This window comes from Escherichia whittamii, from assembly GCF_014836715.1.
Lineage (GTDB): Bacteria > Pseudomonadota > Gammaproteobacteria > Enterobacterales > Enterobacteriaceae > Escherichia > Escherichia whittamii.
On record NZ_JACSQI010000010.1, the window covers coordinates 57,672 to 115,342 of the forward strand.

44 protein-coding genes and 1 pseudogene (1 of these 45 only partly in view) are annotated in these 57,671 nt (G+C 51.3%); 32 read left to right on the forward strand and 13 right to left on the reverse strand.

Annotated features, from left to right (window positions below):
• The first annotated feature begins 14 nt into the window (after nt 1-14).
• The 11 genes from trmJ (at nt 15) to sseB (ending at nt 9,162) form a co-directional block, all read left to right on the forward strand.
• Nucleotides 15-755: a tRNA (cytosine(32)/uridine(32)-2'-O)-methyltransferase TrmJ gene (trmJ, locus tag H9644_RS15495; protein WP_000940019.1), complete on the forward strand. Its 741-nt coding sequence runs from the start codon at nt 15-17 to the stop codon at nt 753-755.
• 360 nt (nt 756-1,115) lie between these two features.
• Nucleotides 1,116-1,604 (forward strand): Fe-S cluster assembly transcriptional regulator IscR, encoded by a 489-nt coding sequence (iscR, locus tag H9644_RS15500; protein WP_001241354.1) that lies wholly within the window; start codon nt 1,116-1,118, stop codon nt 1,602-1,604.
• Between the two features lie 115 nt (nt 1,605-1,719).
• Entirely contained in the window at nt 1,720-2,934 is a 1,215-nt protein-coding gene (iscS, locus tag H9644_RS15505; protein ID WP_001295373.1) for a cysteine desulfurase, read from the forward strand.
• 27 nt (nt 2,935-2,961) lie between these two features.
• The gene (gene iscU, locus H9644_RS15510) at nt 2,962-3,348 is read left to right on the forward strand and encodes a Fe-S cluster assembly scaffold IscU (protein ID WP_000331707.1); all 387 of its coding nucleotides are present in this window, start codon (nt 2,962-2,964) and stop codon (nt 3,346-3,348) included.
• A gap of 16 nt (nt 3,349-3,364) precedes the next feature.
• On the forward strand, nt 3,365-3,688 hold the full coding sequence (iscA, locus tag H9644_RS15515) for an iron-sulfur cluster assembly protein IscA (protein WP_000028953.1): 324 nt from the start codon (nt 3,365-3,367) through the stop codon (nt 3,686-3,688).
• Between the two features lie 95 nt (nt 3,689-3,783).
• Nucleotides 3,784-4,299 carry a co-chaperone HscB gene (gene hscB / locus H9644_RS15520; RefSeq protein WP_000384413.1) on the forward strand — a complete coding sequence of 172 codons (516 nt, stop codon included), beginning with the start codon at nt 3,784-3,786 and terminating at the stop codon, nt 4,297-4,299.
• Nucleotides 4,300-4,315: 16 nt separating this feature from the next.
• Entirely contained in the window at nt 4,316-6,166 is a 1,851-nt protein-coding gene (hscA, locus tag H9644_RS15525) for a Fe-S protein assembly chaperone HscA (protein WP_191775256.1), read from the forward strand.
• 1 nt (nt 6,167) lies between these two features.
• The gene (gene fdx, locus H9644_RS15530; RefSeq protein WP_001124471.1) at nt 6,168-6,503 is read left to right on the forward strand and encodes an ISC system 2Fe-2S type ferredoxin; all 336 of its coding nucleotides are present in this window, start codon (nt 6,168-6,170) and stop codon (nt 6,501-6,503) included.
• 11 nt (nt 6,504-6,514) lie between these two features.
• Nucleotides 6,515-6,715 carry a Fe-S cluster assembly protein IscX gene (gene iscX, locus H9644_RS15535; protein WP_000523616.1) on the forward strand — a complete coding sequence of 67 codons (201 nt, stop codon included), beginning with the start codon at nt 6,515-6,517 and terminating at the stop codon, nt 6,713-6,715.
• Nucleotides 6,716-6,959: 244 nt separating this feature from the next.
• A complete protein-coding gene (gene pepB, locus H9644_RS15540; protein ID WP_064526205.1) occupies nt 6,960-8,243 on the forward strand; it encodes an aminopeptidase PepB in 1,284 nt (427 codons plus the stop codon).
• A gap of 142 nt (nt 8,244-8,385) precedes the next feature.
• A complete protein-coding gene (sseB, locus tag H9644_RS15545; protein WP_064526207.1) occupies nt 8,386-9,162 on the forward strand; it encodes an enhanced serine sensitivity protein SseB in 777 nt (258 codons plus the stop codon).
• Nucleotides 9,163-9,369: 207 nt separating this feature from the next.
• Here sseB and timP read toward each other — a convergent pair whose 3' ends face one another.
• Nucleotides 9,370-9,495, reverse strand: a complete 126-nt coding sequence (timP, locus tag H9644_RS21745; protein ID WP_263611333.1) for a small toxic inner membrane protein TimP — start codon at nt 9,493-9,495, stop codon at nt 9,370-9,372.
• A gap of 337 nt (nt 9,496-9,832) precedes the next feature.
• Nucleotides 9,833-10,678, reverse strand: a complete 846-nt coding sequence (sseA, locus tag H9644_RS15550) for a 3-mercaptopyruvate sulfurtransferase (RefSeq protein ID WP_064526209.1) — start codon at nt 10,676-10,678, stop codon at nt 9,833-9,835.
• Nucleotides 10,679-10,884: 206 nt separating this feature from the next.
• On the opposite strand from sseA, the gene yfhM reads away from it, so the two are divergent.
• From yfhM to H9644_RS15620, 14 genes are all read left to right on the forward strand, one after another.
• Nucleotides 10,885-15,846, forward strand: a complete 4,962-nt coding sequence (yfhM, locus tag H9644_RS22070; protein WP_191775264.1) for an alpha2-macroglobulin — start codon at nt 10,885-10,887, stop codon at nt 15,844-15,846.
• Complete coding sequence (gene pbpC, locus H9644_RS15560; protein ID WP_064526213.1) at nt 15,847-18,159, forward strand: peptidoglycan glycosyltransferase PbpC; 2,313 nt, start codon at nt 15,847-15,849, stop codon at nt 18,157-18,159.
• Nucleotides 18,160-18,307: 148 nt separating this feature from the next.
• Nucleotides 18,308-18,739, forward strand: a complete 432-nt coding sequence (gene ndk, locus H9644_RS15565) for a nucleoside-diphosphate kinase (RefSeq protein WP_000963837.1) — start codon at nt 18,308-18,310, stop codon at nt 18,737-18,739.
• A 149-nt stretch (nt 18,740-18,888) separates the two neighbouring features.
• The gene (locus H9644_RS15570) at nt 18,889-20,043 is read left to right on the forward strand and encodes a bifunctional tRNA (adenosine(37)-C2)-methyltransferase TrmG/ribosomal RNA large subunit methyltransferase RlmN (protein WP_064526215.1); all 1,155 of its coding nucleotides are present in this window, start codon (nt 18,889-18,891) and stop codon (nt 20,041-20,043) included.
• Nucleotides 20,044-20,327: 284 nt separating this feature from the next.
• Nucleotides 20,328-21,338: a cytoskeleton protein RodZ gene (gene rodZ, locus H9644_RS15575; protein ID WP_064526217.1), complete on the forward strand. Its 1,011-nt coding sequence runs from the start codon at nt 20,328-20,330 to the stop codon at nt 21,336-21,338.
• A 26-nt stretch (nt 21,339-21,364) separates the two neighbouring features.
• On the forward strand, nt 21,365-22,483 hold the full coding sequence (ispG, locus tag H9644_RS15580; RefSeq protein ID WP_000551807.1) for a flavodoxin-dependent (E)-4-hydroxy-3-methylbut-2-enyl-diphosphate synthase: 1,119 nt from the start codon (nt 21,365-21,367) through the stop codon (nt 22,481-22,483).
• A gap of 110 nt (nt 22,484-22,593) precedes the next feature.
• A complete protein-coding gene (gene hisS / locus H9644_RS15585; protein WP_064526219.1) occupies nt 22,594-23,868 on the forward strand; it encodes a histidine--tRNA ligase in 1,275 nt (424 codons plus the stop codon).
• Nucleotides 23,869-23,885: 17 nt separating this feature from the next.
• Nucleotides 23,886-24,506 carry an ancillary SecYEG translocon subunit YfgM gene (gene yfgM, locus H9644_RS15590; RefSeq protein ID WP_064526221.1) on the forward strand — a complete coding sequence of 207 codons (621 nt, stop codon included), beginning with the start codon at nt 23,886-23,888 and terminating at the stop codon, nt 24,504-24,506.
• 10 nt (nt 24,507-24,516) lie between these two features.
• A complete protein-coding gene (bamB, locus tag H9644_RS15595; RefSeq protein WP_064526223.1) occupies nt 24,517-25,695 on the forward strand; it encodes an outer membrane protein assembly factor BamB in 1,179 nt (392 codons plus the stop codon).
• Between the two features lie 117 nt (nt 25,696-25,812).
• Nucleotides 25,813-27,288: a ribosome biogenesis GTPase Der gene (gene der / locus H9644_RS15600; RefSeq protein ID WP_064526988.1), complete on the forward strand. Its 1,476-nt coding sequence runs from the start codon at nt 25,813-25,815 to the stop codon at nt 27,286-27,288.
• Between the two features lie 62 nt (nt 27,289-27,350).
• A complete protein-coding gene (locus tag H9644_RS15605) occupies nt 27,351-27,566 on the forward strand; it encodes a zinc ribbon domain-containing protein (protein WP_064526225.1) in 216 nt (71 codons plus the stop codon).
• A gap of 209 nt (nt 27,567-27,775) precedes the next feature.
• Entirely contained in the window at nt 27,776-29,956 is a 2,181-nt protein-coding gene (gene sinH / locus H9644_RS15610; RefSeq protein WP_191775275.1) for an intimin-like inverse autotransporter SinH, read from the forward strand.
• A gap of 55 nt (nt 29,957-30,011) precedes the next feature.
• Nucleotides 30,012-30,977, forward strand: coding sequence for a SinI family autotransporter-associated protein (locus H9644_RS15615; protein ID WP_064526229.1), 966 nt, complete (start codon nt 30,012-30,014; stop codon nt 30,975-30,977).
• 115 nt (nt 30,978-31,092) lie between these two features.
• Entirely contained in the window at nt 31,093-37,518 is a 6,426-nt protein-coding gene (locus H9644_RS15620) for an adhesion domain-containing protein (protein ID WP_105289384.1), read from the forward strand.
• A gap of 4 nt (nt 37,519-37,522) precedes the next feature.
• Here H9644_RS15620 and xseA read toward each other — a convergent pair whose 3' ends face one another.
• Nucleotides 37,523-38,884 (reverse strand): exodeoxyribonuclease VII large subunit, encoded by a 1,362-nt coding sequence (gene xseA, locus H9644_RS15625; RefSeq protein WP_064526234.1) that lies wholly within the window; start codon nt 38,882-38,884, stop codon nt 37,523-37,525.
• Between the two features lie 161 nt (nt 38,885-39,045).
• On the opposite strand from xseA, the gene guaB reads away from it, so the two are divergent.
• Complete coding sequence (guaB, locus tag H9644_RS15630; RefSeq protein WP_064526989.1) at nt 39,046-40,512, forward strand: IMP dehydrogenase; 1,467 nt, start codon at nt 39,046-39,048, stop codon at nt 40,510-40,512.
• Between the two features lie 68 nt (nt 40,513-40,580).
• Complete coding sequence (gene guaA / locus H9644_RS15635) at nt 40,581-42,158, forward strand: glutamine-hydrolyzing GMP synthase (protein ID WP_191775278.1); 1,578 nt, start codon at nt 40,581-40,583, stop codon at nt 42,156-42,158.
• 88 nt (nt 42,159-42,246) lie between these two features.
• Here guaA and H9644_RS15640 read toward each other — a convergent pair whose 3' ends face one another.
• The 4 genes from H9644_RS15640 to H9644_RS15655 form a co-directional block, all read right to left on the reverse strand.
• The gene (locus H9644_RS15640) at nt 42,247-42,873 is read right to left on the reverse strand and encodes an SMI1/KNR4 family protein (RefSeq protein ID WP_191775280.1); all 627 of its coding nucleotides are present in this window, start codon (nt 42,871-42,873) and stop codon (nt 42,247-42,249) included.
• 101 nt (nt 42,874-42,974) lie between these two features.
• The gene (locus H9644_RS15645; RefSeq protein ID WP_064526241.1) at nt 42,975-43,514 is read right to left on the reverse strand and encodes a DUF5384 family protein; all 540 of its coding nucleotides are present in this window, start codon (nt 43,512-43,514) and stop codon (nt 42,975-42,977) included.
• Between the two features lie 15 nt (nt 43,515-43,529).
• Nucleotides 43,530-44,048, reverse strand: coding sequence for an outer membrane lipoprotein (locus H9644_RS15650; protein WP_074399430.1), 519 nt, complete (start codon nt 44,046-44,048; stop codon nt 43,530-43,532).
• A gap of 312 nt (nt 44,049-44,360) precedes the next feature.
• Nucleotides 44,361-44,552: a YfgG family protein gene (locus H9644_RS15655; RefSeq protein WP_064526245.1), complete on the reverse strand. Its 192-nt coding sequence runs from the start codon at nt 44,550-44,552 to the stop codon at nt 44,361-44,363.
• Nucleotides 44,553-44,569: 17 nt separating this feature from the next.
• On the opposite strand from H9644_RS15655, the pseudogene H9644_RS15660 reads away from it, so the two are divergent.
• Together H9644_RS15660 and H9644_RS15665 are read left to right on the forward strand one after the other, a co-directional pair.
• Nucleotides 44,570-44,719, forward strand: a pseudogene (locus tag H9644_RS15660) (hypothetical protein); the annotation flags it as partial.
• 184 nt (nt 44,720-44,903) lie between these two features.
• Nucleotides 44,904-47,147 carry a bifunctional diguanylate cyclase/phosphodiesterase gene (locus H9644_RS15665; RefSeq protein ID WP_191775282.1) on the forward strand — a complete coding sequence of 748 codons (2,244 nt, stop codon included), beginning with the start codon at nt 44,904-44,906 and terminating at the stop codon, nt 47,145-47,147.
• A 44-nt stretch (nt 47,148-47,191) separates the two neighbouring features.
• Here H9644_RS15665 and ppx read toward each other — a convergent pair whose 3' ends face one another.
• The 4 genes from ppx to purM all read right to left on the reverse strand — a co-directional run bounded on the left by ppx (nt 47,192) and on the right by purM (nt 52,653).
• Nucleotides 47,192-48,733: an exopolyphosphatase gene (ppx, locus tag H9644_RS15670; RefSeq protein WP_064526251.1), complete on the reverse strand. Its 1,542-nt coding sequence runs from the start codon at nt 48,731-48,733 to the stop codon at nt 47,192-47,194.
• A gap of 3 nt (nt 48,734-48,736) precedes the next feature.
• A complete protein-coding gene (gene ppk1, locus H9644_RS15675; protein ID WP_064526252.1) occupies nt 48,737-50,803 on the reverse strand; it encodes a polyphosphate kinase 1 in 2,067 nt (688 codons plus the stop codon).
• A 171-nt stretch (nt 50,804-50,974) separates the two neighbouring features.
• Complete coding sequence (purN, locus tag H9644_RS15680; protein WP_064526254.1) at nt 50,975-51,616, reverse strand: phosphoribosylglycinamide formyltransferase; 642 nt, start codon at nt 51,614-51,616, stop codon at nt 50,975-50,977.
• Entirely contained in the window at nt 51,616-52,653 is a 1,038-nt protein-coding gene (gene purM, locus H9644_RS15685; protein ID WP_191775284.1) for a phosphoribosylformylglycinamidine cyclo-ligase, read from the reverse strand. Before purM ends, purN begins: the two co-directional genes overlap by 1 nt.
• A 323-nt stretch (nt 52,654-52,976) precedes the next feature.
• On the opposite strand from purM, the gene upp reads away from it, so the two are divergent.
• The 3 genes from upp to H9644_RS15700 all read left to right on the forward strand — a co-directional run bounded on the left by upp (nt 52,977) and on the right by H9644_RS15700 (nt 55,778).
• Nucleotides 52,977-53,603, forward strand: coding sequence for a uracil phosphoribosyltransferase (gene upp / locus H9644_RS15690; protein WP_001295473.1), 627 nt, complete (start codon nt 52,977-52,979; stop codon nt 53,601-53,603).
• Between the two features lie 88 nt (nt 53,604-53,691).
• On the forward strand, nt 53,692-54,981 hold the full coding sequence (gene uraA / locus H9644_RS15695) for a uracil permease (RefSeq protein ID WP_180556945.1): 1,290 nt from the start codon (nt 53,692-53,694) through the stop codon (nt 54,979-54,981).
• Nucleotides 54,982-55,076: 95 nt separating this feature from the next.
• On the forward strand, nt 55,077-55,778 hold the full coding sequence (locus H9644_RS15700) for a DnaA inactivator Hda (protein ID WP_074399451.1): 702 nt from the start codon (nt 55,077-55,079) through the stop codon (nt 55,776-55,778).
• 127 nt (nt 55,779-55,905) lie between these two features.
• On the opposite strand, the gene arsC is transcribed toward H9644_RS15700, so the two are convergent.
• Together arsC and bepA are read right to left on the reverse strand one after the other, a co-directional pair.
• Entirely contained in the window at nt 55,906-56,265 is a 360-nt protein-coding gene (gene arsC / locus H9644_RS15705; RefSeq protein ID WP_064526258.1) for an arsenate reductase (glutaredoxin), read from the reverse strand.
• Nucleotides 56,266-56,285: 20 nt separating this feature from the next.
• Nucleotides 56,286-57,671 carry the 3' portion of a beta-barrel assembly-enhancing protease gene (gene bepA, locus H9644_RS15710; protein ID WP_064526260.1) on the reverse strand. It continues 78 nt past the right edge of the window, so 1,386 of the gene's 1,464 nt are visible here — the last part of the coding sequence; its start codon lies beyond the right edge, outside the window; it ends in the stop codon at nt 56,286-56,288.

Genomic DNA, 57,671 nt, shown 5'->3' on the forward strand with positions numbered 1-57,671 from the left:
GACGAAGAAAGACAATGCTGCAAAATATTCGAATTGTGCTGGTGGAGACGTCACACACCGGCAATATGGGGTCTGTTGCTCGTGCCATGAAAACAATGGGGTTAACCAACCTGTGGCTGGTTAATCCACTGGTGAAACCTGACTCGCAGGCGATTGCCCTGGCGGCAGGCGCCAGCGATGTCATTGGTAACGCTCACATCGTCGATACCCTCGACGAAGCGTTAGCCGGTTGTAGCCTGGTGGTTGGCACCAGTGCACGTTCGCGCACGTTGCCGTGGCCGATGCTCGACCCGCGCGAGTGTGGTCTGAAAAGCGTCGCTGAAGCGGCAAATACCCCGGTGGCGCTGGTCTTTGGTCGCGAGCGCGTGGGCTTGACCAATGAAGAGTTGCAGAAGTGCCATTATCATGTCGCGATTGCCGCTAACCCGGAATACAGTTCACTGAACCTGGCGATGGCGGTGCAGGTTATTGCGTATGAAGTGCGCATGGCCTGGCTGGCAACTCAGGAAAACGGCGAGCAGGTCGAGCATGAAGAGACGCCGTATCCGCTGGTCGATGATCTGGAGCGTTTTTACGGTCATCTGGAACAAACGTTGCTGGCAACCGGTTTTATTCGTGAAAACCATCCGGGGCAGGTGATGAATAAATTGCGCCGTCTGTTTACTCGTGCACGTCCGGAAAGCCAGGAGTTGAATATCCTGCGCGGGATTCTGGCTTCTATTGAGCAGCAGAATAAAGGTAACAAGGCCGAATAACAGTCGTTGCCTGATGCGACGCTTAACGCGTCTTATCAGGCCTACAAGTGCACGGAATCGTAGGTCGGATAAGGCGTTCACGCCGCATCCGACAGTGGTTGCCTGATGCGATGCTTAACGCGTCTTATCAGGCCTACAGTGTACAAAGTCGTAGGTCGGATAAGGCGTTTACGCCGCATCCGACAACAGGTATAAACGCCACGATAAAAAATGGCACTGAAGGTTAAATACCCGACTAAATCAGTCAAGTAAATAGTTGACCAATTTACTCGGGAATGTCAGACTTGACCCTGCTATGCAATACCCCCACTTTTACAATAAAAAACCCCGGGCAGGGGCGAGTTTGAGGTGAAGTAAGACATGAGACTGACATCTAAAGGGCGCTATGCCGTGACCGCAATGCTTGACGTTGCGCTCAACTCCGAAGCAGGCCCGGTACCGTTGGCTGATATTTCCGAACGTCAGGGAATTTCCCTTTCTTATCTGGAACAACTGTTTTCCCGTCTGCGTAAAAATGGTCTGGTTTCCAGCGTACGTGGACCAGGCGGTGGTTATCTGTTAGGCAAAGATGCCAGCAGCATCGCCGTCGGCGAAGTGATTAGCGCCGTTGACGAATCTGTAGATGCTACCCGCTGTCAGGGTAAAGGCGGCTGCCAGGGCGGTGATAAATGCCTGACCCACGCGCTGTGGCGTGATTTGAGCGACCGTCTCACCGGTTTCCTCAATAACATTACTTTAGGCGAACTGGTCAATAACCAGGAAGTGCTGGATGTATCTGGTCGTCAGCATACTCACGACGCGCCACGCAGCAATCGTAACGATGCAATTGATGTTAAGTTGCGCGCATAAAAGATAAAAAGTATTCAGAATCAGGCCGGGGCGTATCGCGCTCCGTAAACACGGTCGTACATCCAGCCGGTAGCCTGGTTCCTTGCATTGAGTGATGTACGGAGTTTATAGAGCAATGAAATTACCGATTTATCTCGACTACTCCGCAACCACGCCGGTGGACCCGCGTGTTGCCGAGAAAATGATGCAGTTTATGACGATGGACGGAACCTTTGGTAACCCGGCCTCTCGTTCTCACCGTTTCGGCTGGCAGGCTGAAGAAGCAGTAGATATCGCCCGTAATCAGATTGCCGATCTGGTCGGCGCTGACCCGCGTGAAATCGTCTTTACCTCTGGTGCAACCGAATCCGACAACCTGGCAATCAAAGGTGCAGCCAACTTTTATCAGAAAAAAGGCAAGCACATCATCACCAGCAAAACCGAGCACAAAGCGGTACTGGACACCTGCCGTCAGCTGGAGCGCGAAGGTTTTGAAGTCACCTACCTGGCGCCGCAGCGTAACGGCATTATCGACCTGAAAGAACTCGAAGCGGCGATGCGTGACGACACCATCCTCGTTTCCATCATGCACGTGAATAACGAAATCGGCGTGGTGCAGGATATCGCGGCTATCGGCGAAATGTGCCGTGCTCGTGGCATTATCTATCACGTTGATGCAACCCAGAGCGTGGGCAAACTGCCTATCGACCTGAGCCAGTTGAAAGTTGACCTGATGTCTTTCTCCGGCCACAAAATCTATGGCCCGAAAGGTATTGGTGCGCTGTATGTGCGTCGTAAACCGCGCGTACGTATCGAAGCACAAATGCACGGCGGCGGTCACGAGCGCGGTATGCGTTCCGGCACACTGCCTGTTCACCAGATCGTCGGTATGGGCGAAGCCTATCGCATCGCGAAAGAAGAGATGGCGACCGAGATGGAACGTCTGCGCGGCCTGCGTAACCGTCTGTGGAACGGCATCAAAGATATCGAAGAAGTTTACCTGAACGGTGACCTGGAACACGGTGCGCCGAACATTCTCAACGTCAGCTTTAACTACGTTGAAGGTGAGTCGCTGATTATGGCACTGAAAGACCTCGCGGTTTCTTCAGGTTCTGCCTGTACGTCGGCAAGTCTTGAACCGTCCTACGTGCTGCGCGCGCTGGGGCTGAACGACGAGCTGGCACATAGCTCTATCCGTTTCTCTTTAGGTCGTTTTACTACTGAAGAAGAGATCGACTACACCATCGAGTTAGTTCGTAAATCCATCGGTCGTCTGCGTGACCTTTCTCCACTGTGGGAAATGTACAAGCAGGGCGTGGATCTGAACAGCATCGAATGGGCTCATCATTAATCGGTATCGGAATCAGGAGAATTTATAATGGCTTACAGTGAAAAAGTTATCGACCATTACGAGAATCCGCGTAACGTAGGTTCTTTCGACAACAACGACGAGAACGTAGGCAGTGGCATGGTGGGTGCACCGGCCTGTGGCGACGTGATGAAGTTGCAGATTAAAGTCAACGATGAAGGTATCATTGAAGACGCGCGTTTTAAAACTTACGGCTGCGGTTCCGCTATCGCTTCCAGCTCCCTGGTAACCGAATGGGTGAAAGGGAAGTCTCTCGACGAAGCACAGGCGATCAAAAACACCGATATTGCTGAAGAACTTGAACTGCCACCGGTGAAAATTCACTGTTCTATTCTGGCAGAAGACGCGATCAAAGCCGCCATTGCGGACTATAAAAGCAAACGTGAAGCAAAATAAGAGTTGAGGTTTGGTTATGTCGATTACACTGAGCGACAGTGCAGCAGCGCGAGTAAATACCTTTCTGGCTAACCGCGGCAAAGGGTTTGGCCTGCGTCTGGGTGTGAGAACCTCCGGATGTTCAGGTATGGCTTATGTACTGGAATTTGTTGACGAACCGACGCCGGAAGACATCGTGTTTGAAGACAAAGGCGTGAAAGTCGTGGTCGATGGCAAAAGCCTGCAATTTCTGGACGGTACGCAGCTGGACTTTGTAAAAGAAGGCCTGAACGAAGGGTTTAAATTCACCAACCCGAACGTCAAAGATGAGTGTGGTTGCGGCGAAAGCTTCCACGTCTGATGCGCATACCGATAACCCCACCGTGGTCTGCTGCGCGTGGGGTTTGTTTTACCTGATTCGCCGTTATCGCGGTGGATCGCAGCCCTGAGAATGTTATGGATTACTTCACCCTCTTTGGCTTGCCTGCCCGTTATCAACTCGATACCCAGGCACTGAGCCTGCGTTTTCAGGATCTACAACGTCAGTATCATCCTGATAAATTCGCCAGCGGAAGCCAGGCGGAACAACTCGCCGCCGTACAACAATCCGCGACTATTAACCAGGCATGGCAAACGCTGCGTCATCCGTTAATGCGCGCGGAATACCTGCTTTCGCTGCACGGTTTTGATCTTGCCAGCGAGCAGCATACTGTGCGCGACACCGCGTTCCTGATGGAACAGCTGGAACTGCGCGAAGAACTGGACGAGATCGAACAGGCGAAAGACGAAGCGCGGCTGGAAAGCTTTATCAAACGTGTGAAAAAGATGTTTGATACCCGCCATCAGTTGATGGTTGAACAGTTAGACAACGAGACGTGGGACGCGGCGGCAGATACCGTGCGTAAGCTGCGTTTTCTCGATAAACTGCGAAGCAGTGCCGAACAACTCGAAGAAAAACTGCTCGATTTTTAATTTCTGGAAGCTAAACATGGCCTTATTACAAATTAGTGAACCTGGTTTGAGTGCTGCGCCGCATCAGCGTCGTCTGGCGGCCGGTATTGACCTGGGCACAACCAACTCGCTGGTGGCGACAGTACGCAGCGGTCAGGCCGAAACGTTAGCCGACCATGAAGGCCGTCACCTGCTGCCGTCTGTTGTTCACTATCAACAGCAAGGGCATTCGGTGGGTTATGACGCGCGTACTAACGCAGCGCGTGACACCGCCAACACCATTAGTTCTGTTAAACGCCTGATGGGGCGCTCGCTGGCTGATATCCAGCAACGCTATCCGCATCTGCCTTATCAATTCCAGACCAGCGAAAACGGCCTGCCGATGATTGAAACGGCGGCGGGGCTGCTGAACCCGGTGCGCGTTTCTGCGGACATCCTCAAAGCACTGGCGGCGCGGGCGACTGAAGCTCTGGCAGGCGAGCTGGATGGTGTGGTTATCACCGTTCCGGCGTACTTTGACGATGCCCAGCGTCAGGGTACCAAAGACGCCGCGCGTCTGGCGGGCCTTCATGTCCTGCGCTTACTTAATGAACCGACTGCCGCGGCTATTGCTTACGGGCTGGATTCCGGTCAGGAAGGCGTGATCGCCGTTTATGACCTTGGCGGCGGGACTTTTGATATTTCTATTCTGCGCTTAAGTCGCGGCGTGTTTGAAGTGCTGGCGACCGGCGGTGATTCTGCGCTTGGCGGCGATGATTTCGACCATCTGCTGGCGGATTACATTCGCGAGCAGGCGGGCATTCCTGACCGTAGCGATAATCGCGTTCAACGTGAACTGCTGGATGCCGCCATCGCGGCCAAAATTGCTCTGAGCGATGCAGACTCTGCGACCGTTAACGTTGCGGGCTGGCAGGGCGCAATCAGCCGTGACCAATTCAACGAACTGATCGCTCCACTGGTTAAACGGACCTTACTGGCCTGTCGTCGCGCGCTGAAAGACGCGGGCGTTGAGGCTGATGAAGTACTGGAAGTGGTGATGGTGGGCGGTTCTACCCGTGTGCCGCTGGTGCGTGAACGGGTGGGCGAATTTTTCGGTCGTCCGCCGCTGACTTCCATCGACCCGGATAAAGTCGTCGCTATTGGCGCGGCGATTCAGGCGGATATTCTGGTGGGTAACAAGCCGGATAGCGAAATGCTGCTGCTCGATGTGATCCCGCTGTCGCTGGGCCTCGAAACGATGGGTGGCCTGGTGGAGAAAGTCATCCCGCGTAATACCACGATTCCGGTGGCCCGCGCCCAGGATTTCACCACCTTTAAAGATGGACAGACGGCAATGTCTATCCATGTTATGCAGGGTGAGCGTGAACTGGTGCAGGACTGCCGCTCGCTGGCGCGTTTTGCGCTGCGTGGTATCCCGGCGCTACCGGCTGGCGGCGCGCATATTCGTGTAACGTTCCAGGTCGATGCTGACGGTCTTTTGAGCGTGACGGCGATGGAGAAATCCACCGGCGTTGAGGCGTCTATTCAGGTCAAACCGTCTTATGGTCTGACCGACAGCGAAATCGCCTCGATGATCAAAGATTCAATGAGCTATGCCGAGCAGGACGTAAAAGCCCGTATGCTGGCAGAACAAAAAGTAGAAGCGGCGCGCGTGCTGGAAAGTCTGCACGGCGCGTTGGCTGCTGATGCCGCGCTGTTAAGCGCCGCAGAGCGTCAGGTCATTGACGATGCTGCCGCTCACCTGAGTGAAGTGGCGCAGGGCGATGATGTTGACGCCATCGAACAAGCGATTAAAAACGTAGACAAACAAACCCAGGATTTCGCCGCTCGCCGCATGGACCAGTCGGTTCGTCGTGCGCTGAAAGGCCATTCCGTGGACGAGGTTTAATATGCCAAAGATTGTTATTTTGCCTCATCAGGATCTCTGCCCTGATGGCGCTGTTCTGGAAGCGAATAGTGGTGAAACCATTCTCGACGTTGCGCTGCGTAATGGTATCGAGATTGAACACGCCTGTGAAAAATCCTGTGCTTGCACCACCTGCCACTGCATCGTTCGCGAAGGTTTTGACTCGCTGCCAGAAAGTTCTGAGCAGGAAGACGACATGCTGGACAAAGCCTGGGGGCTGGAGCCGGAAAGCCGTTTAAGCTGTCAGGCGCGCGTCACCGACGAAGATTTAGTGGTCGAAATTCCGCGTTACACTATCAACCATGCGCGTGAGCATTAACAGAGGTTAGTATGGGACTTAAGTGGACCGATAGCCGCGAAATTGGCGAAGCACTGTACGATGCGTATCCCGATCTTGATCCGAAAACGGTTCGATTCACCGATATGCATCAGTGGATTTGCGATCTTGAAGATTTCGACGACGACCCGCAGGCATCTAACGAGAAAATCCTCGAAGCGATTTTGTTAGTCTGGCTGGACGAAGCTGAGTGATTTCCGCGTCATGCTTCACGCCGCAGATGCGTTGGCCGCGCTCGTTCACCCCAGTCACATAGTTATCTATGCTCCTGGGGCTTCACTCACTTGCCGCGTGATTCGGCCTTTTGGCCTCACCCCTCCGGGGCCAGCGCAAGCGCTGTTCAAAACGCAATGCGTTTTGTCCTACAACGCGAATCATTTAGCGGAAAAATCCTGGGGCTGCCAACTGGCGGCCCTTTTACAAATAAGGATAACTAAAATGACAGAAGCGATGAAAATTACCCTCTCTACCCAACCTGCCGACGCGCGCTGGGGAGAAAAAGCGACTTACAGCATTAATAATGATGGCATTACCCTGCATTTGAACGGGGCGGACGAGCTGGGGCTGATCCAGCGTGCGGCGCGCAAGATTGACGGTCTGGGCATCAAGCATGTTCAGTTAAGTGGTGAAGGCTGGGATGTGGATCGCTGCTGGGCATTCTGGCAAGGTTACAAAGCCCCGAAAGGGACGCGTAAAGTGGAGTGGCCGGATCTGGACGATGCCCAACGTCAGGAACTGGATAACCGCCTGATGATCATCGACTGGGTGCGTGACACCATCAACGCACCGGCTGAAGAACTGGGGCCATCGCAACTGGCACAGCGTGCTGTTGATCTGATTAGCAACGTTGCAGGCGATCGTGTGGCTTATCGGATCACCAAAGGTGAAGATCTGCGTGAGCAAGGTTATATGGGGCTGCACACCGTCGGGCGCGGTTCGGAACGTTCTCCGGTATTGCTGGCGCTGGATTACAACCCAACTGGCGATAAAGAAGCGCCGGTATACGCGTGCCTGGTAGGTAAAGGTATCACCTTTGATTCCGGTGGCTACAGCATCAAACAGACCGCGTTTATGGACTCAATGAAGTCCGATATGGGCGGCGCGGCAACGGTTACCGGGGCGCTGGCGTTTGCTATTACTCGCGGTCTGAATAAACGCGTGAAACTGTTCCTCTGCTGTGCGGATAACCTGATCAGCGGTAACGCGTTCAAACTGGGCGATATCATCACCTATCGCAACGGTAAAAAAGTCGAAGTGATGAATACCGATGCGGAAGGGCGTCTGGTGCTGGCTGATGGCCTGATTGATGCGAGTGCGCAGAAACCAGAACTGATTATTGATGCAGCGACCCTGACCGGGGCGGCGAAAACCGCGTTGGGTAATGATTATCACGCGTTGTTCAGTTTTGACGATGCGCTGGCTGGTCGCCTGCTGGCGAGTGCCGCACAAGAGAACGAACCGTTCTGGCGTCTGCCGTTGGCGGAGTTCCACCGCAGTCAGTTGCCGTCTAACTTTGCCGAACTGAACAATACCGGAAGCGCGGCGTACCCAGCGGGTGCAAGTACGGCGGCTGGCTTCCTGTCGCATTTTGTTGAGAACTACCAGCAAGGTTGGCTGCATATCGACTGCTCGGCGACGTACCGTAAAGCGCCGGTTGAACAGTGGTCTGCGGGGGCAACGGGACTTGGTGTGCGCACGATTGCTAATCTGTTAACGGCGTAAACTAATATGCCGGATGCGGCGTAAACGCCTTATCCGGCCTACAAAATATTGCAAATTCAACAAATTGCGACTCCCTTGTAGGCCTGATAAGCGTAGCGCATCAGGCACTTCCGCTCCGAACGTTGAATGAATTGTGGTTCTTATGTCCGAAACAAAAAACGAACTTGAAGACCTGCTGGAAAAAGCAGCAACCGAACCGGCGCACCGACCAGCCTTTTTCCGTACTTTACTGGAATCCACTGTCTGGGTGCCTGGTACGGCGGCGCAGGGCGAGGCTGTTGTTGAAGATAGTGCGCTCGATTTACAGCACTGGGAAAAAGAAGACGGCACCAGCGTTATTCCTTTTTTCACCTCATTAGAAGCGCTTCAACAGGCGGTTGACGGCGAACAGGCATTTGTCGTGATGCCTGTTCGCACGCTGTTTGAGATGACTCTTGGTGAAACGCTCTTCCTTAATGCCAAACTGCCAACGGGTAAAGAATTTATGCCGCGTGAAATCAGTTTGTTGATTGGTGAAGAAGGGAATCCGCTGAGTAGCCAGGAAGTACTGGAAGGTGGCGAATCGCTGATATTATCGGAAGTCGCAGAGCCGCCAGCGCAGATGATTGATTCACTCACCACCTTATTTAAAACTATTAAGCCGGTGAAGCGCGCTTTTATTTGTTCAATTAAAGAGAGCGAAGAGGCACAGCCTAATTTGCTTATTGGTATTGAAGCCGATGGCGATATCGAAGAAATTATTCAGGCGGCGGGAAGTGTAGCGACCGATACATTACCTGGCGATGAACCTATTGATATTTGCCTGGTGAAAAAAGGGGAAAAAGGAATTAGCCACTTTATTACCGAACATATTGCGCCATTTTATGAACGTCGCTGGGGGGGATTCCTGCGTGACTTTAAACAGAATCGGATAATTTAATCTAAATAATTCGAGTTGCAGGAGCTTACATAAGTAAGTGACTGGGGTGAGCGACAAATCCGCATGGAGCGGATTTGAACGCTGCTTGCAGCAGCCCCGTAAGGGGTGAGGCCCATGGATGGGCCGAGTAACCCGCAGACGCAGCACATGCAACTTGAAGTATGACGAGTATTTAAAATATGCCGCCCTGACGGGCGGCATTCGGGCTTACTTGCTGTTCTGAAGGTTGTTAATCACCAGTAAATTGTTGCCGGAGAGACTCCGGTTATTATTTACTTCGGAAAACAGCGCACCAGAAACAATAAGTACGATACAAAAGTACCGTATCTTCATTGTGCGGTCCATGCGAAGACCGCATCACGACAGCACCACTGGCGATATTGCCGCGATAGCAAGCACTGAGACGCGCTTGCCCTAACGGTCGCGGAACATCCTTTCCTTAAGCCAGCGCCCGCTTGCGAGACGGCGGAAAGGGCCGTAGTGAATAATACACTAACTGAACAATAATTACTCTCTTATGCTTGACAAAAAGGGAGTTACTAGCGAGTATTGTTATCGCTGAGACGCGCTTGCATTACTACGGTAATACAACCAGCTGGAAAGGCCGCGAACCAGACCAGCAATAAAAAAACCGCCAAATTCGGCGGTTTTTTTATTGCCTGTAAAAAGCTTATTTCACGGGCTCAACCGGTAAATCTACCCGTGCTCCCCATTCACTCCATGCGCCGTCGTACAGTTTTACGTTTGGCACATCCAGTGTAGCGAGTGCCAGCAACACCACGGCTGCCGTTACACCGGAACCACAGCTGACAATAATTGGTTTGTCATAGCTGACGCCGCGGCCAAAAAATATCGCATCCAGTTCATCGGTTGTTTTCAGTTCGCCATCACGCACCAGTTCCGTCCACGGAACATTCAGCGCACCGGGAATATGCCCGCGACGTAAACCCGGGCGCGGTTCATCGACTTCTGCATTAAAACGTGCAGCCGGCCGGGCATCAATAATTTGCGCCGTTTTTTCATGGCTTGCCAATAACACATCGGTCACTTTTACCACAGCTTCCTGGTTAAATGCGGTGTTAAACTCTCCTTCCGGCAGTTCTACTGCGCCTTCTTCTAACAGCAGATCATCGCGCTGCCAGCCCGCTAATCCACCGCCGAGAATAGACACTTTCTCCACACCAAAAGTGCGCAGCATCCACCACGCGCGCGGCGCAGAAAATAGGTTTCCTTCATCATAGACAATCAGATGCTTGTCCTGATTAACGCCCAGTTCACGCATTGCGACGGCGAACGTTTCAGGGCGAGGCAGCATGTGCGGAAGTGGGGATGTATGATCAGAAAGCGCTTCGATATCGAAAAATACTGCACCGGGGATATGACCGCTCAGGTACTCCTGGGCAACGTTACGATCTTCCTGTCCGGGCGGTGCCATACGGGCATCAATAATCTGAATTTCCGGGTCATCAATATGTTCGGCGAGCCAGTCGGCTCCTACAAACCATGTCGTGGACATAGGCATCTCCATTTTTGCCGGGGTTAAGCTAAATTGTCGGATGTTTGCCGGAAAGCGACAAGCAAAAGAGGTTGATTTGGCTGTCTGAGCCACATTTCTCACTAAAATTCGGATTCTGTAGATGTGATAGTGAATTACATAACGTCATTTCTCACGCATAATAATCATTCGACGTTGCTAACGGGCCATTGTGGCAGGGATGAGAGATGAAAAAGTTACGCTTAGTCGCCTTTATATTAATGCTGGCGCTGGCAGGGTGCGACAACAACGATAACGCGCCAACAGCAGTGAAAAAAGATGCATCTTCTGAAGTTGCTAAAGAGTCATCTTCGACAGATGCGACTTCTGCGAAACTCTCCGCGCCGGAGCGACAAAAACTGGCACAACAGAGTGCGGGTAAAGCACTGACATTGCTGGATCTCTCTGAAGTACAGCTTGATGGCGCAGTCACGCTGGTACTGACTTTCTCCGTCCCCCTCGACCCGGATCAGGACTTCTCGCGTGCTATTCATGTCGTCGATAAAAAGAGCGGCAAAGTGGATGGTGCCTGGGAGTTGTCAGATAATCTCAAAGAACTGCGTTTACGCCACCTCGAACCGAAACGTGATTTGATCGTCACTATTGGCAAGGAAGTTAAGGCACTCAATAACGCAACCTTCAGTAAAGATTACGAAAAAACTATCACCACCCGCGATATCCAACCCAGCGTCGGCTTTGCCAGCCGTGGTTCGCTGCTGCCTGGAAAAGTCGTGGAAGGACTGCCGGTAATGGCGCTCAACGTTAACAATGTCGATGTTAACTTCTTCCGTGTGAAGCCAGAATCGCTGCCTGCTTTCATTAGCCAGTGGGAATACCGTAACTCGCTGGCGAACTGGCAATCAGACAAACTGTTGCAGATGGCAGACCTGGTCTATACCGGGCGGTTTGATCTCAATCCTGCGCGTAACACCCGTGAAAAATTATTGCTGCCGCTGGGCGATATCAAGCCGCTTCAGCAGGCGGGCGTGTATCTGGCTGTAATGAATCAGGCCGGACATTACGATTACAGTAATCCAGCCACGCTATTTACGTTAAGTTATATCGGCGTATCGGCCCACCGTTATCACAATCGTCTGGATATCTTTACTCAAAGCCTGGAAAACGGCGCGGCCCAGCAAGGAATTGAAGTCTCGCTATTAAATGAAAAAGGGCAGACTCTGACTCAGGCGACCAGTGATTCACAGGGCCATGTACAGCTGGAAAATGATAAAAACGCGGCGCTACTGCTGGCGCGTAAAGACGGTCAGACAACGCTGCTCGATTTAAAACTACCGGCACTGGACTTAGCGGAATTTAACATTGCTGGTGCGCCAGGCTACAGCAAACAGTTCTTTATGTTTGGCCCGCGCGATCTTTATCGCCCTGGCGAAACGGTAATCCTCAACGGCTTACTGCGTGATGCAGACGGTAAAGCTCTGCCGGATCAACCCATCAAACTGGACGTGATTAAACCCGACGGGCAGGTACTGCGTAGTGTTGTTAGCCAGCCGGAAAATGGCCTCTACCATTTTACCTGGCCGCTGGATAGTACTGCGGCAACCGGCATGTGGCATATCCGAGCCAACACTGGCGATAACCAGTATCGGATGTGGGATTTCCACGTCGAAGATTTTATGCCGGAGCGTATGGCGTTGAATTTGACCGGCGAGAAAATGCCATTAACGCCAAAAGATGAAGTGAAATTCTCCGTGGTGGGGTACTACCTGTACGGTGCGCCTGCTAATGGCAATACCTTGCAGGGACAGCTTTTCCTGCGGCCACTGCGTGAAGCGGTTTCTGCATTGCCTGGTTTCGAATTTGGCGATATTGCTGCCGAAAACCTTTCCCGCTCGCTGGATGAAGTCCAGCTGACGCTGGATGATAAAGGACGCGGCGAAGTTTCCACTGAAAGCCAGTGGAAGGAAGTACATTCCCCATTGCAGGTTATTTTCCAGGGCAGTTTGCTGGAGTCGGGCGGTCGACCGGTGACGCGCCGCGCTGAACAGGCTATCTGGCCTGCCGATGCGCTGCCAGGGATCCGTCCGCAGTTCACCTCGAAATCGGTTTATGATTACCGCACTGACAGTATGGTAAAACAGCCCATTGTTGATGAAGGCAGTAATGCCGCTTTTGACATCGTTTACAGCGATGCGCATGGCGTGAAAAAAGCTGTGTCAGGCTTGCAGGTACGCCTGATTCGCGAACGTCGCGATTACTACTGGAACTGGTCGGAAGATGAAGGCTGGAAGTCACAGTTCGATCAAAAAGATCTGATCGAAAATGAGCAAACGCTGGATCTGAAAGCAGATGAAACCGGTAAGGTGAGCTTTCCGGTAGAGTGGGGCGCTTATCGTCTTGAAGTCAAAGCGCCGAATGAAGCGGTCAGTAGCGTGCGTTTTTGGGCCGGATATAGCTGGCAGGATAATAGCGACGGTAGCGGCGCAGTGCGTCCGGACCGCGTTACGCTGAAACTGGATAAAGCCAGTTATCGCCCTGGCGATACTATTAAGTTGCATATTGCCGCGCCAACGGCGGGTAAAGGCTACGCGATGGTGGAGTCCAGTGAAGGGCCACTCTGGTGGCAAGAGATTGATGTCCCGGCACAAGGGTTGGATCTGACTATTCCGGTCGATAAAACCTGGAATCGTCATGATCTTTATTTGAGTACGCTGGTGGTGCGTCCTGGTGATAAATCTCGCTCCGCGACGCCAAAACGCGCGGTTGGTGTGTTGCATTTGCCGCTTGGTGATGAAAACCGTCGCCTCGATCTGGCGCTGGAAACACCAGCAAAAATGCGTCCCAATCAACCATTAACCGTGAAAATTAAAGCCAGCACTAAAAATGGTGAGAAGCCAAAACAGGTGAATGTGCTGGTGTCTGCCGTTGATAGTGGTGTGCTGAATATTACTGACTACGTCACGCCAGATCCGTGGCAGGCGTTCTTTGGTCAGAAACGCTATGGCGCAGACATTTACGATATTTACGGTCAGGTTATTGAAGGTCAGGGGCGTCTGGCTGCACTGCGCTTTGGTGGCGATGGTGATGAACTGAAACGCGGTGGCAAACCGCCAGTAAATCACGTCAATATTGTCGCGCAACAGGCGCTGCCGGTAACGCTCAACGAACAGGGCGAAGGCACAGTTACATTGCCGATTGGCGATTTTAACGGTGAATTGCGCGTCATGGCGCAAGCATGGACGGCAGATGACTTCGGCAGCAGCGAAAGCAAAGTGATTGTTGCTGCACCGGTGATAGCCGAACTGAACATGCCGCGCTTTATGGCGAGTGGCGACACCTCACGTCTGACGCTGGATATCACTAATCTTACTGATAAACCGCAAAAACTGAACGTTGCCCTGACCACCAGCGGCTTAGTTGAACTGGTAAGCGATTCACCTGCACCTGTTGAATTAGCGCCAGGGGTGCGAACCACGCTGTTTATCCCGGTGCGCGCTCTGACGGGCTATGGCGATGGTGAAATACAGGCCACCATCAGTGGGTTAGCGTTACCAGGTGAAACCGTTGCCGATCAGCATAAGCAGTGGAAAATCGGCGTCCGTCCGGCATTCCCGGCACAAACAGTCAATTATGGTACGGCGTTACAGCCTGGTGAAGCATGGGCGCTCCCGGCTGATGGGTTGCAAAACTTCTCTCCTGTTACGCTGGAAGGGCAGTTGTTGTTGAGTGGCAAACCACCGCTGAACATTGCACGTTATATCAAAGAGTTAAAGGCATACCCATACGGTTGTCTCGAGCAAACCGCCAGCGGTCTGTTCCCGTCGCTCTATACCAATGCAGCCCAACTACAGGCGTTGGGCATAAAAGGTGACAGTGATGATAAACGCCGTGCGGCAGTCGATATTGGTGTTTCTCGTTTGCTGCAAATGCAACGGGATAACGGCGGCTTTGCGCTGTGGGATAAAAACGGTGACGAAGAGTACTGGCTGACGGCCTACGTGATGGATTTCCTGGTCCGCGCAGGTGAGCAGGGTTACAGCGTGCCGACAGAAGCCATTAACCGGGGAAATGAGCGTCTGCTGCGCTATTTACAAGATCCGGGCATGATGTCGATTCCGTACGCTGATAATCTTAAAGCCAGTAAGTTTGCTGTTCAGTCTTACGCTGCGCTGGTGCTGGCTCGGCAGCAAAAAGCGCCACTGGGTGCGCTGCGTGAAATCTGGGAACGTCGTGCAGATGCTGCGTCTGGATTGCCACTGCTGCAACTTGGCGTTGCGCTGAAAACCATGGGTGATGCGACGCGGAGTATAGACGCAATTGCGCTGGCGCTGAAAACGCCGCGTAATAATGATGAGCGGATATGGCTTGGCGATTACGGTAGCCCACTGCGCGACAACGCGTTGATGCTCTCCTTACTGGAAGAGAACAAACTGCTGCCAGATGAGCAGAACACCTTGCTGAATACACTTTCGCAGCAGGCGTTTGGTGAACGTTGGCTATCAACTCAGGAAAGTAACGCGCTGTTCCTGGCTGCCCGTACGATTCAGGATTTACCGGGCAAATGGCAAGCACAAACCTCTTTCTCTGCCGAGCCGCTGACAGGCGAGAAAGCGCAAACCAGCAGTCTGAATAGCGATCAACTTGCCGCCTTGCAGGTGACCAACAGTGGCGACCAGCCGTTATGGCTGCGTGTGGATGCCAGCGGTTATCCGCAATCCGCACCTTTGCCTGCGAGCAATGTGCTGCAAATAGAACGTCATATCTTGGGTACTGACGGTAAGAGCAAATCGCTGGACTCGTTACGTAGCGGCGATTTGGTACTGGTCTGGTTGCAGGTAAAAGCCAGTAACAGCGTGCCGGATGCGTTGGTGGTTGATTTGCTGCCAGCGGGTCTGGAGCTGGAAAACCAGAACCTGGCTAACGGTAGCGCCAGTCTGGAGCAAAGTGGCAGCGAAGTGCAAAACCTGCTTAATCAAATGCAACAAGCGAACATTAAGCATATTGAGTTTCGTGACGATCGCTTTGTGGCGGCGGTTGCCGTTGATGAATATCAGCCGGTAACGCTGGTGTATCTGGCGCGGGCGGTAACGCCGGGAACGTATCAGGTTCCGCAACCGATGGTGGAATCAATGTATGTTCCCCAATGGCGGGCAACAGGCGCGACTGAAGAGTTGCTGATTGTCAGACCGTAAATGCCTCGTCTGTTAACCAAACGTGGCTGCTGGATAACGCTGGCAGTCACGCCCTTTATTATCATTCTTGCAGCGTGGGGAGCAGACAAACTCTGGCCTCTGCCGCTACATGAAGTCAATCCCGCACGCGTGGTTGTGGCGCAGGATGGGACGCCGCTCTGGCGTTTCGCCGATGCTGAGGGTATCTGGCGTTATCCAGTGACTATCGAAGATGTTTCTCCGCGCTACCTTGAAGCACTGATCAATTACGAAGATCGCTGGTTCTGGAAGCATCCGGGCGTAAACCCGTTCTCGGTGGCGCGCGCTGCCTGGCAGGATCTGACTTCTGGTCGGGTTATCTCCGGCGGCAGCACGCTCACTATGCAGGTTGCTCGTCTGCTTGATCCTCATCCCAAAACATTTGGCGGTAAAATTCGCCAACTCTGGCGTGCATTTCAACTGGAATGGCACCTGTCTAAACGTGACATTCTGACCTTGTATCTTAACCGTGCCCCGTTTGGCGGTACCTTACAGGGGATCGGTGCGGCAAGCTGGGCTTATCTCGGGAAATCGCCTGCTAATTTGAGCTATTCCGAGGCAGCAATGCTGGCAGTGTTACCGCAAGCGCCCAGCCGACTGCGCCCGGATCGCTGGCCGGAACGTGCCGAGGCCGCACGTAATAAAGTGCTCAAACGGATGGCTGCGCAAGGTGTGTGGTCCCGTGAGCAGGTAAAAGAATCTAGTGAAGAGCCCATCTGGCTGGCTCCCAGACAAATGCCGCAACTGGCACCACTGTTTTCGCGCATGATGCTCGGTAAAAGTAAAAGCGACAAAATCGTTACTACGCTGGATGCAGGTCTTCAGCGACGTCTGGAAGAATTGGCGCAAAACTGGAAAGGTCGATTGCCGCCGCGCAGCTCACTGGCGATGATCGTGGTTGATCATACCGATATGCGTGTTCGAGGCTGGGTGGGATCGGTTGATCTCAATGATGATTCACGTTTTGGCCATGTTGATATGGTTAATGCGATCCGATCGCCGGGATCGGTACTCAAACCGTTTGTTTATGGTCTGGCACTGGATGAAGGCTTGATTCACCCGGCATCGCTGTTGCAAGACGTTCCCCGGCGCACCGGTGATTATCGACCTGGCAACTTTGATAGCGGATTTCATGGCCCGATCAGCATGAGCGAGGCGCTGGTGCGCTCGCTGAACTTACCTGCTGTGCAGGTGCTGGAAGCTTATGGGCCGAAACGGTTTGCGGCAAAGTTACGTAACGTTGGTTTGCCGTTATATTTGCCCAACGGTGCTGCGCCGAATCTTTCGCTCATTCTCGGCGGCGCAGGTGCAAAACTGGAAGATATGGCAGCAGCGTATACCGCGTTTGCTCGCCACGGTAAGGCGGGTAAGTTACGCTTACAGCCGGGCGATCCATTACTCGAGCGACCGTTAATGTCGCCGGGGGCCGCGTGGATTATCCGCCGTATTATGGCTGATGAAGCACAGCCGCTACCGGATGGCGCTTTGCCGCGCGTCGTACCACTGGCGTGGAAAACAGGAACCAGCTATGGCTATCGCGATGCATGGGCTATAGGAGTAAACGCTCGCTATGTGATTGGGATCTGGACTGGCAGGCCGGACGGCACGCCGGTAGTCGGCCAGTTTGGCTTTGCCAGCGCCGTACCGCTGTTGAATCAGGTGAATAATATCTTACTGTCGCGCAGTGCGAATCTGCCGGAAGACCCGCGTCCTGACTCTGTAAGCCGTGGCGTTATCTGCTGGCCGGGCGGGCAGTCGTTGCCGGAAGGTGACGGTAACTGTCGCCGCCGTCTGGCAACCTGGCTGCTGGACGGGAGCCAGCCGCCAACGCTGTTACTGCCTGAGCAAGAAGGGATTAATGGCATTCGTTTCCCCATCTGGCTGGATGAAAACGGCAAACGTGTTGCTGCTGATTGCCCGCAGGCGCGACAAGAAATGATAAATGTCTGGCCGCTACCGCTGGAACCCTGGCTGCCTGCATCGGAACGTCGCGCCGCACGCCTGCCATTGGCATCAACACGTTGCCCGCCGTACGGTCATGATGCCCAGCTCCCGCTGCAGCTGACAGGCGTTCGCGATGGCGCGATTATTAAACGTTTACCGGGCGCAGTCGAAGCGACTTTGCCGGTGCAAACAAGTGGAGGGGCAGGCGAACGCTGGTGGTTTCTTAATGGCGAACCGTTAACTGAGCGCGGGCGCAACGTGACTCTGCATTTAACGGAAAAAGGCGATTATCAATTGCTGGTGATGGATGAAGTGGGGCAAATAGCGACAGTGAAATTTGTCATGCAATAGTCTGTTTCCTCCATGTTTGTTGCTTAAACTGGGTTTATTTTAAAAAAATGTTACCTTCATCAATAGTCAACGGCTCTGTTGCTCATTATAATCCGCGCCATCTCGTACGCTGGTACAGACAACAACAGAATAATTTACAGAGGTAAAAATGGCTATTGAACGTACTTTTTCCATCATAAAACCGAATGCGGTAGCAAAAAACGTCATTGGTAATATCTTTGCGCGCTTTGAAGCTGCAGGGTTCAAAATTGTCGGCACCAAAATGCTGCACCTGACCGTTGAACAGGCTCGTGGCTTTTATGCTGAACACGATGGAAAACCGTTCTTTGATGGTCTGGTTGAATTCATGACCTCTGGCCCGATCGTGGTTTCCGTGCTGGAAGGTGAAAACGCCGTTCAGCGTCACCGCGATCTGCTGGGCGCGACCAATCCGGCAAATGCACTGGCCGGTACTCTGCGTGCTGATTACGCTGACAGCCTGACCGAAAACGGTACCCACGGTTCTGATTCCGTTGAATCTGCCGCTCGCGAAATCGCCTACTTCTTTGGTGAAGGCGAAGTGTGCCCGCGCACGCGTTAATATTTTCGTAAATGCCGCGTGCAAACGTGGCATCCATGCGCCAGAATTTGTACAATGCAGCGCCCCCGGACGAGCAGTCGCTCACCGGGGCGTTTCTTTTTTCAACCCTCCAGGGGCCATAACGTGTAATAACGAGGCCGGAATAGCATATGTCTGAACAATTAGTCACACCTGAAAACGTCACCACGAAAGATGGAAAAATCAACCTGCTGGATCTCAACCGTCAGCAGATGCGGGAGTTTTTTAAAGAATTAGGTGAAAAACCCTTCCGCGCCGATCAGGTGATGAAGTGGATGTATCATTATTGCTGCGACAACTTTGATGAGATGACCGACATCAACAAAGTGTTGCGTGGCAAGCTGAAAGAGGTGGCGGAAATCCGCGCACCGGAAGTGGTTGAAGAACAGCGTTCATCTGACGGCACCATTAAATGGGCAATTGCCGTGGGCGATCAGCGCGTTGAAACGGTATATATCCCGGAAGACGACCGCGCCACGCTTTGCGTCTCCTCGCAGGTTGGCTGTGCGCTGGAGTGTAAATTCTGTTCCACTGCCCAGCAAGGTTTCAACCGTAACCTGCGGGTGTCGGAAATTATTGGCCAGGTGTGGCGTGCGGCGAAAATCGTCGGCGCAGCAAAAGTCACCGGTCAACGTCCGATCACTAACGTAGTGATGATGGGTATGGGCGAGCCGCTGCTCAACCTGAACAACGTCGTTCCGGCGATGGAAATCATGCTCGACGACTTTGGCTTTGGCTTGTCTAAACGTCGCGTGACGCTCTCTACATCGGGTGTTGTTCCGGCTCTGGATAAACTGGGCGATATGATTGACGTTGCGCTGGCAATTTCTCTGCACGCGCCGAACGACGAAATTCGTGACGAAATTGTACCGATCAACAAAAAGTACAATATCGAAACTTTCCTCGCTGCAGTACGCCGCTATCTGGAAAAGTCCAATGCCAATCAGGGGCGCGTCACCATTGAATACGTGATGCTTGACCACGTTAACGACGGTACAGAGCATGCGCATCAACTGGCGGAATTGCTGAAAGATACGCCGTGTAAGATCAACCTGATTCCGTGGAACCCGTTCCCGGGCGCGCCGTATGGCCGCAGTTCGAACAGTCGTATCGATCGCTTCTCAAAAGTGTTGATGAGTTATGGTTTCACAACCATCGTGCGTAAAACGCGTGGGGATGATATCGATGCAGCCTGCGGGCAATTAGCGGGTGAGGTTATCGACCGTACTAAACGGACCCTGCGCAAACGGATGCAGGGTGAAGCCATCGACGTGAAAACGGTTTGATGTCTTTTACGCCACGGTTATTTTTTGTACCGTGGCGTAATCTTTTATGAATATAGCATTCAGTTGCAATTGTCTGATCAATATTAACGGTGCGTTTTTGCTGACTTTAAGGCAGTATGTAACGATGCAACAGTAAGTTAGCTTTGATTCATGTGGGCTTTGTCATGAGCACACAGACAGTCTTATACTGTATGATAAGCGTTAACTTAATGGATGTCTCGCGGTGTGGGTGAGCATGATGACTCATCGGCATCTCAATTCTCATTTAAACGTACCTGCAGCGAATGAATACTGAAGCCACGCACGACCAAAATGAAGCACTTACTACCGGCACTCGCTTGCGTAATGCCCGCGAACAACTTGGACTTAGCCAGCAAGCCGTTGCCGAACGACTTTGTCTGAAGGTTTCCACGGTACGCGATATTGAAGAAGATAAGGCGCCAGCCGACCTTGCATCAACATTCCTGCGCGGGTATATCCGGTCTTATGCACGTCTGGTGCATATTCCGGAAGAAGAACTGCTGCCGGGGCTGGAAAAACAGGCTCCGCTACGGGCCGCAAAAGTTGCGCCTATGCAGAGTTTCTCTCTCGGCAAGCGGCGTAAAAAACATGATGGCTGGCTGATGACCTTCACCTGGCTGGTGTTATTTGTGGTGATTGGACTGAGCGGTGCCTGGTGGTGGCAAGATCACAAAGCCCAGCAGGAAGAGATCACGACTATGGCCGATCAGACCACAGCGGAACTGAACGGTAATAGCGGCCAGGCGCAGAGCGTGCCGTTAGATACCTCATCAAACGCCAGCCAGAGTGACTCCACTACGACGTCAGCACCTGCAGATACTACTGCTGCAAACACGCAAACGTCAGACGTGACCACGCCAGCACCTGCCGTTGAACCACAGCAGAACGCGGTTGTTCCGCCTTCGCAGGCGAATGTGGATACCGCTGCTACGACCGCGCCAACTGCAACGACGCCAGATGACGCGGCACCACTGCCAACCGATCAGGCTGGTGTGACCACGCCGGCGGCTGACCCGAATGCACTGGTGATGAACTTTACTGCCGATTGCTGGCTGGAAGTTACTGATGCTACCGGTAAAAAACTGTTCAGCGGGATGCAGCGTAAAGACGGTAATTTGAATTTAACCGGCCAGGCACCGTATAAACTGAAAATTGGTGCGCCGGCCGCAGTACAGATCCAGTATCAAGGGAAACCTGTCGATCTGAGTCGTTTTATCAGAACTAACCAGGTTGCGCGTCTGACCCTAAATGCCGAACAATCACCGGCGCAGTAACAGACGGGTAACGCGGGAGATTTTGCATGCATAACCAGGCTCCAATTCAACGTAGAAAATCAACACGTATTTACGTTGGGAATGTGCCGATTGGCGATGGAGCTCCCATCGCCGTACAGTCCATGACTAATACGCGTACAACGGATGTCGAAGCGACGGTCAATCAAATCAAGGCGCTGGAACGTGTTGGTGCCGATATCGTCCGTGTTTCAGTACCGACGATGGACGCGGCAGAAGCGTTCAAACTCATCAAACAGCAGGTTAACGTACCGCTGGTTGCCGATATCCACTTTGACTATCGCATTGCGCTAAAAGTGGCGGAATACGGCGTCGATTGCCTGCGCATTAACCCAGGAAATATCGGTAATGAAGAGCGCATTCGCATGGTGGTTGACTGTGCGCGCGATAAAAACATTCCGATCCGTATTGGTGTTAACGCGGGATCGCTGGAAAAAGATCTGCAAGAAAAGTATGGCGAACCGACGCCGCAGGCGTTGCTGGAGTCCGCCATGCGCCATGTTGATCATCTTGATCGTCTGAACTTCGATCAGTTTAAAGTCAGTGTCAAAGCGTCAGACGTTTTCCTGGCAGTAGAATCTTATCGTCTGCTGGCAAAACAGATCGATCAGCCGCTGCATCTTGGGATCACCGAAGCCGGCGGGGCGCGCAGCGGGGCGGTGAAATCGGCCATCGGTTTAGGTCTGTTGCTGTCTGAAGGCATTGGCGACACGCTGCGCGTTTCGCTGGCTGCCGATCCGGTTGAAGAGATCAAAGTCGGTTTCGATATCCTGAAATCGCTGCGGATCCGTTCGCGCGGGATCAACTTCATCGCCTGCCCGACCTGTTCTCGTCAGGAGTTTGATGTCATTGGTACGGTTAATGCACTTGAGCAGCGTCTGGAAGATATCATTACTCCGATGGACGTATCGATCATTGGTTGCGTGGTGAATGGCCCTGGCGAGGCACTGGTTTCTACACTCGGCGTCACGGGCGGCAACAAGAAAAGCGGCCTTTATGAAGACGGCGTTCGTAAAGACCGTCTGGACAACAATGACATGATCGACCAGCTGGAAGCGCGCATTCGTGCGAAAGCCAGTCAACTGGACGAAGCGCGTCGAATTGACGTTCAGCAGGTTGAAAAATAATAACGTGATGGGAAGCGCCTCGCTTCCCGTGTATGATTGAACCCGCATAGCTCCCGAAACATTTACGGAAGCGCTGAGGGTTCATTTTTATATTCAGAAAGAGAATAAACGTGGCAAAAAACATTCAAGCCATTCGCGGCATGAACGATTACCTGCCTGGCGAAACGGCCATCTGGCAGCGCATTGAAGGCACACTGAAAAACGTGCTCGGCAGCTACGGTTACAGTGAAATCCGCTTGCCGATTGTAGAGCAGACCCCGCTATTCAAACGTGCGATTGGTGAAGTCACCGACGTGGTTGAAAAAGAGATGTATACCTTTGAGGATCGTAATGGCGACAGCCTGACTCTGCGACCTGAAGGGACGGCGGGCTGTGTACGCGCCGGCATCGAGCATGGTCTTCTGTACAATCAGGAACAGCGTCTGTGGTATATCGGGCCGATGTTCCGTCACGAGCGTCCGCAGAAAGGGCGTTATCGTCAGTTCCATCAATTGGGCTGCGAAGTTTTCGGTCTGCAAGGTCCGGATATTGACGCTGAACTTATCATGCTTACTGCTCGCTGGTGGCGTGCGCTGGGTATCTCTGAACACGTTACCCTCGAACTGAACTCAATCGGTTCACTGGAAGCGCGAGCGAACTACCGCGATGCTTTAGTTGCGTTCCTCGAACAGCATAAAGAAAAACTGGACGAAGACTGCAAACGCCGCATGTACACCAACCCGCTGCGCGTGCTGGATTCCAAAAATCCGGAAGTGCAGGCGTTACTCAACGACGCTCCGGCGTTAGGCGATTATCTTGATGAGGAGTCGCGCGAGCATTTTGCTGGTCTGTGCAAACTGCTCCAGAGTGCAGGTATTGCCTACACCGTCAACCAGCGTCTGGTGCGTGGTCTGGATTACTACAATCGTACCGTTTTCGAATGGGTGACTAACAGCCTCGGTTCCCAGGGGACTGTGTGCGCAGGTGGTCGTTATGACGGTCTGGTGGAACAACTGGGTGGCCGTGCAACGCCGGCAGTAGGTTTTGCGATGGGCCTTGAACGTCTTGTGTTGTTAGTTCAGGCAGTTAATCCGGAATTTAAAGCCGATCCCGTTGTCGATATATACCTGGTGGCTTCAGGCACCGATACACAATCTGCGGCGCTGGCATTAGCTGAACGTCTGCGTGATGAATTACCGGGCGTGAAATTGATGACCAACCACGGCGGCGGCAACTTTAAGAAACAGTTCGCCCGTGCTGATAAATGGGGCGCACGCGTTGCTGTGGTGCTGGGTGAGTCCGAAGTGGCCAACGGCACGGCAGTAGTGAAGGATTTGCGCTCTGGTGAGCAAACGGCAGTTGCGCAGGATAGCGTAGCCGCGCATTTGCGCACGTTACTGGGTTAAGGAAGGAGAAGGACAGCGTGGAAATTTACGAGAACGAAAACGACCAGGTTGAAGCGGTTAAACGCTTTTTTGCTGAGAATGGTAAAGCACTGGCTGTTGGGGTGATTTTGGGCGTTGGCGCACTGATTGGCTGGCGCTACTGGAACAACCATCAGGTTGATTCCGCACGCTCCGCTTCTCTTGCCTATCATAATGCGGTTACCGCAGTGAGCGAAGGCAAACCAGACAGCATTCCGGCGGCGGAAAAATTCGCCGCTGAAAATAAAAATACTTATGGCGCGCTGGCTTCTTTGGAACTTGCGCAGCAATTTGTTGACAAAAATGAACTAGAGAAAGCTGCCGCCCAATTGCAACAAGGGTTGGCGGACACGAGCGATGAAAATCTCAAAGCCGTGATAAATCTGCGTCTTGCCCGAGTTCAGGTGCAGCTCAAGCAGGCTGATGCCGCGCTGAAAACCCTTGAAACCATTAAAGGTGAAGGGTGGGCTGCCATTGTTGCCGACCTGCGTGGTGAAGCATTGTTGAGCAAAGGTGATAAGCAAGGTGCGCGTAGTGCATGGGAAGCAGGCGTGAAAAGCGATGCTACCCCGGCACTGAGCGAAATGATGCAGATGAAAATTAATAATTTGTCCATCTGAGAGGGACCCGATGCAATTGCGTAAATTACTGCTGCCAGGACTGCTTTCCGTTACTCTTTTAAGCGGCTGTTCGCTGTTTAACAGCGAAGAAGATGTGGTAAAGATGTCCCCATTGCCGACCGTTGAAAACCAGTTTACGCCGACAACGGCGTGGAGCACCTCTGTTGGTAGCGGCATTGGCAACTTCTATTCTAATCTTCATCCGGCACTGGCGGACAACGTTGTCTATGCAGCGGACCGCGCTGGTTTAGTAAAAGCGATGAATGCGGATGACGGCAAAGAAATCTGGTCTGTCAGTCTGGCCGAGAAAGATGGCTGGTTATCTAAAGAGCCGGCATTGCTTTCTGGCGGCGTGACCGTAGCAGGTGGTCACGTTTACATTGGCAGCGAAAAGGCGCAGGTTTACGCGCTGAATACCAGCGATGGTACAGTAGCATGGCAAACTAAAGTTGCGGGTGAAGCACTTTCTCGCCCGGTGGTTAGCGATGGTCTGGTGCTTATCCACACCAGTAACGGTCAGTTGCAAGCGCTGAATGAAGCAGACGGTGCGGTTAAATGGACTGTTAACCTCGATATGCCTTCGCTCTCTTTGCGTGGCGAATCTGCGCCAGCAACCGCATTTGGTGCGGCAGTCGTTGGTGGTGATAATGGCCGCGTCAGTGCAGTGCTGATGCAACAGGGCCAGATGATTTGGCAACAGCGTATCTCCCAGGCGACCGGTTCAACCGAAATCGACCGTTTGAGCGATGTTGATACTACGCCAGTAGTTGTGAACGGTGTTGTTTTCGCGCTGGCCTATAATGGTAACCTGACGGCGCTTGATTTGCGCAGTGGTCAGATTATGTGGAAACGCGAACTGGGTTCGGTGAATGATTTCATCGTCGACGGTAACCGTATCTATCTGGTTGATCAAAATGACCGGGTAATGGCGTTGACCATCGATGGTGGCGTGACGCTGTGGACACAAAGCGATCTGCTGCACCGCCTGCTGACTTCTCCGGTGCTGTATAATGGCAACCTGGTGGTGGGTGACAGTGAAGGTTATCTGCACTGGATTAACGTCGAAGATGGTCGTTTTGTTGCCCAGCAAAAAGTTGATAGCTCCGGCTTCCAGACCGAACCGGTTGCCGCTGATGGCAAACTGCTGATCCAGGCAAAAGACGGGACTGTGTACTCCATTACACGTTAATCGTCTCTGTCGTTCACTTTGAAAACGGCTCCTGGACAGGGGCCGTTTTCCTGTTTTTAACAACGACGCAAAAAGAGCGCTCGTTGTCTGATGATTTATAAAAATGAGGCTTTAAACATGGTACCTGTGGTCGCGCTTGTCGGGCGCCCTAACGTAGGAAAATCCACGTTATTTAACCGTCTAACTCGCACCCGAGATGCGCTGGTTGCGGATTTCCCGGGTCTGACTCGTGACCGTAAGTACGGTCGTGCAGAAATTGAAGGCCGCGAGTTTATCTGTATTGATACCGGCGGTATTGACGGTACAGAAGACGGTGTTGAAACCCGCATGGCGGAACAGTCGCTGCTGGCGATTGAAGAAGCAGACGTTGTACTGTTTATGGTTGATGCGCGTGCGGGTCTGATGCCGGCGGATGAAGCCATTGCCAAACATCTGCGTTCCCGCGAAAAGCCAACTTTTCTGGTGGCGAACAAAACCGATGGACTGGACCCGGATCAAGCAATCGTTGATTTTTATTCACTCGGTTTAGGTGAAATCTACCCAATTGCCGCTTCGCATGGTCGTGGCGTATTAAGTCTGCTGGAGCACGTGCTGCTGCCGTGGATGGAAGATATCGCGCCGCAAGAAGAAGTGGATGAAGACGCCGAATACTGGGCGCAATTTGAAGCGCAAGAGAACGGCGAGGAAGAAGAAGAGGAAGACGACTTCGACCCGCAAAGTCTGCCAATCAAACTGGCGATTGTTGGTCGCCCGAACGTCGGTAAGTCTACGCTCACTAACCGTATTCTCGGTGAAGAGCGTGTTGTGGTTTACGACATGCCAGGCACTACGCGTGACAGTATTTACATTCCAATGGAACGCGATGGACGTGAGTATGTACTTATTGACACCGCAGGCGTACGTAAACGCGGAAAAATCACCGATGCGGTAGAAAAATTCTCCGTAATCAAAACGTTGCAGGCGATTGAAGATGCCAACGTGGTAATGCTGGTGATTGATGCGCGCGAAGGTATTTCCGATCAGGATCTCTCCCTGCTGGGCTTTATTCTCAATAGTGGGCGCTCACTTGTGATTGTGGTGAACAAGTGGGATGGCCTGAGTCAGGAAGTGAAAGAGCAGGTGAAAGAGACGCTGGACTTCCGTCTGGGTTTTATCGATTTTGCTCGCGTGCATTTTATCTCTGCATTGCACGGCAGCGGTGTTGGAAACCTGTTTGAATCGGTGCGTGAAGCTTATGACAGTTCCACCCGTCGTGTGGGAACGTCTATGCTGACACGAATTATGACCATGGCTGTTGAAGATCATCAACCGCCGCTGGTACGTGGTCGTCGTGTGAAGCTGAAGTATGCTCACGCCGGTGGTTATAACCCGCCGATTGTGGTGATTCACGGTAACCAGGTGAAAGACCTGCCAGATTCCTACAAGCGTTATCTGATGAATTATTTCCGTAAGTCTCTGGACGTGATGGGTACGCCGATTCGTATTCAGTTCAAGGAAGGGGAAAACCCGTATGCGAACAAGCGTAACACTCTGACACCGACCCAGATGCGTAAACGTAAACGCCTGATGAAGCATATTAAGAAAAGTAAGTAATTACTTATGTGGTTTCCCTTTCCGTATGGAAAGGGAAAGCCATGAAAATATGAGGATCATTTATGGAACTTAGCTGCCCAATCTGCCAAAACCCTCTCGAACGTAATGGCGAGGCTGCTCACTGCGCAACGTGCAACAAAGATTTCATAGTCCAGGCTCTTTGTCCTGACTGCCACCAACCATTGCAGGTATTAAAAGCGTGTGGTGCGGTGGATTATTTCTGCCAGCATGGTCACGGTTTAATTTCTAAAACCCGTATTGAATTTATCATTGCTTAATATCACGGGAATATATGATTTTGCATTATATATTCCTAATTTAAATATTATAATCTCTTTCCTATTAAATTAACGACAAAATAAAAATGTATAAAATCACATTATTATAACTTTAATATTATATTTAGCACTTATGACGTGCAGTTTCTGCGTTATCTGGCATACAATGTCAGACATTATTTCAGAATTGAATTTCCACAGGGAAAAACATGCTGCGATGGATCCGCTATATAACGCTAATATTTATCTCTGGTGCTGCTTATGCGGCACCAGAGATAAATAGTAAGCAAAGCGAATCATCATTGCCCGATCTGGCAAGCGAGGCTGCTCAACTAGAAGAACAAAGTAACAAAGGTAAATCCTTCAAGGAACGTGGTGCCAACTACGTTACCGAGTCCGCCCAACAGGGCTTTGAGAACCTGACTCCAGAAGCTCTTGAATCCCAGGCGAGAAGCTATCTGCAAGGCCAAATCACCTCATCCGCACAGTCTTATATCGAAGGTGCACTTTCTCCTTATGGTAAAGTTCGCTCTAACCTTTCCATCGGTCAGGATGGCTCGCTGGACGGCAGTTCAATCGACTATTTTGTCCCCTGGTATGATAATCAGAGCACCGTCTATTTCAGTCAGTTTTCTGCGCAACGAAAAGAAGATCGCACGATAGGTAATATAGGTTTAGGTGTAAGACATAATTTTGATAAATGGTTATTGGGTGGAAATATATTTTATGATTATGATTTCACCCGCGGACATCGCCGTTTAGGTTTAGGAACAGAAGCCTGGACGGATTATTTAAAATTTTCTGGTAACTATTATCATCCGCTTTCAGACTGGAAAGATTCAAAAGATTTTGATTTCTATTTAGAAAGACCCGCACGTGGCTGGGATGTTCGGGCGGAAGCCTGGCTACCATCTTATCCGCAGCTGGGGGGCAAAATTGTTTTCGAGCAATATTATGGTGACGAAGTGGCGCTCTTCGGCACCGATAATTTAGAAAAAGATCCCTATGCAGTGACGCTTGGCGTGAACTATCAACCCGTTCCGTTACTGACGGTCGGGACGGACTATAAAGCAGGTACTGGAGATAACAGTGATCTTAGTGTTAACGCCACGATTAACTATCAGTTCGGTGTTCCGCTAAAAGAACAACTGAATAGCGATAACGTTAAAGTCGCTCACTCGCTGATGGGCAGCCGTCATGACTTCGTTGAGCGTAATAATTTTATTGTTCTGGAATATAAAGAAAAAGATCCTCTCGACGTTACGTTATGGCTGAAGGCTGACGCCACCAATGAACACCCGGATTGTGTCATTAAGGACACACCCGAAGCTGCGGTGGGGCTGGAAAAATGTAAGTGGACCATTAACGCGCTAATCAACCATCACTATAAAATTGTCGTCGCCTCGTGGCAGGCGAAAAACAATGCTGCCCGTACGCTGGTAATGCCTGTTGTAAAAGCGAATACCATCACGGAAGGTAACAACAACCACTGGAATCTGGTGCTGCCAGCCTGGCAGTACAGCTCAGATCCTGCCGAACAGGAAAAACTCAATACCTGGCGCGTGCGTCTGGCGCTGGAAGATGAAAAGGGCAATCGGCAAAACTCAGGCGTGGTGGAAATTACCGTTCAGCAGGACCGCAAAATTGAGCTGATCGTCAATAATATCGCAGATGTGCCGGATGAGAACAATCATAGCCACGAAGCCAGCGCTCAGGCGGATGGCGTCGATGGCGTGGTGATGGATCTCGACGTTACCGATAGCTTTGGTGATGACACGGACCGTAACGGCGATGCGCTACCTGAAGATGGCCTGAGTCCGCAGCTTTACGATGCTCAGGATAAAAAGGTAACCCTCACCAATAAACCCTGTTCAACCGAGAATCCCTGCGTCTTTATCGCCAAACAGGATAAAGAAAAAGGTACCGTTACGCTCTCCAGTACGCTTCCCGGTACTTTCCGCTGGAAAGCGAAAGCTGCTCCGTATGATGACAGTAACTATGTCGATGTAACTTTCCTCGGCGCGGGGGGCAATGATGTTAATGCCTTTATCTACCGTGTATCCGCGACTAACCCTGTCAATCTTATCGGTAATGAGAAAGAGCATTTGCCTGTTGATAATTCCTATCGCTTTGTCTTGTGGCGCGATGCTAACAAAGATGGCGTTTTCCAGCAGTCGGAAAAACTGACGGAAGAGGAAATGGCGCAATACGACTACCAATGGGAATTTACCGGACACAGCGTCAATGGCTACACCGGTGCCCAAACGAATACCAGTAATGAAGATATTGTCATCCCTGCCACTAACGAGGAAGCCGTACAAAAATTTGGCGCCCAAAAAGAAGATGGCGTGCAGGGATATGGATTACGTGTGGTTTACAGCAAGCACTAGATCGGCGTAATGGCCGATCGGCCAGTCGCTGGATATTAATCAAGGAGAGAATTGAATGAACAATAATTTAACGCGGCCATTGACGAAAGTCGCGCTGGCGCTGGCTTTAGCGGGGTACTGTGTGGTGCCTGCTGCAATGGCTGAAGGGCAGGGTAATCTTAGAGCTGGTCAGTGGCAATCAGAATCACAGACTACCGGTACCATTCAGGGGACCGTGCCGTGGATCACCCGTAGCGCGTCAGAAACGAGCGATGCTGATAAATCTCATGTCACTATTACTATTGATCGCGGTGGACGTTCTGCTTCAACCGATGGCGAGAAGCAATTTCATGTTGGCGACAAGCTAACTGCAAACTGGGCCATTGGCGATACCCAGGGGGACCTTGACGACAACAACACAGCTACCAAAGCGACACTTCAGTGGATGAGCTTTAGCGACCAGGCGGGGGGCGATCCAAAACCGATAGGTACAGTTGGCAGTGACACTTACACCATCGCTGCAGCAGATGCCGATCGATACATAGGCTTGAAGATCACGCCAACCACTACTACCGGTGATCCAAACGTGGCGGTGGAAGTGGTCATGTTAGACCTCTCTACAAACGCTGGTGGTGGTTCTGACAGCGATGATATTCCTGAAGGTCCGGTGTTTGATGATGCAGTTCATGTGGTCATCCATGAGCAAGGTGTCAATACCAACCTGCTGGGCAAAGATACCAAACTCAAAACCAATACCACCTATCAGGTCATGCTGTGGAAAGATAAAAACAGCAACGGATCCTACGATACGGGCGAAGAAGTTACTAATCAGTACAACTACCGCTGGCGCTTTACTGGCACCAGTCTGCAGTTGGGGACGACGGGTGGGCTTGTCAACCCGAGCTACAACAACAGCGACCTGGTTATTCCGGTTACCAACGCCGAAGCGAAAACCGCGTTCGACTACAGCGAAGGCGGACTCACACTTGGCGCCGATGGTGTCCAGGGCTACGGTTTGTCCATCGACTACCAGAGAAAATAATTTTTACCAGCACCATTCCCCTTGGGGAATGGTGCTTTTCCGCGCACTTTGCTTAACCTGCGTTAAGCAAAGTGGGTTGAGGTAAGAAAGTAACGTTAACGGGCAGGTTTCACTCATGGGCGGGAAATTGAAACGCGTAAAAATGGTGATGGCTTTTTTAATGCTTACTCTGGCTACGCCAGCAGTAGCAGCATTGAAAGGAGGCCAATGGCAACATGTTGACGTTTCAACGGATGCCATAAACGGCACCCCTCCCATAGCAGACAGCGCCAGCGTACCCGTTTATCAGGGCAGCATCCAGTTAGATCCCAGCAAAGAACACGATGTTGCATTTAGCTCCACACCGGGTAATTTCAGCGTGGATGCTACCGCAACCAGTATGTTGCTCATTAACCAGCACGATACCGAAGGCGATCTTTTTGCCAACCCGCCACTGTTGCGCTGGGAAAACCAGACGTTACCTGCTGTCTCGTTGGTTTGGGCTGAAGCTGCGACGCCGGATGCGCCGCTTAGTCCGCAACCTCGCCCGGATCGCTCCTTCTGCGCGCAAAACCTTGCCGGACATAAGCTGGTGGTGATCCCTCAGTTTGACCCGAAAGAAACTCTGCCCACGCTGGATCTGTTCACCCTGACCGGTATACCTAACCGGGGCTCGGTATTATTGAGTGAACAGCAGGTGACGTTAAATATTGCGCCTGCTCAGGGCGATTTGGTGACCGTTGCTGCCGCGGGTTATGACGATACGCTGAAGGCGTCAAGAGCCAAAGTTGGCGAAACCATCACGTTAACCGTGACCACTAAGGACTGTCAGGGCAATCCGGCGGGTAATATCCCATTTACCATCAAGCGCGGCGATGCGATAAATCGTCAGACAATGGTGAACAATACCGGTCCGGTAAAGCTGGACAGCACAGAACTGACCACTACGGCGACAGAGTACCGTGGTACTACGGATGCCAATGGTTCCGCCACGGTACAGGTGACGCAGTCAAATGGCCCCGGTGTAAAAACGCCGCTGATCGTCGGTTTGCCCGGTATTTCGCAGACCAGCGAAACGGCAGTCATTTTTACTGTGCTCACCAGCCCGGACGTACCGCAAGCCAATATGTGGGGCCATATGCCCAACACACTGAAGGCGCAGCAGTACACCTTTACCCGGCCGAAACTGGCGGCGGAAGTCTCTAATGAAGACGGCACGGTTGACGATCATAACGAAACCTGGTCCACCTTTATCTGGAGTGGCGCGGATAACCACTGCGATATTTTGCCCGGTATGCGCCAGTTTGGCGCGCTGGCAACCGTGATTCCAACGACCATCCAGAATGTTGCAGGTTGGCCAATAGCGAACAACTATTACTGGTCTTCTCTGGCGGGGACCACCGGGCAGCACCATGCTGCGGATGTCTCCAACCGCAGCGAAGCGCAGAAACCGGATGATACCCGGTTCATCGTGAGCTGCGTCGACAAAGAAGCGCCTGATGTTGAGCCTGAACTGATTCTCACGTCAGATGATTATGACGACACTTTACAGGCGGTGAGAGTAGCTGTCGGCGACGAAACGAATATGCGCCTGACCATTACCGATAAGAAAAATAATAACCAGCCGCTGGCGTACTACTATTTCTCACTGCATCTGGATGACGGCGTTAACCGCAAAGGGGAAAGTAATGCGGCCTGGGAAGCAAACCCGGTACAGATAGACACAGGGGGCGATCTGCAAAAAGTGGACGCTCATAATTATGAGGGCATGACGGATGTTAACGGTCAGGCAACGTTAACTCTGCGTCAGCCCGGCGGTGTAGGGGTGAAAACGCACCTCACAGCGCAAATGCGCAGCAACTTTACTGCGTCAGACACCAAAGATGTGATTTTTGCCGTTATCACCAGCCCGGATGTGCCGCAGGCGCGCATGTGGGGATATATGGGTAACGGCATCATTGAAAAGGGTAACCTGTTCAAACGTCCTCGCCTGGCAGATGAAACAACCAATGAACTTGGCTCAATTCGTGAAAATAACGAAGACTGGGCGTTATTCGACCAGAACACCAGTATGCAAGCAGAGTGCGGTGTCGGGCATATACCGAGTCAGCGTTCACTAACTGCGTTATTCAATGGTCACCCTGGAAATGCAATTGGCACGGAGTACGGCTGGCCAACGGTAAAACAAGATTACCTGACAGCGGCGGAGCAGGTCGACTCGCATTCCTCCGTTGATCTGGGAAATGGTGATATCGATAGCTATTCTGGCTTTAAACAAAACTATCTCACCTGTTCTGCCAATGAACTGATTGCTCAGGTGGTGGTGGATACCGACAAAGACACGACGCCTGATTCCAGGATAGCCAAAGCTAAGGTAGGCGAGAAAATCACCATGACGGTTCATACCGTCAATGCTCAGAATGGTGCGCCTGTGCCGTTTACTGCTTTTACCATCACTAAAGATATGGGCTTAAGTCGTGCCGGTAAAACAACTGATTTTACCGACCCCACCAGCGGCGCATTAACCATGAATGGCGTACAGTACGGTACTTCGCAGCCTTCAACCGTTTATTCTGGTACTACGGATGCACAGGGCGCGGCCACCGTTGTGATCGAACAACCGCAAGGCGTGGGGCTAAGAACGCCGCTGAACATCACGCCGACCAATTCGGTGCTTCCTAATACCGTTAACTACTCCGTGGTATTTACCACGGTTACCAGCCCGGATGTAACTGGTGCGCGGATGTGGGGGCATATGGATGACACCATAAAAGTCGACTCCCTGATCTTTGAGCGCCCTAAACTGGCTGCGGAAGTTAACGAGAAGAATTTTATTACCGAGAATAATGAAGACTGGGCGCGTGTTGCACAGGAAGATATTGCCAATACCGATTTCGGAGGCTGTGGTGTAAACAAAGTCCCTCTGAAAACACAGCTTACCTCGTTATATGACGCCAACAATAACAACGCTATTCAGACCGTTCACGGCTGGCCGACTCAGCGTGAGGAATACTGGACCAGCACGCCAGCCGATAAAACACCCGTCCTGTATTCTCAGTGGCTGAATAATGGCTCGCTGGTGGCTAACAATACGGATCCCATTTATGTCAGTTGCCTGGCAACGGCGAACGCCCCGGCAAGCCAGATTACGCTGGAAGTCGTCAACCAGGCGCAGTGGAATGGCACATTGAAGGCTGCGAAGCTGAAAAAAGGCGAAACCTTACAGGTTAAGGTTACGGTAAAAGATGCGGCAGGCAATCCGATGCCGGATATGCCATTTACCTTTAACCGTGGTGATGGCTATACCCGTAATCCCGTTGAAAAACATATTGCAGGCAGCGATGACGGTATTGTTGCCCCGGTGGTGGTAGATGGCGAGTCGCTGAACGATACGGCAACTGTCCACGCCGCTATAACTGGCAGCGACGGCACGAAAATTCTTAATATCACTCGCCCGGATGCGCACGGCACCAAAACGGCCATTACCGTCGGGCTTTATTCCGATCCGACGATCAAGGCGACCATGGACACCATTTTCACCGTGGTCACCAGCCCGGATACCGGCAAAGCGAAAATGTGGGGCCATATGCCGGAAACGCTGTCGGCAGGCGGGCTGACGTTTAAACGCCCGATTCTGTTTACAGAACTAACCGGCAGCCCAGGCAATAAACGCAAAGGCCCGGAAGAGGATAATGAGATTTGGGCGTTGTTTACGGAGGCTCAGGCGGCCAAGGTCAATAATGGTGGCTGTGGCGCGGATTACATTCCGACGCAGGACGCACTGATCTCGCTCTCTGGCGGTTGGGGGGGCCATGCGGTTGATGGCTGGCCTGTTCTGAGAAATTACGATTCCAGCACGCCGGATCAGGCCAGTACTGGCGATCGTAAATATAAAAGCGTGAAGCTGAGTGATGGCACCAGTGGCAGCCTGGCAACCGCTGATTTTGGCTATCTGACCTGCCAGACCACGGCGAATCCTGTGGTGAAAACGATTGAACTTAGCTCTGCTCAGACCGCGAAATATGATGGAATTGACGCGGTAAAAGTCAGAACTAACTACAGTGTTTTCGGGGATCAGTTAACCATGACGGTGACAACTCGTGATGCACAGGGGAACCCGCTGGGTTATGCACCGTTTACCTTAATTCATGGTACTACCGTGCCCCGCACGATGAATTCGATAACTATCGATAATTATTCACGACTGATATACGTTCAGGACAGTTATAATAATGCATCTACCTATCTTGATGATGGTAGACGTTACTACAGTATGACAGGGGCTGACGGTACATTAACCTTTACGATGCATCAGCCCAATCAAGGCATGGGAACGCGCATTCCGTTGACGGCGCAACTGGATAGCGGAGCGACATCGAATGTTCTAAGCGCGATTTTCACCACCATTACCAGCCCGGATACGCCGAAAGCGAACTTCTGGGGATACATGCCGGAAACCCTGTCCGCCCAAAATGGTAAGGTTTTCAATCGCCCATTGTTGAAAAAAGAGGCAGGATCTTCGGCCTCGTTAACCATTAATAACGAAGACTGGCAGCAGGTCACCATTACTCAGGCGCAGGATGGTACACAGGGGGGCTGTAAAGATGCATTGCCGCTGATGAACGATCTGCAATCACTGTATCAAGCGTATCCTTCCGGGACGCTGGAGTCCGCGCAGGGCTGGCCGCTGGATGCGACAAGACCGTTCTTCTGGTCGCGTAATGTGGCTTCAGGGAGTGATGTCACATCGCCAAACTGGCAATATATGAATCTCCAGACCGGAACCTCAGGGCAAACAAGCGCTACATCGGTGGCCTATTCCCAGGTGTGCCTTGCGAACGCTGAGCCGATTGGCAATATCGCCCTTACCTCTGCGCCAGCAAACTGGAACAGCACGTTGTCTGCGGGCAAAGTGAAGAAAGGGGACGCACTGCCGGTCACCGTGACGGTCACTCGCCCTGACGGCTCGCCGGCGGCGTATGAGTCGGTGAGTATCCAGCGCGGCGTCAGTATGCTGCGAGCTAACGACACTGTCGACGGCTCAGTTTCGTCTGACAATCTCACGGTGAATGCCTTCAATCCAGCGCAAACATTCTCAAGTGCGGTTTTAACCGGGCAGAATAATCAAAATTATCTGTTTATCCAGACCGATGCACAGGGACAGGTGACGTTTAACCTGCGCCAGGATGACACCACCGGGTTGAGAACACCAATGAGCGCCACAGCATTTGGTAGCAGCGCCAGACTAAACGCGCCGATGGATGCTATTTTCACGGTGATTACCAGCCCTGACAGCGATAAAGCCAATATGTGGGGTCATATGCCGGAGACGGCGACGGCGGCAGACGGTACGGTATTTGTGCGCCCGAAACTGAAGGCAGAATTACCGAATCCAATAACCGGGGCCAATAGCAAGGTGGTCGCTAGCGAAACCTGGCTTGTGCCAACTCCGGATGAGAGGGAGGATAGCGGTACTCGGGAATGTGAGGTCGCGCGGTACCCTTCAGCGGATGAGTTACGTTCTCTGAATGCTCGCTACCCTAACGGCACGATACAATCTGCAATCGGTTGGCCAGTTGTCGCAGCAGAGGATTATGGCTGGTGGACATCAGATCCAACCTGTAATACCACCGCACATGCTCGCGTGTGCCAGACGGTGAACTTGTACACCGGGGCTGTGGATACAACAAAGAGCCGTTCGCATCAGGCTTGTCTGTTGAATCCGCATAGTACCGTCTCTGCCGTGACGTTGACTTCGACGGCATTTGATAGCAGTACACAGGCGGCGAAGGTGAAAAAAGGCGAATCCATGCCAGTGACCGTCACGGTCAAAGACAGCGCCGGGAAACCGGTGCCGAACGTGGCCTTTACCCTGAAACGCGGTGATGCGGAACCGCGCAACTCTGGGGCGACTTTGTATGGCGACGTGGCGGCGATGGATGACCTGACCGTTCAGCCGCCCACTGGTGCTACGGTCATGTTATCCGACAGCGGTAATACAATACAGGGAACCACCGGCGCTGACGGTACGGCGACGTTTACTGTAAAACAGGACAATACGCCGGGCTATAAAACGCCGCTGACGGTGACGTTGAACGATAACGTCAGCATCACCGCGACGATGGACGCTATTTTCACCGTGGCGACTAGTCCGAATGTAACGAGCGCCTACTTCTGGGGGCATATGAGCGATACCGCGACGGTAAATGGTAAGACATTACATCGCCCGTTGTTGAAATCAGAGATACCTTCGAACAGTACCGCAGCCGCCGCGCCGAACGTCAACAACGAAACCTGGGCGTTGGCGCATACTGTTGATGCGACAAAATGGGATCTTGCAGATCAGTGCGGACATTTGAGTAATGCGCCGGAATACGATGATTTACAGGCGCTTCACACCAGCTTTAGCTCGTTGGGCTGGCCCTCGTCTCCCAGCTTCCCTTACTTATCGCAAAGTCGAGGAGGCGGTAATTTTTACTGCGGTATGATTGAAGCGACCGGTGCGCAGAATTGTGGTATTTCCCCCGCTAGCACGGCAGGATTTGCTACATGTTTCCCGTAATACCTTACTGACGTATTTTTCTTGTGCGCTTCACGGAGTGCACTTCGCTAATTATCAGCCCGTCTTTTAGACGGGTAGTTAACATATCACCGGCTTTCACTTGTTTGGTCTGCTTCAGCACTTCGCCATCCGTTGCGCTGGTGACGCTGTATCCGCGCGCCAGCGTGGAGAGTGGGCTCACGGCTTCAAGATGCGTCACTGCATTACCAAAGCGTTCGCGCGTGACACTGAGTTGGTTACGAAGCGTTTCCGCCAGGCGATATTCTAATTGCTGAATGCGCGTTTGCGCGCGATGGATCCGCGGTTGCGGGTTTTGATTATTCAGGCGCTGGCTAAGGTGTTGCTGTTGCTGACCTGCCCGCTTCAACCTGTTTTCCAGCGCAAAACTCATCCGTTTTTGCAGACGCTCCAGAGTGGTTTGTTGGCGTGCCAGGCGTAGCTGCGGATGCTGCTGCTGTAACCGATGATGAATTTGCGTAAAGCGTCGCGTGCGGTTGGCGAGATAATAATCCATCGCCATTTCCAGCCGCTGCTGCGCAGATTGCACCTGGCGCAACAATTCTTGCTGATTACGGCTTACGACTTCAGCAGCGGCTGACGGCGTTGGCGCGCGCAGGTCAGCGACGAAGTCAGCGATGGTTACATCAGTTTCATGGCCGACGGCACTCACCACCGGGATCCGGCTGGCAAAAATCGCCCGCGCCACGCGTTCGTCGTTAAAACTCCATAAATCTTCCAGCGAACCACCGCCGCGCCCGACGATCAAAACGTCGCATTCGTTGCGTTGATTCGCCAGTTCAATGGCACGAACGATTTGCCCCGGCGCATCATCACCCTGAACGGCAGTAGGGTAGATAATTACCGGCAAAGACGGATCTCGACGCTTTAACACATGCAAAATATCGTGCAGTGCCGCACCGGTTTTTGATGTGATCACACCAACGCAATGCGCAGGGGAGGGGAGTGGTTTTTTTAGTTGCTGATCGAACAAACCTTCCGCCTGCAACTTCGCTTTGAGTTGTTCGTACTTCTGTTGCAGCAAGCCTTCACCGGCAGGCTGCATACTTTCGACGATTATCTGATAGTCGCCGCGCGGCTCGTAGAGCGTAATATTGGCGCGAACTAAAACCTGTTGCCCATGCTGTGGGCGGAAGGTGACCCGTCGGTTGCTGTTGCGGAACATCGCACAGCGCACCTGGGCGGTATCGTCTTTGAGCGTAAAGTACCAGTGCCCGGAAGAGGGCTGGCTAAAGTTAGAGATTTCGCCGCTGATCCACACTTGCCCCATCTCCTGCTCAAGCAGCAAACGGACGGTCTGATTCAGGCGACTAACCGTAAAAATTGCGGGGGATTGAGATGGTAACATGTGAGCGAGATCAAATTCTAAATCAGCAGGTTATTCAATCGATAGTAACGTGCTGACCGGGGATCGCAAGTATTATTTGCAAAAAGGGGTAGATGCAATCGGTTACGCTCTGTATAATGCCGCGGCAATATTTATTAACCACTCTGGTCGAGATATTGCCCATGCTACGTATCGCTAAAGAAGCTCTGACGTTTGACGACGTTCTCCTCGTTCCTGCTCATTCTACCGTTCTGCCGAATACTGCTGACCTCAGCACTCAGCTGACGAAAACTATTCGTCTGAATATTCCTATGCTTTCCGCAGCAATGGATACCGTAACGGAAGCGCGCCTGGCTATTGCTCTGGCTCAGGAAGGCGGTATCGGCTTTATCCACAAAAACATGTCTATTGAGCGCCAGGCTGAAGAAGTTCGCCGTGTGAAAAAACACGAATCTGGCGTGGTAACCGATCCGCAGACCGTACTGCCGACAACCACCCTGCGTGAAGTGAAAGAGCTGACCGAGCGTAACGGTTTTGCTGGCTACCCGGTTGTTACCGAAGAAAACGAACTGGTCGGCATCATTACCGGTCGTGACGTGCGTTTTGTGACCGACCTGAGCCAGCCGGTTAGTGTTTACATGACGCCGAAAGAGCGTCTGGTAACTGTGCGTGAAGGCGAAGCCCGTGAAGTTGTGCTGGCAAAAATGCACGAAAAACGCGTTGAAAAGGCGCTGGTTGTTGATGATGAATTCCACCTGATCGGCATGATCACCGTGAAAGACTTCCAGAAAGCGGAACGTAAACCGAACGCCTGTAAAGATGAACAAGGTCGCCTGCGTGTTGGTGCGGCCGTTGGCGCGGGTGCGGGTAACGAAGAGCGTGTTGATGCGCTGGTTGCCGCAGGTGTTGACGTTCTGCTGATCGACTCCTCGCACGGTCATTCTGAAGGCGTTCTGCAACGTATCCGTGAAACTCGTGCCAAATATCCGGATCTGCAAATCATCGGCGGCAACGTTGCAACAGCTGCAGGCGCACGCGCCCTGGCAGAAGCTGGTTGCAGCGCGGTTAAAGTGGGTATCGGCCCAGGCTCCATCTGTACTACCCGTATCGTTACTGGTGTAGGTGTTCCGCAGATCACCGCTGTTGCTGACGCAGTTGAAGCGCTGGAAGGCACTGGTATTCCGGTTATCGCTGATGGTGGTATTCGCTTCTCTGGCGATATCGCCAAAGCTATCGCCGCTGGCGCAAGCGCGGTGATGGTAGGTTCCATGCTGGCAGGTACTGAAGAATCTCCGGGTGAAATCGAACTCTACCAGGGCCGTTCTTACAAATCTTACCGTGGGATGGGCTCTCTGGGCGCGATGTCCAAAGGTTCTTCTGACCGTTACTTCCAGAGCGACAACGCTGCCGACAAACTGGTGCCAGAAGGTATCGAAGGCCGCGTAGCCTACAAAGGTCGCCTGAAAGAGATCATTCACCAGCAGATGGGTGGCCTGCGCTCCTGTATGGGGCTGACCGGCTGTGCTACTATCGACGAACTGCGTACTAAAGCGGAGTTTGTACGTATCAGCGGTGCGGGTATTCAGGAAAGCCACGTTCATGACGTGACCATCACCAAAGAGTCCCCGAACTACCGTCTGGGCTCCTGATTTTCTTCGCCCGACTTCATGTCGGGCGATTTATATTATCTGTTTCACTTGCCTCGGAATAAGCGTCAATGACGGAAAACATTCATAAGCATCGCATCCTCATTCTGGACTTCGGTTCTCAGTACACTCAACTGGTTGCGCGCCGCGTGCGTGAGTTGGGCGTCTACTGTGAACTGTGGGCGTGGGATGTGACAGAAGCACAAATTCGTGACTTCAATCCAAGCGGCATTATTCTTTCCGGTGGCCCGGAAAGCACCACCGAAGAAAACAGCCCGCGCGCGCCGCAATATGTCTTTGAAGCAGGCGTACCGGTATTCGGCGTTTGCTATGGTATGCAGACCATGGCGATGCAGTTGGGCGGTCACGTTGAAGCCTCTAACGAACGTGAATTTGGCTACGCGCAGGTTGAAGTCGTTAACGACAGCGCACTGGTTCGCGGTATCGAAGATGCTCTGACCGCAGACGGTAAACCGCTGCTGGATGTCTGGATGAGCCACGGCGATAAAGTTACCGCTATCCCCTCCGACTTCATCACCGTTGCCAGCACCGAAAACTGCCCGTTTGCCATTATGGCCAACGAAGAAAAACGTTTTTACGGCGTACAGTTCCATCCGGAAGTGACTCACACTCGCCAGGGTATGCGCATGCTGGAGCGTTTTGTACTGGATATCTGCCAGTGTGAAGCCCTGTGGACGCCGGCAAAAATTATCGACGACGCCGTAGCCCGCATTCGCGAGCAGGTGGGCGACGATAAAGTGATCCTCGGCCTCTCTGGTGGCGTGGATTCCTCCGTGACCGCTATGCTGCTGCACCGCGCTATCGGCAAAAACCTGACCTGCGTATTCGTGGACAACGGCCTGCTGCGTCTCAACGAAGCAGAGCAGGTTCTGGATATGTTTGGCGATCACTTTGGCCTGAACATTGTTCACGTTCCGGCAGAAGAGCGCTTCCTGTCAGCACTGGCTGGTGAAAACGATCCGGAAGCAAAACGTAAAATCATCGGTCGCGTTTTCGTTGAAGTATTCGATGAAGAAGCGCTGAAACTGGAAGATGTGAAGTGGCTGGCACAGGGGACTATCTACCCTGACGTTATCGAATCTGCCGCTTCTGCAACGGGTAAAGCACACGTAATCAAATCTCACCACAACGTTGGCGGCCTGCCGAAAGAGATGAAGATGGGCCTGGTTGAACCGCTGAAAGAGCTGTTCAAAGACGAAGTGCGTAAGATTGGTCTGGAGCTGGGTCTGCCATACGACATGCTCTACCGTCACCCGTTCCCGGGACCGGGCCTCGGCGTTCGTGTACTGGGCGAAGTGAAGAAAGAGTACTGTGACCTGCTGCGCCGTGCTGATGCCATCTTTATTGAAGAACTGCGTAAAGCGGACCTGTACGACAAAGTCAGCCAGGCGTTCACCGTGTTCCTGCCGGTACGTTCTGTTGGCGTAATGGGCGATGGTCGTAAATATGACTGGGTTGTCTCTCTGCGTGCTGTCGAAACCATCGACTTCATGACCGCACACTGGGCGCATCTGCCGTACGACTTCCTCGGCCGCGTTTCCAACCGTATTATCAATGAAGTGAACGGTATTTCCCGCGTGGTGTATGACATCAGCGGCAAACCGCCAGCTACCATTGAGTGGGAATGATTTCCCTATAATTGATTAATGATCATGGCACAAGGATAAGTGCCATTATTAAATATTCTTCACATCTGAATTAAGATACTACTCTGGCTTAATACATCCATTTTTCCACCAACGCATCACCTAATTTCTCGCGTAACATTTCTTCATTATCTTCCTCACCATGCACTGTGAGTAGACATTTAAACATGACCAGGTCGAGATACTGACCAACATCACTGAACATTTGTGTCAGCATCGGCGGACAGTCGTGATCAAAATACCAGACTTCGCCTGTTACCCGGTGAAAACACCACAAATTTCCATTCCCCAAATAGTCGCCAAAAGCGATAAGTTGATCGACAAGATTCCTCAGTCCATTACTATCAGGTAGCTCTTCCAGAAGATCTGTGATCCCAGGGTACGCGTCGGTTAATGGTTCAATTGCCGCGTAAGGTGCAGGTTGCACACTGCAAAGCGTTTCCGCCAGATTAAGGGTGCCAATGTGTTCATGATACGAGCGAAGTAATGGAGGAATTGTACAACCCAACCTTTGTTCAAGTGCTTCAATTTCACTGGCGGGAACAGGGGAAATGGGCGAGCGTCGGTTCCACTCTTCACTCCAGGCAAGGACACAGGTGCGCCACCAGTCTACACGTGCGTTAAGATCAACAAATTCGGGCCAAACCAGAGGAGGTATATCATTGTCGAGTTTTGGCGTTTTGGCATTTGTATCCATGTCATATCCTGTTCTAAATGAAGGAGAGTTAGAAACGTATATTGCAATATAAGAAAGCCTATAATCCTCACGGATCATAGGCTTGAAGTTACTGACATCGCTTAGTTAAACCAGCTGTCCGATTTATTCTCTTCTGCTTTACCCACGCTTTTCATCAAATCGCGACCACCTTCTGTCACATTTCTGTTAGCGTCAGCTTCAGATTGCACGACATCCGTTTGCGCGGCTTTGTGCTTCAGCTCCTGATCGATAAATTCGTTCTCGCGCTTAACGCGGGCTTCTTCTTTCGCCAGCGCCAGTTTTTGTTTCTGAATCTCTAAGCTGCGCAACTCATCTTCATAACTTTGATCGCGTTTTTTGTCCGCAGTGGCTTCGGCGTCCAGTTTATCCTGACGAGCTTTCTTATTCGCCGCTGCCGTTGCCGCTCTTTTGTTAGCGGCTGCCTGAGCGTTTGCGCGACGCTGTTTCTCTTGCTGAATTTCCCTGTTGCGCTCCGCGACCCATTCGTCATGCTGCTTTTGCTCTTCATTTTTACCTTGCTGTTCAGCTTCTGCGACAGCTGAAAGTTGATCCTGTAATGAAGAGGCGAAAGCCGAGCTACTAACAGCGGCTAAAATGGCGCAAAGAAAAACTTTCTTCATGAGTCCTCCTGATAGTTAGCTCTTTTCAGGACATTTGGTATTTGGCTGAATACGCGTTTCGTTATACGTCGTGGTAATAACAACGGCTAAACCCGTCGTAAACTGGCATTCTTTACCTACCTGGGTGGAGGTATACACTTTGGTGCCTTCCTTATAAGTTAAAGAAACACCTTCCACTAAGGTTTTATCATTCACCATAGAACCCGCTGCCGCACCTACAGCTCCGCCGCCAACTGCGCCTGCCGTCGTTCCGGAATTACTGCCAGACCCGACATTGTGGCCGATAACACCGCCAGCGACTGCGCCAATAAGCGCACCGAAAGCTTGTGCGTTCCGTTTATTTTGGGAGTTGTCTACGGCAACTTTTGCGGGAAGAATGGAAATAATATTAACGGTTTTAGTTTCTTGCTTGGTATTCAGTTGATCGGTTTGATAAACATCGGCGGCATGATCGTCAGCATTTGACTGGCATCCTGCCAGGGTGAATGACGCTAACATTGCCATAGGCAGAAGACATTTTTTAAATTTCATCACTATTCCTTGTTATAGACTTTACGAAAAACAAGATATTTAAGATCATCGAAAGAGGAAAGTAAATGTATAGACTATGGAGGAATAGATTAAATTTATTTAAATTCATCAAACAAATAAATGCGCACAAACGCATAATACAAACAGATATATTATATCTAATATATATTGCGTCTTATTGCAGAATGATTCGAAATCAGGACAAAGAGGTAAAAATTTAGATAAATAAATGCCTGCCGCTTTGATAACAACAAAGAGCAACCGTATCTGACAGCATTGAGTCGTCTTGTTCAGTAAAGGTGACGAAGGTAATCGCTAACGTTGTACCGAGGATTCGATAGAGAGTGTGGATTGCTGAGCTTCTTTTTTGCTCTGATGATGCTGCCAGGCGCCAACGGAAGAGTAGATAAAGCGGCCAAAGAAGAAGAGAAAGCTGATAAGCAGTACGATACGGGTCATGCGACTGTTAAATCGGTGTCGTTTTCGCATACTGGTTGCCTGACTCACAAAAGGTTCCTTGAAGTATGTCCCACACTGTGGACGGTACTTACATTAAGGCACACCAGGACAAAATGGTCAATTCTTCGTTATGTAAAAAAGCGTCAGCTGATACATATTTTAATGTTATGAAAGTTGATTTAATTATTTACAGTGATGATGTAATAATGATGAACCAACATGATAAACGTAATAATTCATTAATCAGGGTTATTTTGTTTGATATATATCAATTGGAACTTTCATATGACACTTAGAATCAATGCTCTCTATAGTGATGAATAATCATCATACGAAGTCAGGTGGGATGCCTGTCTGAATACACCCCCTTCAGGATGTGGGGGATTCTGCTGAGCATCTATGAAACTGAATGCAACTTATATAAAAATACGTGATAAATGGTGGGGGCTTCCGCTGATCCTGCCATCTATAATCTTGCCTGTTTTTGCCCGTATAAATACTTGCGCACATATTTCTTCTGGTGAAGTTTTTCTCTTTTATCTGCCGCTAGCGCTGATGATCAGCATGATGATGTTTTTTAGCTGGGCAGCATTACCAGGTATTGCTTTAGGGATTTTTGTTCGCAAGTATGCCGAGCTTGGTTTTTATGAAACGCTCTCGTTAACGGTTAATTTCATTATCATTATCATTATCTGTTGGGGCGGTTACAGGGTCTTTACTCCCCGGCGTAACAACGTTTCACATGGTGATACCCGCTTAATTTCCCAGCGCATTTTTTGGCAGATTGTTTTCCCTGCAACGTTGTTTCTGGTGCTCTTCCAGTTTGCGGCGTTTGTAGGTTTACTGGCAAGCAGAACCAATCTGGTGGGTGTCATGCCCTTTAATTTGGGAACCTTAATCAATTACCAGGCCTTACTGGTGGGTAATCTGATAGGTGTCCCGCTTTGCTACTTCATCATTCGTTCTGTACGAAATCCATTTTATTTGCGAAGCTATTATTCTCAATTAAAACAACAGATTGACAGTAAAGTTACAAAAAAAGAGTTCGCGCTATGGTTGCTTGCTCTGGGCGCATTGTTATTGCTGCTATGTATGCCTTTAAATGAAAAAAGCACAATTTTCAGCACCAACTATACCTTGTCGTTATTGCTGCCGCTGATGATGTGGGGAGCGATGCGTTATGGCTACAAGCTGATTTCGTTGCTCTGGGCAATAGTGCTGATGATCAGTATCCATAGCTACCAGAATTATATTCCCTTTTATCATGGGTATACCACTCAACTAACCATAACCTCCTCCAGCTATCTGGTATTTTCTTTTATCGTCAATTACATGGCTGTTCTGGCAACGCGTCAACGAGCGGTGACCAGACGCATTCAGCGACTGGCTTACGTGGATCCGGTTGTTCATCTGCCGAATGTTCGCGCCTTGAATCGCGCGCTGCGTGATGCGCCCTGGTCCGCGCTATGTTATTTACGCATTCCTGGTATGGAAATGCTGGTAAAGAACTATGGCATCATGCTGCGTATCCAATACAAACAAAAGCTTTCACATTGGCTGGCACCTTTACTGGAACCCGGAGAGGATGTTTATCAGCTTTCTGGCAATGATCTCGCGCTGCGACTGAATACAGAGTCTCACCAGGAGCGCATTATCGCATTGGATAACCATCTTAAGCAGTTTCGTTTCTTTTGGGATGATATGCCATTGCAACCACAGATTGGAGTCAGCTATTGCTATGTCCGTTCACCAGTGAATCATATCTATTTGCTGTTAGGTGAGCTAAGTACGGTTGCTGAACTCTCTATCGTGACTAATGCCCCGGAAAATATGCAGCGTCGCGGGGCAATGTATCTGCAACGAGAATTAAAAGACAAAGTGGCAATGATGAATCGGCTACAGCAGGCGCTTGAGCAAGACGATTTTTGCCTTATGGCCCAGCCAATTACTGGAGTGCGCGGCGATGTCTATCATGAAATTTTGCTGCGTATGCGAGGGGAGAATGATGAACTCATCAATCCTGATAATTTCTTGCCGGTTGCGCATGAATTTGGCTTATCGTCCAGTATCGACATGTGGGTCATCGAACATACATTGCAATTTATGGCGGAAAATAAAGAGAAAATGCCCGCCCAACGATTTGCGATTAATTTGTCACCAACGTCAGTTTGTCAGGCTCGCTTTCCTGTTAAAATTAGTAAGTTATTGGCGAAATACCAAATAGAAGCGTGGCAGCTTATCTTTGAAGTCACTGAAAGTAATGCCCTTATCAATGTTAAGCAGGCACAGAACACGTTACAACATCTTCAGGAGTTAGGATGCCAGATTGCTATTGATGATTTCGGCACCGGATACGCAAGCTATGCGCGGCTAAAAAATGTGAATGCCAATTTATTAAAAATTGATGGCAGCTTCATCCGTAATATTGCCTCAAATAGCCTGGATTACCAGATAGTGGCATCGATTTGTCATCTGGCACGAATGAAGAAAATGCAAGTAGTTGCGGAGTATGTTGAAAATGAAGAGATTCGCAAAGCCGTACACTCTTTGGGTATTGATTACCTGCAAGGCTTTTTGATTGGTGAACCGCAGCCGTTAATTGCGATTGTGGCCGAAAGAGAACCTGCTCGAGAAAGCGCGTAATTCATTTGGGCCAACACAACTGGTTGGCCCGTTTTCATTTCATATTAAGCCGAGATTTCTGGCGTGCTTTCTTCTTCAATTTTTAACCGCCAGCCACTCACGCCTTCCCAGTATTCTTGCTCCTTTTCCAGATCAAGCAATACCAACGCGTTCTGGCTAAACCAGTCATGTGGAAAACGCAGCGTCCAGTGGCTGTCATCAGTAATCAGAGTTAATGTCGGCGGTGTCGTGGTTGCCTGACGTTGATTGTTAAGTAATACGCCAAGGCGCAATAGCTGAATTAACGGCAGGAATTGTTTTTTCTTAAACAGCGTAAAGCGCGGCAGATCGTCGAGTTTAATCGCTTTACGATGATAACGCACCAGCGTTGCCATCATCAGTTGTTGCTCCTGATTAAATCCAGGCAAGTCGCTGTTTTGCAGGATATACGCCGAATGGCGATGAAGGCCGCTATGATTAATGCTTAATCCAACTTCATGCAGCATGGCAGCCCAGCGCAGTAATGCTTCCAGTTGTGGATGAGCCAGCTTCGGTTGCTGTTCCCGCCATTGTTCGTACATTTGCATGGTTGTGTCGAGCACCCGTCGGGCCTGTTCACTGTCAATGTGATACTGGTTGGCGAGGCTGCTGGCGGTGCGGCTACGCACATCCTGATGGCGGAAACGTCCTTCCATTTCATACAAAACGCCTTCACGCAGCGCCCCGTCAGAAAGCCGCAGTTCACGAATGGCTAAGGCATCAAATACACCACACAAAATAGCCAGGCCAGGAACAAAAACCGTTTTCCGTTCTTCCGACAGACCCGGCAAACTTAACGCCGAGAAGTTACGATGACGTAAAACTTCTTTCACCAGTTTATCGAGGCGCTCTGGTGTTATGATGCCGTCTTTCTCGCCCATTTCCAGCAACACTTCATGGGCGGCTTTAATGGTGCCGGAAGCCCCCATCGCAACGTTCCAGCCCTGAATACGGAATTGCCAGGTTAATGTTTCCAGTTTTTGTGCAGCCGCCATGCGTGCGCGCTGAAAATTCTCTTTATTGATGACCCCGCCCGGAAAATAAAGCTGGGCAAAGCTGACGCAACCCATCCGGCGGCTTTCGACGAGAATCGGTTCGAAATTTTCTCCAATTACCAACTCCGTTGAGCCGCCGCCAATATCAATAACCAGTTTGCGACCTTTTTCTGGCTGGGTATGTTCCACACCCATAAAAATCAGACGAGCTTCTTCGTTGCCGGAAATAATTTCAATCGGATAGGGGATAACCTTTTCTGCGCGTTTCAGAAAATCAGTAGCGTTCAGCGCCTGACGCAGTGTATGTGTCCCGACAATGCAGACACTAGAGGGAGAGAAACCTTGCAAGCGTTCGGCAAACAGCGACAGACAGCTTAAACCGCGCGTCATCGCCTCCTCACTCAACATATTATCTGGCCCCAGACCATCTGCCAGGTGTACCCGTTGTTTCAGGCGGCCAATAATCTGCATGGCGCCATCCACCACACGGGCAATAACCATGTGGAAACTGTTTGAACCAAGATCGACCGCAGCAAACTCCTGCGGACGAGGGGATTTGTCGTGTATTGGCATAGGTTATTCTGGTTGTTCGAGTGATTTTATGTAGTCGTAGATCGCCAACTGCGCCCGAACTTTCCGGCGATTACCGCGGGGAACGTAGCGATTACTGAGTTCTTTATCGATATAACGCGCTTTCACCGTATCGCTGAACAAAATTTCTACGATATCCAGCACCCGCTGCTTCAGGCGCGGGTCGAGCAGCGGCGTAGCCACTTCAATACGATAATCAATGTTGCGTGTCATCCAGTCGGCGGAAGAAAGGTAAACCTTTTTATCGCCACCGTTTTCAAAAATATATACCCGGTCATGTTCAAGGTAACGGTCAACAATGCTAATAGCACGAATATTGTCGCTAATGCCTTCCAGATTGGGGATCAGCGAACACATCCCGCGTACCAGTAGATTCACCGGTACGCCGGAACTGGATGCCGCATACAGACGATCGACCAGCCCTTTATCGACCAGGTTATTCAGTTTCAGAGTAATACCGCTGGGCAGCCCTTGTTGTGCGTTGGCAATTTCGCGATCCACCATTTCATACAACAGACGGCGGGAGTTTTGCGGCGACACCATTAAATAATCAAATGTCACCGGACGGTATGGGTTTTCAATAAAGTTGAACACCCGTCGCACTTCGTTGGTGATGCGCGCATCGGCGGTCAGCAGCGAATAGTCGGTATAAAGGCGCGCGGTTTTTTCGTTAAAGTTCCCGGTCCCGATATGCGCGTAACGCACGACTTCACCGTTTTCCTTACGTGAAATCAGGAACAGTTTGGCGTGAATTTTCAGCCCCGGCGCAGAGAAGATAACGTGCACGCCAGCTTCGGTTAGTCGCTTCGCCCAATGAATGTTAGCTTCTTCGTCAAAACGTGCCTGTAGCTCAACCACCACGGTCACTTTCTTGCCGTTGTGCGCTGCGTGGATCATCGAGTCGATGATGCGTGAATCTTTTGCCACACGGTAAATATTGATTTTTATCGCCAGTACACTCGGGTCGAATGAGGCCTGACGCAGCAGTTCCAGTACGTGCTCAAAGGTGTGATAAGGATAATAGAGCAGAACATCGCGTTCGCGAATGGCATCAAAACCGTTGCGGAACTGGGCTTTATCAAACCAGATATGGCGTAAACGCGGCAGTGGTTTGTTAACCAGATTTGCTTTGCCGACATTAGGGAAATTAATAAAGTCTTTAAAATTGTGGTAACGGCCGCCGGGGACAATAGAGTCGTAACGAGAAATAGTCAGTTTCTCACGCAACACTTCAACCAGCGCGTTAGGCATATCACGCTGATAAACGAAACGTACTGGTTCTGCGGTTAAACGCTGCTTCAGACTGGAGGACATCAGCTCCATCAGGCTGGCTTCCATCTCGTGTACTAAATCGTATTCGGCGTCGCGGGTCATCTTCATCGAATAGGCATTTAGCGCGTCGTAATCAAAGAAGCCTTTGAAGATATCATCAAGGCAGTAACGCAGAATGTTATCCAACAAAATCATTGGTTTGCGTCGACGCGGTGCTTCCGGCGGCAAGTTCACAAAGCGCGGAACTTTATCCGACGGGATCTCCAGCAGCGCGTAACGGATGGTATCGCCACGAATAATCTCCACCGCCAGATAGGTATAATCGTCTTTCAGAAACTGCACTAAGTCAGTGTCAGGATTGATTAAAATCGGCGTAATGTGCTGACGCAGATACTGCTTAAAATAATGACGCAGCCAGTTTTGTTGATTAACGGAGAGCTGGCGTTCATTAATCAGGAAAATCTGGTTACGCGCCATCTCCAGCAGCAGCTCGTTGTAAAGACCGTCAAATTCCTGATCGGCTTTTAGCACGCGGGATTGAATTTTGCCCAGCAAATGGCGGGAGTGAGAGTTAGAACCTTGTTCTTCGCTAATAATGATACGTCGCTTCAGTTCAGCGAAGCGAACTTTATAGAACTCATCAAGGTTATTGGAATAGATCCCAAGAAAACGCATCCTTTCAATCAGCGGGTTAGATTTGTCCGCCGCTTCCTGAAGCACGCGTTCATTGAACGATAACCAACTGAGCTCTTTCTCGATGTATAGCTTTTCCTGACCCATTACCACTTTTACTCCGTTTTATTCACGGGACACTGCCTGGCTATTATGGCGAGCAATGTTGGCAGATGTCCAACTATGCCAGAAAAGGGGGAAAAAAACTGCTGAAGCCTGCGATTTACAGGAGAAACGAGAAGCGCCAGCAGTAGCGCTGGCGCTTTAAAATGCGGAAGATTACTCGTCGTCGGCGGCATAGCCCTGCGGTGGAAGACGTTGATCATCCAGCCACGCGGCGTTTTCATGCATCTTCAGACGACCATCAACAAACCAGCTAATGACCAGCGGGTAAATAGCATGCTCCTGGGTTTGCACGCGAGCGGTGATTTCATCTTCTGTATCACCGGCAAAAACCGGAATTTTAGCCTGCAAAATTACCGGGCCGCCGTCCAGCTCATCGGTCACGAAATGCACCGATGTACCATGTTCTTCATCGCCATTTTCCAGAGCCTGACGATGGGTATGCAAACCGGGATATTTCGGCAGCAGGGAAGGGTGAATGTTCAGCAAACGCCCGGCGTAGTGGGAAACAAACGCTGGGCTGAGAATGCGCATAAAACCGGCCAGAACGACCACATCGGGTGCGTACACGTCGATTTCGTGCATCAATTCCCGATCATAGTCTTCCCGACTGTCAAATTGACTGGCAATAAGCGTATGCGTTGCGATACCTGCTTTGCGGGCGCGCTCAAGGCCGAACGCGTCGGCCTTATTGCTGAAAACTGCCCGTAGGGTGCCTTTAATTTTGTTGGTTTTGCAGGCATCTATAATTGCCTGCAAATTACTTCCGTTGCCGGAAATAAGCACCACAATATTCATTATTCGATAACCACGCGTTGTTCGGAATCAGAAGCTTTGATGATACCGATTTTCCACGCGTTTTCACCGTTGGCATTGAGCAGGGCGAGAGCTTTGTCCACTTCCGGAGCAGGCAGGGCGATAACCATCCCGACGCCGCAGTTGAAGGTACGATACATTTCATGGCGGCTGACGTTACCTGCCGTTTGCAGCCAGTTGAACACTTCCGGCCACTGCCAGGAGGATTCATCAATCACTGCCTGAGTGTTTTCTGGTAATACGCGAGGAATGTTTTCCCAGAAACCGCCGCCGGTCAGGTGCGCAATGGCGTGAACATCAACCTTTTCAATCAATTCCAGCACGGACTTCACATAAATACGGGTTGGTGCCAGTAGATGATCGGCCAGGGGTTTGCCGTCCAGCTCTGTAGTTTGCGGATCGCAACCGCTGACTTCGAGAATTTTGCGTACCAGCGAGTAACCGTTAGAGTGCGGGCCGCTGGAGCCGAGTGCAATGAGCACATCGCCGTCGCTAACTTTAGAACCGTCGATGATTTCTGATTTTTCTACCACCCCAACACAGAAACCAGCAACATCATAATCTTCGCCGTGATACATCCCCGGCATTTCCGCTGTTTCGCCGCCCACCAGCGAACAGCCGGATTGCAGACAGCCTTCGGCGATGCCACTGATCACCGCTGAAGCGGTATCAACATCCAGTTTTCCGGTTGCGTAATAATCGAGGAAAAACAGTGGGTCAGCGCCTTGTACCACCAGGTCATTAACGCACATGGCGACCAGATCGATACCAATGGTATCGTGGCGTTTTAAATCCATGGCCAGACGCAGCTTGGTGCCTACACCGTCAGTGCCGGAAACCAGCACAGGTTCGCGATATTTTTGCGGCAACGCACACAGCGCACCGAAGCCGCCCAGACCGCCCATCACTTCCGGGCGACGCGTTTTCTTCACTACGCCTTTGATTCTGCCAACCAGAGCATTACCTGCGTCAATATCAACACCGGCATCTTTGTAGCTAAGAGAGGTTTTATCGGTCACTGCTTGGGTCCCCACGCGTTACTTGCGGTAGAAAAATAAAATTCGGCGCAATTCTAACAGGGAAAGCAAACGTTTGCGAGACTGCTTTACATAACCTTTTTCAGCCTCTTTTCGCCTACCAAACAGCGAAGTAGCGCATAAATAAACGTAATGAATGAATGTATTGTGAGATAATGACAATAAATAACTATTTGAATGTGAAATGATTTTTTATCAAACCGTTGTTAGTTTGTCTAAAGTCAACGAAAATAATATTGCCGCCTTAAAAAAAGGCGGTATAATCCGTCGATTTTTTTTGTGGCTGCCCTCAAAGGAGAAAGAGTATGAAGATCGTGGAAGTCAAACACCCACTCGTCAAACACAAGCTGGGACTGATGCGTGAGCAAGATATCAGCACCAAGCGCTTTCGCGAACTCGCTTCTGAAGTGGGTAGCCTGCTGACTTATGAGGCGACCGCCGACCTCGAAACTGAAAAAGTTACTATCGAAGGCTGGAACGGTCCGGTAGAAATCGACCAGATCAAAGGTAAGAAAATTACCGTGGTGCCGATCCTGCGTGCGGGCCTGGGGATGATGGACGGCGTGCTGGAAAACGTTCCGAGTGCGCGCATCAGCGTGGTCGGTATGTACCGTAATGAAGAAACGCTGGAGCCAGTACCGTACTTCCAGAAACTGGTTTCTAACATTGATGAGCGTATGGCGCTGATCGTCGACCCAATGCTGGCAACCGGTGGTTCCGTTATCGCGACCATCGACCTGCTGAAAAAAGCGGGCTGCAGCAGCATTAAAGTGCTGGTGCTGGTGGCTGCGCCAGAAGGTATCGCTGCGCTGGAAAAAGCGCACCCGGACGTCGAGCTGTATACCGCATCGATTGACCAGGGGCTGAATGAGCACGGATACATTATCCCGGGCCTCGGCGATGCCGGTGATAAAATCTTTGGTACGAAATAACGAATAAAAAATAATTAAAGCCGACTTTAAGAGTCGGCTTTTTTTTGAGTAAAGCGCCTATAACACATAATATACAGAGGATAATACTATGACGCGCCGTGCTATCGGGGTGAGTGAAAGACCGCCACTTTTACAGACAATCCCGCTTAGTTTACAACATTTGTTCGCCATGTTTGGTGCAACCGTCCTGGTGCCCGTCTTATTTCATATCAACCCAGCAACCGTACTGTTATTTAACGGTATCGGAACGCTGCTGTATCTCTTCATCTGTAAAGGGAAAATCCCTGCTTATCTTGGTTCGAGCTTTGCCTTTATTTCTCCGGTATTATTGCTGTTGCCGTTGGGTTATGAAGTTGCGCTGGGCGGCTTTATTATGTGCGGCGTGCTGTTCTGTCTGGTTTCTTTTATTGTGAAGAAAGCAGGGACTGGCTGGCTGGATGTGCTGTTTCCTCCAGCGGCAATGGGGGCCATCGTTGCTGTCATTGGTCTGGAACTGGCGGGCGTAGCTGCTGGCATGGCGGGCTTACTCCCGGCTGAAGGGCAAACGCCAGATTCCAAAACCATCATTATCTCCATTACTACCCTGGCTGTTACGGTTTTAGGTTCCGTACTGTTCCGCGGTTTCCTGGCGATTATCCCTATTTTGATTGGTGTGTTGGTGGGGTACGCGCTCTCCTTCGCAATGGGAATTGTCGATACCACGCCGATTATTAACGCTCACTGGTTTGCTCTGCCGACTCTTTACACGCCGCGCTTTGAGTGGTTTGCCATTTTGACCATTCTGCCTGCGGCGCTGGTGGTTATTGCCGAACACGTAGGGCATCTGGTGGTAACGGCTAACATCGTGAAAAAAGATCTGTTGCGCGATCCGGGCCTGCACCGTTCCATGTTCGCTAACGGCCTGTCGACCGTTATCTCCGGGTTCTTTGGTTCCACGCCAAACACCACCTACGGGGAAAACATCGGCGTTATGGCGATCACCCGCGTTTACAGTACCTGGGTAATCGGTGGTGCGGCGATCTTCGCCATCCTGCTCTCCTGTGTTGGTAAACTGGCTGCTGCTATCCAGATGATCCCACTGCCGGTGATGGGCGGTGTTTCGCTGCTGCTTTACGGTGTCATCGGCGCTTCTGGTATTCGTGTGCTTATTGAATCGAAAGTGGATTACAATAAAGCACAGAACCTGATCCTGACTTCCGTGATCCTGATCATCGGCGTCAGCGGCGCGAAGGTAAACATTGGTGCGGCAGAGCTGAAAGGTATGGCGCTGGCGACCATCGTCGGCATTGGCTTAAGCCTGATCTTTAAATTGATCAGCGTGCTCCGCCCGGAAGAAGTGGTGTTGGATGCAGAAGACGCCGATATGACAGAAAAATAATGTAGCGGCCGGGCAGTAATGCTGCCCGGTTCAAACATGATGGAATTCTGTGGTAAACTTCTCGCGATTTTGTGAAATCCCTGGTTGAGGTATCTCTGAACACACCGGCACAGCTCTCTTTGCCACTTTATCTTCCTGACGACGAAACCTTTGCAAGTTTCTGGCCGGGGGATAACTCCTCTTTACTGGCCGCGATGAAAAACGTGCTGCGTCAGGAACATAGCGGTTACATCTATCTCTGGGCACGCGAAGGCGCGGGGCGCAGCCATCTGCTGCACGCGGCTTGCGCGGAATTGTCGCAGCGTGGCGATGCGGTAGGGTATGTCCCGCTGGATAAACGCACCTGGTTTGTTCCGGAAGTGCTCGATGGTATGGAACAACTGTCGCTCGTTTGCATCGACAATATTGAGTGTATTGCTGGCGATGAGTTGTGGGAGATGGCGATTTTCGATCTCTACAATCGGATTCTGGAGTCGGGTAAAACACGGTTGCTGATCACTGGCGATCGTCCACCACGTCAGTTGAATCTGGGGTTACCGGATCTCGCGTCACGTCTCGACTGGGGGCAGATCTACAAGCTGCAGCCACTTTCAGATGAAGACAAATTGCAGGCTTTACAGTTACGCGCCCGTTTGCGTGGTTTTGAACTGCCGGAAGATGTGGGACGTTTCTTGCTGAAGCGGCTCGACAGAGAGATGCGCACGCTATTTATGACGTTGGATCAGCTGGATCGCGCATCAATTACCGCACAACGTAAATTGACCATTCCGTTTGTGAAAGAAATTCTGAAGCTGTAGACAAGGTTTTTATTGTCGGATGTGGTACGAAGACCTGCGCGAAGTGAGTCCATTGTATTCGTAGGCCGGATAAGACGCGGCAAGCGTCGCATCCGGCAATGTGCCTTAACTAGCGATGAGGCGCATCTTAACCCACGATTTCCAGCACCTGCTCCGGTGGACGACCAATCCGCGCTTTGCCATTCGCGACCACAATCGGGCGCTCCATCAGCTTCGGATTATCCACCATTGCCTGAATCAGCACTTCTTCGCTAAGTGAACTGTCAGCCAGGTTCAGTTCTTTATAAAGCTCCTCTTTCTGGCGCATCAGTTCACGGGCGCTATTCATACCCAACATTTTCAGCAAATTACGTAGCGTTGCTGCATCGGCAGGTGTCTCAAGATAGAGCACCACTTCCGGCTCCACACCATTTTCTTTCAGCAGGTTCAGCGTTTCACGGCTCTTTGAACAGCGTGGGTTGTGGTAGATTTTTACCTGTTTGGTCATTGTTCTTCCTTTAATGCGAATTACATTTTCGTATAAGGCTTAAAGCGTTCCTGCAACTGGCGCAACTGGTCGATACGAGCATCGTAACGCGCTTGTTGCAGGCTGCCTAATTTCACCTGCGAACTTGCGCTACTTAACAGAGAAATGGCCTGGTCGAGTCGCCCGGCCAGCGCATAACCTTCTGCTCGCGCAGCCAGTTCCTGATCGCGGTTATTTAGCGCGGCTTCTGCCTGTGCCAGCAAATCCCAGCCATTGCTGTCATCTTTATTATTAAAAGTGTAGCGATTCAGAATATTGGCCGCTTCCTGCGGTTGACCGCCTTGCAGATAAGCGTTTGCCAGGTTGAGTTGCAACACCGGATTGGTGCGCAAATCGCGGGCATTTTTCAGCCGATTGATAGCGTCATTGGCTTTGTGTTGCCCAAGGTCAATATCGGTTGCCAGATCGAGAAACCATGCATTAGTCGGTTCTGCCGCCAGTAATGGCTGTAGCGTCTTCCGTGCTTCATCGAATTTATTGGCTCCCATCGCCTGTAAAGCACGGCCATACTGTGCCGCCCGTTGCTGACGAACGTTACCTTTCGCCCATTCATCCAGCAAATCACTGGTGAGCTGGTTACGTCCGGAATTGTACATCCCCAGAGTACGCGCTTTCGCCAGATAGAAGTCTTCTGACGATTGCACCACCAGCGGGCGCATCTGATTAGCACGGTTACGAGCATCAGCCAGACGGCTTTCCGGCAACGGGTGAGTCAGCAAAATTTCCGGCGGACGCGAAGAGTAGCGCGCCTGATCGAGCAATTTTTCGAGGAAGGTCGGCATCGCCTGCGGATCGAACCCCGAGCGTTGCAGCACCTGAATCCCAATGCGGTCTGCTTCCTGTTCGTTTTGCTGGGTGAAGCTGATCATCCCCTGGCGCGTTCCCGCAAGCGTACCGGTCAGCGCCGCCATTCCCGCCTGCGGACTCGCCATTGCCAGTAAAATAGAACCTAACGCCCCGACCCAGGTGAGTGGTGCGCTACGTTGCTGATCTTCCATCGCTCGCGCCAGGTGACGCTGGGTGACGTGGGAGATTTCATGCGCCATAACCGAAGCCAGTTGGCTTTCGTTATCGGAATAACGGAACAGGGCAGAGTGCAGTACCACGTTGCCGCCAAAGAAAGCAAAGGCGTTAATTTCATCGTTATTGATCAGAAAGAAATGGAACGGCGTCTTTACTGAATTGGCATGCGAAACCAGACGCATCCCCAGCGAGTTAATGTATTGCGTTAATAGCGGATCATTAATTAACGGCGCGCTGCCGCGTAATTGGCGAACGTAATAGTCGCCCATTTGCATTTCCTGACCAATGGAAAGCGTGCTTCCTGCGGAGGTTCCCATATCCGGCAAGGTGTCTGCGCTATCGGC

Coding starts and splice junctions, on each gene's coding strand:
- trmJ (WP_000940019.1), top strand. CDS start 15: ATGCTGCAAAATATTCGAATTGTGCTGGTGGAGACGTCACACACCGGC.
- iscR (WP_001241354.1), top strand. CDS start 1,116: ATGAGACTGACATCTAAAGGGCGCTATGCCGTGACCGCAATGCTTGAC.
- iscS (WP_001295373.1), top strand. CDS start 1,720: ATGAAATTACCGATTTATCTCGACTACTCCGCAACCACGCCGGTGGAC.
- iscU (WP_000331707.1), top strand. CDS start 2,962: ATGGCTTACAGTGAAAAAGTTATCGACCATTACGAGAATCCGCGTAAC.
- iscA (WP_000028953.1), top strand. CDS start 3,365: ATGTCGATTACACTGAGCGACAGTGCAGCAGCGCGAGTAAATACCTTT.
- hscB (WP_000384413.1), top strand. CDS start 3,784: ATGGATTACTTCACCCTCTTTGGCTTGCCTGCCCGTTATCAACTCGAT.
- hscA (WP_191775256.1), top strand. CDS start 4,316: ATGGCCTTATTACAAATTAGTGAACCTGGTTTGAGTGCTGCGCCGCAT.
- fdx (WP_001124471.1), top strand. CDS start 6,168: ATGCCAAAGATTGTTATTTTGCCTCATCAGGATCTCTGCCCTGATGGC.
- iscX (WP_000523616.1), top strand. CDS start 6,515: ATGGGACTTAAGTGGACCGATAGCCGCGAAATTGGCGAAGCACTGTAC.
- pepB (WP_064526205.1), top strand. CDS start 6,960: ATGACAGAAGCGATGAAAATTACCCTCTCTACCCAACCTGCCGACGCG.
- sseB (WP_064526207.1), top strand. CDS start 8,386: ATGTCCGAAACAAAAAACGAACTTGAAGACCTGCTGGAAAAAGCAGCA.
- timP (WP_263611333.1), bottom strand. CDS start 9,495: ATGAAGATACGGTACTTTTGTATCGTACTTATTGTTTCTGGTGCGCTG.
- sseA (WP_064526209.1), bottom strand. CDS start 10,678: ATGTCCACGACATGGTTTGTAGGAGCCGACTGGCTCGCCGAACATATT.
- yfhM (WP_191775264.1), top strand. CDS start 10,885: ATGAAAAAGTTACGCTTAGTCGCCTTTATATTAATGCTGGCGCTGGCA.
- pbpC (WP_064526213.1), top strand. CDS start 15,847: ATGCCTCGTCTGTTAACCAAACGTGGCTGCTGGATAACGCTGGCAGTC.
- ndk (WP_000963837.1), top strand. CDS start 18,308: ATGGCTATTGAACGTACTTTTTCCATCATAAAACCGAATGCGGTAGCA.
- H9644_RS15570 (WP_064526215.1), top strand. CDS start 18,889: ATGTCTGAACAATTAGTCACACCTGAAAACGTCACCACGAAAGATGGA.
- rodZ (WP_064526217.1), top strand. CDS start 20,328: ATGAATACTGAAGCCACGCACGACCAAAATGAAGCACTTACTACCGGC.
- ispG (WP_000551807.1), top strand. CDS start 21,365: ATGCATAACCAGGCTCCAATTCAACGTAGAAAATCAACACGTATTTAC.
- bamB (WP_064526223.1), top strand. CDS start 24,517: ATGCAATTGCGTAAATTACTGCTGCCAGGACTGCTTTCCGTTACTCTT.
- der (WP_064526988.1), top strand. CDS start 25,813: ATGGTACCTGTGGTCGCGCTTGTCGGGCGCCCTAACGTAGGAAAATCC.
- H9644_RS15605 (WP_064526225.1), top strand. CDS start 27,351: ATGGAACTTAGCTGCCCAATCTGCCAAAACCCTCTCGAACGTAATGGC.
- sinH (WP_191775275.1), top strand. CDS start 27,776: ATGCTGCGATGGATCCGCTATATAACGCTAATATTTATCTCTGGTGCT.
- H9644_RS15615 (WP_064526229.1), top strand. CDS start 30,012: ATGAACAATAATTTAACGCGGCCATTGACGAAAGTCGCGCTGGCGCTG.
- H9644_RS15620 (WP_105289384.1), top strand. CDS start 31,093: ATGGGCGGGAAATTGAAACGCGTAAAAATGGTGATGGCTTTTTTAATG.
- xseA (WP_064526234.1), bottom strand. CDS start 38,884: ATGTTACCATCTCAATCCCCCGCAATTTTTACGGTTAGTCGCCTGAAT.
- guaB (WP_064526989.1), top strand. CDS start 39,046: ATGCTACGTATCGCTAAAGAAGCTCTGACGTTTGACGACGTTCTCCTC.
- guaA (WP_191775278.1), top strand. CDS start 40,581: ATGACGGAAAACATTCATAAGCATCGCATCCTCATTCTGGACTTCGGT.
- H9644_RS15640 (WP_191775280.1), bottom strand. CDS start 42,873: ATGGATACAAATGCCAAAACGCCAAAACTCGACAATGATATACCTCCT.
- H9644_RS15645 (WP_064526241.1), bottom strand. CDS start 43,514: ATGAAGAAAGTTTTTCTTTGCGCCATTTTAGCCGCTGTTAGTAGCTCG.
- H9644_RS15665 (WP_191775282.1), top strand. CDS start 44,904: ATGAAACTGAATGCAACTTATATAAAAATACGTGATAAATGGTGGGGG.
- ppx (WP_064526251.1), bottom strand. CDS start 48,733: ATGCCAATACACGACAAATCCCCTCGTCCGCAGGAGTTTGCTGCGGTC.
- ppk1 (WP_064526252.1), bottom strand. CDS start 50,803: ATGGGTCAGGAAAAGCTATACATCGAGAAAGAGCTCAGTTGGTTATCG.
- purN (WP_064526254.1), bottom strand. CDS start 51,616: ATGAATATTGTGGTGCTTATTTCCGGCAACGGAAGTAATTTGCAGGCA.
- upp (WP_001295473.1), top strand. CDS start 52,977: ATGAAGATCGTGGAAGTCAAACACCCACTCGTCAAACACAAGCTGGGA.
- uraA (WP_180556945.1), top strand. CDS start 53,692: ATGACGCGCCGTGCTATCGGGGTGAGTGAAAGACCGCCACTTTTACAG.
- arsC (WP_064526258.1), bottom strand. CDS start 56,265: ATGACCAAACAGGTAAAAATCTACCACAACCCACGCTGTTCAAAGAGC.